Origin of the sequence: Acinetobacter sp. ANC 4779 (assembly GCF_004331055.1) — a bacterium.
Taxonomy (GTDB): domain Bacteria; phylum Pseudomonadota; class Gammaproteobacteria; order Pseudomonadales; family Moraxellaceae; genus Acinetobacter.
Genome location: NZ_SJNU01000009.1, coordinates 1 through 57671, shown reverse-complemented (window position 1 = coordinate 57671; position 57671 = coordinate 1). Strand labels below are relative to the sequence as shown.

At 39.8% G+C, this 57671-nt stretch carries 54 protein-coding genes, 1 other RNA gene and 4 pseudogenes (1 of these 59 running past the window's edge); 22 read left to right on the top strand and 37 right to left on the bottom strand.

The annotated features are described in order from the left end of the window. Positions 1–64 carry the end of a cold shock domain-containing protein gene (locus tag E0H80_RS11275; RefSeq protein WP_131365867.1) on the top strand. The gene continues 665 nt to the left of window position 1, outside the view, so the window shows 64 of its 729 coding nt (coding positions 666–729); its start codon lies off the left edge, out of view; it ends in the stop codon at positions 62–64. Between the two features lie 52 nt (positions 65–116). Here E0H80_RS11275 and gigC read toward each other — a convergent pair whose 3' ends face one another. Then, complete coding sequence (gene gigC / locus E0H80_RS11270) at positions 117–1001, bottom strand: LysR family transcriptional regulator GigC (RefSeq protein ID WP_067870267.1); 885 nt, start codon at positions 999–1001, stop codon at positions 117–119. 85 nt (positions 1002–1086) lie between these two features. Between gigC and E0H80_RS11265 the strand changes: the two genes are divergently transcribed. Further along, positions 1087–1848 carry a ferredoxin--NADP reductase gene (locus E0H80_RS11265; RefSeq protein ID WP_131365865.1) on the top strand — a complete coding sequence of 254 codons (762 nt, stop codon included), beginning with the start codon at positions 1087–1089 and terminating at the stop codon, positions 1846–1848. A gap of 232 nt (positions 1849–2080) precedes the next feature. Here E0H80_RS11265 and E0H80_RS11260 read toward each other — a convergent pair whose 3' ends face one another. After that, positions 2081–2503: a hypothetical protein gene (locus E0H80_RS11260; protein ID WP_131365863.1), complete on the bottom strand. Its 423-nt coding sequence runs from the start codon at positions 2501–2503 to the stop codon at positions 2081–2083. A gap of 823 nt (positions 2504–3326) precedes the next feature. Here E0H80_RS11260 and E0H80_RS11255 point away from each other — a divergent pair. The 4 genes from E0H80_RS11255 to E0H80_RS16715 all read left to right on the top strand — a co-directional run bounded on the left by E0H80_RS11255 (position 3327) and on the right by E0H80_RS16715 (position 6394). After that, positions 3327–3674, top strand: coding sequence for a hypothetical protein (locus E0H80_RS11255; protein WP_228259992.1), 348 nt, complete (start codon positions 3327–3329; stop codon positions 3672–3674). Positions 3675–3901: 227 nt separating this feature from the next. Then, complete coding sequence (locus tag E0H80_RS11250) at positions 3902–5851, top strand: mechanosensitive ion channel (RefSeq protein ID WP_131365861.1); 1950 nt, start codon at positions 3902–3904, stop codon at positions 5849–5851. A gap of 74 nt (positions 5852–5925) precedes the next feature. Next, the gene (locus E0H80_RS16645) at positions 5926–6102 is read left to right on the top strand and encodes a hypothetical protein (RefSeq protein ID WP_165494306.1); all 177 of its coding nucleotides are present in this window, start codon (positions 5926–5928) and stop codon (positions 6100–6102) included. 136 nt (positions 6103–6238) lie between these two features. After that, the gene (locus tag E0H80_RS16715) at positions 6239–6394 is read left to right on the top strand and encodes a hypothetical protein (protein ID WP_213073406.1); all 156 of its coding nucleotides are present in this window, start codon (positions 6239–6241) and stop codon (positions 6392–6394) included. 10 nt (positions 6395–6404) lie between these two features. Here the strand turns inward: E0H80_RS16715 and E0H80_RS11245 are convergent, their stop codons facing one another. Together E0H80_RS11245 and E0H80_RS11240 are read right to left on the bottom strand one after the other, a co-directional pair. Continuing rightward, positions 6405–7604, bottom strand: coding sequence for an NAD(P)/FAD-dependent oxidoreductase (locus E0H80_RS11245; protein WP_131365859.1), 1200 nt, complete (start codon positions 7602–7604; stop codon positions 6405–6407). A gap of 55 nt (positions 7605–7659) precedes the next feature. Next, a complete protein-coding gene (locus E0H80_RS11240) occupies positions 7660–8541 on the bottom strand; it encodes a 1-aminocyclopropane-1-carboxylate deaminase/D-cysteine desulfhydrase (RefSeq protein ID WP_131365857.1) in 882 nt (293 codons plus the stop codon). A gap of 308 nt (positions 8542–8849) precedes the next feature. Here E0H80_RS11240 and E0H80_RS11235 point away from each other — a divergent pair, with 308 nt between their 5' ends. The 4 genes from E0H80_RS11235 to E0H80_RS11220 all read left to right on the top strand — a co-directional run bounded on the left by E0H80_RS11235 (position 8850) and on the right by E0H80_RS11220 (position 11783). After that, positions 8850–9044, top strand: coding sequence for an NF038215 family lipoprotein (locus E0H80_RS11235; protein WP_416224590.1), 195 nt, complete (start codon positions 8850–8852; stop codon positions 9042–9044). A 305-nt stretch (positions 9045–9349) separates the two neighbouring features. Continuing rightward, positions 9350–9973, top strand: coding sequence for a LysE family translocator (locus E0H80_RS11230; protein WP_131365853.1), 624 nt, complete (start codon positions 9350–9352; stop codon positions 9971–9973). Positions 9974–10363: 390 nt separating this feature from the next. Beyond that, complete coding sequence (locus E0H80_RS11225; RefSeq protein ID WP_213073405.1) at positions 10364–10801, top strand: ABZJ_00895 family protein; 438 nt, start codon at positions 10364–10366, stop codon at positions 10799–10801. 73 nt (positions 10802–10874) lie between these two features. Next, positions 10875–11783, top strand: coding sequence for a TIGR01777 family oxidoreductase (locus E0H80_RS11220; RefSeq protein WP_131365849.1), 909 nt, complete (start codon positions 10875–10877; stop codon positions 11781–11783). Here the strand turns inward: E0H80_RS11220 and E0H80_RS11215 are convergent. After that, positions 11780–12889, bottom strand: coding sequence for an NAD(P)/FAD-dependent oxidoreductase (locus E0H80_RS11215; RefSeq protein WP_131365847.1), 1110 nt, complete (start codon positions 12887–12889; stop codon positions 11780–11782). The genes E0H80_RS11220 and E0H80_RS11215 overlap by 4 nt on opposite strands. An 18-nt stretch (positions 12890–12907) precedes the next feature. After that, on the bottom strand, positions 12908–13921 hold the full coding sequence (gene hemB / locus E0H80_RS11210) for a porphobilinogen synthase (protein WP_131365845.1): 1014 nt from the start codon (positions 13919–13921) through the stop codon (positions 12908–12910). A gap of 106 nt (positions 13922–14027) precedes the next feature. On the opposite strand from hemB, the gene E0H80_RS11205 reads away from it, so the two are divergent. From E0H80_RS11205 to E0H80_RS11195, 3 genes are all read left to right on the top strand, one after another. Beyond that, positions 14028–14525: a thioesterase family protein gene (locus E0H80_RS11205; RefSeq protein WP_131366033.1), complete on the top strand. Its 498-nt coding sequence runs from the start codon at positions 14028–14030 to the stop codon at positions 14523–14525. A 287-nt stretch (positions 14526–14812) separates the two neighbouring features. Then, positions 14813–15964, top strand: a complete 1152-nt coding sequence (locus E0H80_RS11200; RefSeq protein ID WP_131365843.1) for an HlyD family efflux transporter periplasmic adaptor subunit — start codon at positions 14813–14815, stop codon at positions 15962–15964. 6 nt (positions 15965–15970) lie between these two features. Continuing rightward, positions 15971–17506, top strand: a complete 1536-nt coding sequence (locus E0H80_RS11195; RefSeq protein ID WP_131365841.1) for a DHA2 family efflux MFS transporter permease subunit — start codon at positions 15971–15973, stop codon at positions 17504–17506. A gap of 74 nt (positions 17507–17580) precedes the next feature. On the opposite strand, the gene glpK is transcribed toward E0H80_RS11195, so the two are convergent. Next, on the bottom strand, positions 17581–19065 hold the full coding sequence (glpK, locus tag E0H80_RS11190; protein ID WP_131365839.1) for a glycerol kinase GlpK: 1485 nt from the start codon (positions 19063–19065) through the stop codon (positions 17581–17583). Between the two features lie 131 nt (positions 19066–19196). On the opposite strand from glpK, the gene ssrA reads away from it, so the two are divergent. After that, positions 19197–19555, top strand: a transfer-messenger RNA (tmRNA) gene (ssrA, locus tag E0H80_RS11185). A gap of 180 nt (positions 19556–19735) precedes the next feature. After that, positions 19736–19882, top strand: a pseudogene (locus tag E0H80_RS11180) (Arm DNA-binding domain-containing protein); the annotation flags it as partial. Positions 19883–19936: 54 nt separating this feature from the next. Here E0H80_RS11180 and E0H80_RS11175 read toward each other — a convergent pair. The 3 genes and pseudogenes from E0H80_RS11175 to E0H80_RS11165 form a co-directional block, all read right to left on the bottom strand. Next, positions 19937–20896: pseudogene (locus E0H80_RS11175) on the bottom strand (IS5 family transposase). Between the two features lie 102 nt (positions 20897–20998). Beyond that, positions 20999–22189, bottom strand: coding sequence for an MFS transporter (locus E0H80_RS11170; protein ID WP_131365833.1), 1191 nt, complete (start codon positions 22187–22189; stop codon positions 20999–21001). A 327-nt stretch (positions 22190–22516) separates the two neighbouring features. Then, a complete protein-coding gene (locus E0H80_RS11165) occupies positions 22517–23578 on the bottom strand; it encodes an AraC family transcriptional regulator (protein WP_228259991.1) in 1062 nt (353 codons plus the stop codon). 182 nt (positions 23579–23760) lie between these two features. Here E0H80_RS11165 and E0H80_RS11160 point away from each other — a divergent pair, with 182 nt between their 5' ends. From E0H80_RS11160 to E0H80_RS11150, 3 genes are read left to right on the top strand one after another with little or no spacing between them, the layout of a single operon-like run. Then, positions 23761–24081, top strand: coding sequence for a 2Fe-2S iron-sulfur cluster-binding protein (locus tag E0H80_RS11160; protein ID WP_131365831.1), 321 nt, complete (start codon positions 23761–23763; stop codon positions 24079–24081). 57 nt (positions 24082–24138) lie between these two features. Then, positions 24139–25545 carry a cytochrome P450 gene (locus E0H80_RS11155; protein WP_131365829.1) on the top strand — a complete coding sequence of 469 codons (1407 nt, stop codon included), beginning with the start codon at positions 24139–24141 and terminating at the stop codon, positions 25543–25545. Positions 25546–25577: 32 nt separating this feature from the next. Then, positions 25578–26798: an NAD(P)/FAD-dependent oxidoreductase gene (locus E0H80_RS11150; protein WP_131365827.1), complete on the top strand. Its 1221-nt coding sequence runs from the start codon at positions 25578–25580 to the stop codon at positions 26796–26798. 129 nt (positions 26799–26927) lie between these two features. On the opposite strand, the gene E0H80_RS11145 is transcribed toward E0H80_RS11150, so the two are convergent. The 8 genes from E0H80_RS11145 to E0H80_RS11110 all read right to left on the bottom strand — a co-directional run bounded on the left by E0H80_RS11145 (position 26928) and on the right by E0H80_RS11110 (position 34619). After that, positions 26928–27884: an SUMF1/EgtB/PvdO family nonheme iron enzyme gene (locus E0H80_RS11145; protein ID WP_131366029.1), complete on the bottom strand. Its 957-nt coding sequence runs from the start codon at positions 27882–27884 to the stop codon at positions 26928–26930. 63 nt (positions 27885–27947) lie between these two features. After that, positions 27948–29633: an arylsulfatase gene (locus tag E0H80_RS11140; protein ID WP_323052968.1), complete on the bottom strand. Its 1686-nt coding sequence runs from the start codon at positions 29631–29633 to the stop codon at positions 27948–27950. 271 nt (positions 29634–29904) lie between these two features. Then, positions 29905–30966 carry an NADH:ubiquinone reductase (Na(+)-transporting) subunit F gene (locus E0H80_RS11135; protein ID WP_131365822.1) on the bottom strand — a complete coding sequence of 354 codons (1062 nt, stop codon included), beginning with the start codon at positions 30964–30966 and terminating at the stop codon, positions 29905–29907. A gap of 12 nt (positions 30967–30978) precedes the next feature. After that, positions 30979–31344: a phenol hydroxylase subunit P4 gene (locus tag E0H80_RS11130; RefSeq protein WP_067870318.1), complete on the bottom strand. Its 366-nt coding sequence runs from the start codon at positions 31342–31344 to the stop codon at positions 30979–30981. A 76-nt stretch (positions 31345–31420) separates the two neighbouring features. Next, positions 31421–32959, bottom strand: coding sequence for an aromatic/alkene/methane monooxygenase hydroxylase/oxygenase subunit alpha (locus E0H80_RS11125; protein WP_131365819.1), 1539 nt, complete (start codon positions 32957–32959; stop codon positions 31421–31423). Positions 32960–33023: 64 nt separating this feature from the next. After that, on the bottom strand, positions 33024–33293 hold the full coding sequence (locus E0H80_RS11120; protein WP_131365817.1) for an MmoB/DmpM family protein: 270 nt from the start codon (positions 33291–33293) through the stop codon (positions 33024–33026). Positions 33294–33305: 12 nt separating this feature from the next. Next, a complete protein-coding gene (locus E0H80_RS11115; protein WP_131365815.1) occupies positions 33306–34310 on the bottom strand; it encodes an aromatic/alkene monooxygenase hydroxylase subunit beta in 1005 nt (334 codons plus the stop codon). An 18-nt stretch (positions 34311–34328) separates the two neighbouring features. After that, a complete protein-coding gene (locus E0H80_RS11110; protein WP_131365813.1) occupies positions 34329–34619 on the bottom strand; it encodes a phenol hydroxylase subunit in 291 nt (96 codons plus the stop codon). 410 nt (positions 34620–35029) lie between these two features. On the opposite strand from E0H80_RS11110, the gene mobR reads away from it, so the two are divergent. Continuing rightward, positions 35030–36715 (top strand): phenol degradation transcriptional regulator MobR, encoded by a 1686-nt coding sequence (gene mobR / locus E0H80_RS11105; protein ID WP_131365811.1) that lies wholly within the window; start codon positions 35030–35032, stop codon positions 36713–36715. A gap of 7 nt (positions 36716–36722) precedes the next feature. Here mobR and E0H80_RS16890 read toward each other — a convergent pair. The 16 genes and pseudogenes from E0H80_RS16890 to E0H80_RS11025 form a co-directional block, all read right to left on the bottom strand. Further along, positions 36723–37213: pseudogene (locus E0H80_RS16890) on the bottom strand (hypothetical protein). A 203-nt stretch (positions 37214–37416) separates the two neighbouring features. Next, the gene (locus tag E0H80_RS11095) at positions 37417–37713 is read right to left on the bottom strand and encodes a YciI family protein (RefSeq protein ID WP_131365809.1); all 297 of its coding nucleotides are present in this window, start codon (positions 37711–37713) and stop codon (positions 37417–37419) included. A 27-nt stretch (positions 37714–37740) separates the two neighbouring features. Then, on the bottom strand, positions 37741–39084 hold the full coding sequence (locus tag E0H80_RS11090; RefSeq protein WP_131365807.1) for an OprD family outer membrane porin: 1344 nt from the start codon (positions 39082–39084) through the stop codon (positions 37741–37743). Between the two features lie 56 nt (positions 39085–39140). Continuing rightward, a complete protein-coding gene (locus E0H80_RS11085; protein ID WP_067870333.1) occupies positions 39141–40043 on the bottom strand; it encodes an MBL fold metallo-hydrolase in 903 nt (300 codons plus the stop codon). 34 nt (positions 40044–40077) lie between these two features. Next, a complete protein-coding gene (locus E0H80_RS11080; protein ID WP_131365805.1) occupies positions 40078–41271 on the bottom strand; it encodes an acetyl-CoA C-acetyltransferase in 1194 nt (397 codons plus the stop codon). 11 nt (positions 41272–41282) lie between these two features. Beyond that, a complete protein-coding gene (locus E0H80_RS11075) occupies positions 41283–42545 on the bottom strand; it encodes an acetyl-CoA hydrolase/transferase family protein (protein WP_131365803.1) in 1263 nt (420 codons plus the stop codon). A gap of 32 nt (positions 42546–42577) precedes the next feature. Continuing rightward, positions 42578–42856 carry a muconolactone Delta-isomerase gene (gene catC / locus E0H80_RS11070; protein ID WP_131365801.1) on the bottom strand — a complete coding sequence of 93 codons (279 nt, stop codon included), beginning with the start codon at positions 42854–42856 and terminating at the stop codon, positions 42578–42580. 32 nt (positions 42857–42888) lie between these two features. Further along, positions 42889–43215 carry an EthD domain-containing protein gene (locus tag E0H80_RS11065; protein WP_228259990.1) on the bottom strand — a complete coding sequence of 109 codons (327 nt, stop codon included), beginning with the start codon at positions 43213–43215 and terminating at the stop codon, positions 42889–42891. Further along, positions 43215–44480, bottom strand: a complete 1266-nt coding sequence (locus E0H80_RS11060; RefSeq protein ID WP_131365797.1) for an MFS transporter — start codon at positions 44478–44480, stop codon at positions 43215–43217. The genes E0H80_RS11065 and E0H80_RS11060 overlap by 1 nt, the downstream gene beginning before the upstream one ends. Before the next feature lie 31 nt (positions 44481–44511). Further along, positions 44512–45156: a 3-oxoacid CoA-transferase subunit B gene (locus E0H80_RS11055; protein ID WP_131365795.1), complete on the bottom strand. Its 645-nt coding sequence runs from the start codon at positions 45154–45156 to the stop codon at positions 44512–44514. 5 nt (positions 45157–45161) lie between these two features. Then, entirely contained in the window at positions 45162–45836 is a 675-nt protein-coding gene (locus E0H80_RS11050) for a 3-oxoacid CoA-transferase subunit A (RefSeq protein ID WP_067870343.1), read from the bottom strand. 138 nt (positions 45837–45974) lie between these two features. Next, positions 45975–46868, bottom strand: coding sequence for a LysR family transcriptional regulator (locus tag E0H80_RS11045; RefSeq protein WP_131365793.1), 894 nt, complete (start codon positions 46866–46868; stop codon positions 45975–45977). A gap of 211 nt (positions 46869–47079) precedes the next feature. Next, positions 47080–48234, bottom strand: coding sequence for a CaiB/BaiF CoA transferase family protein (locus tag E0H80_RS11040; protein ID WP_131365791.1), 1155 nt, complete (start codon positions 48232–48234; stop codon positions 47080–47082). Between the two features lie 4 nt (positions 48235–48238). After that, on the bottom strand, positions 48239–49081 hold the full coding sequence (locus tag E0H80_RS11035; RefSeq protein WP_131365789.1) for an FAS1-like dehydratase domain-containing protein: 843 nt from the start codon (positions 49079–49081) through the stop codon (positions 48239–48241). Positions 49082–49101: 20 nt separating this feature from the next. Next, on the bottom strand, positions 49102–49902 hold the full coding sequence (locus tag E0H80_RS11030) for an HpcH/HpaI aldolase/citrate lyase family protein (RefSeq protein WP_131365787.1): 801 nt from the start codon (positions 49900–49902) through the stop codon (positions 49102–49104). An 18-nt stretch (positions 49903–49920) separates the two neighbouring features. Next, positions 49921–51081, bottom strand: coding sequence for an acyl-CoA dehydrogenase family protein (locus E0H80_RS11025; protein WP_131365785.1), 1161 nt, complete (start codon positions 51079–51081; stop codon positions 49921–49923). A 106-nt stretch (positions 51082–51187) separates the two neighbouring features. Between E0H80_RS11025 and E0H80_RS11020 the strand changes: the two genes are divergently transcribed. After that, positions 51188–52123 (top strand): LysR family transcriptional regulator, encoded by a 936-nt coding sequence (locus tag E0H80_RS11020; protein ID WP_131365783.1) that lies wholly within the window; start codon positions 51188–51190, stop codon positions 52121–52123. Between the two features lie 36 nt (positions 52124–52159). On the opposite strand, the pseudogene E0H80_RS16885 reads toward E0H80_RS11020, so the two are convergent. The 3 genes and pseudogenes from E0H80_RS16885 to E0H80_RS11005 form a co-directional block, all read right to left on the bottom strand. Beyond that, positions 52160–52851, bottom strand: a pseudogene (locus E0H80_RS16885) (Fic family protein). Positions 52852–53014: 163 nt separating this feature from the next. After that, positions 53015–53692: a cupin domain-containing protein gene (locus E0H80_RS11010; RefSeq protein WP_131365781.1), complete on the bottom strand. Its 678-nt coding sequence runs from the start codon at positions 53690–53692 to the stop codon at positions 53015–53017. 569 nt (positions 53693–54261) lie between these two features. Continuing rightward, the gene (locus tag E0H80_RS11005; RefSeq protein WP_131365779.1) at positions 54262–54462 is read right to left on the bottom strand and encodes a hypothetical protein; all 201 of its coding nucleotides are present in this window, start codon (positions 54460–54462) and stop codon (positions 54262–54264) included. A gap of 1647 nt (positions 54463–56109) precedes the next feature. Here E0H80_RS11005 and E0H80_RS11000 point away from each other — a divergent pair. Together E0H80_RS11000 and E0H80_RS10995 are read left to right on the top strand one after the other, a co-directional pair. Next, on the top strand, positions 56110–56361 hold the full coding sequence (locus E0H80_RS11000) for a hypothetical protein (protein WP_131365777.1): 252 nt from the start codon (positions 56110–56112) through the stop codon (positions 56359–56361). A gap of 284 nt (positions 56362–56645) precedes the next feature. Beyond that, positions 56646–56879: a hypothetical protein gene (locus tag E0H80_RS10995; protein WP_131365775.1), complete on the top strand. Its 234-nt coding sequence runs from the start codon at positions 56646–56648 to the stop codon at positions 56877–56879. The last annotated feature ends 792 nt before the right edge of the window (positions 56880–57671 follow it).

Below are 57671 nucleotides of genomic sequence, written 5' to 3'. Positions count from 1 at the left end.
CAATACCAAAATGGATGGAGATCATGATGGTATTCCTTGGGAGGATCAATTTGGTCATCACTAATAATTTTAAATAATTAAAAAAGCGCCTTTAGGCGCTTTTTTAATTGAATTTTTTATTCTTCGCAGAATTTTATAAAGGCTTTTAAACCCGGTCCTTGATACTTTTGGCGATGGACCAACATGAACAATGGACGGGTGAGTTGCCAGAACGGAGTTTCTAAAATGACCAATTGACCTTTTTCAAGTAAAGGTTCAATAGCAAGCTTAGAAATGCATGACATCCCAATACCGCCCGCCACAATTTTAAGGATCGCCTCATTATGACCAAGGGTCAGACGAATATTGGCATCGGGTAAATCTTTAAGAATTGCATTATCAAAGACTTCACGTGTACCTGAACCTTCTTCACGTAAAATCCATTCCACGCCTGCCGCCTCAAAGTCAGCAGGGGTTAATGCACGTTCAAGTTGCGCGAGTGCATGATTGGGTGAACAACATACTGCCAGTTCGTCATCCCGCCAAGGAATACATTGCAACTGGGGTAGGTGACATGAACCTTCAATTAAAGCCAAATCAAGCTGAAACTGATTCACAGCTTCAATCATTTGACGGGTATTGCCCACTTGAAGTTGTAAATGTGCCTGCGGTTGAATCTGTAAAAAATCTGCCATCAGGTCTGGAATCAGATAGTCACTGATGGTCAACGTTGCGCCTAAGCGCAAGTCAATACTTTGAAGTTCGCCTTTCGCAGCCTGTTCAAATGCATCACAACGACCTAAAATTTCTAATGCCTGGGGCAGCAGATAACGACCTAAATCATTTAATTGTAGACGTTTACCCAACCGGTCGAACAGCGGAGCACCTAAGCCATCTTCTAAGTCTGCTAAAGCCATACTTGCAGCACTTTGGGTGAGTTTTACGGCATCACTGGCTTTGGTTACTGTGCCTTCTTGGGCGACTGCTACAAAAACAGCCAACTGGCGTAAAGTCATGCGCATGAATAGAGCCTTAACATTTAAAAAATATTAATAAATTATGTGGTCATGCTACCATGAGCACAGTCTTTCATGCCACGTTGAAATCATGTCAATTGAAAAATTTAGCTTAGAAAAAGTCTTATCTGTACACCGTTGGACCAATGCCTTATTCAGTTTTACCCTGACACGGCCTGCGCATTTTAAATTTACCGCAGGGCAATTCGCGCGTATTGGTTTAAAAGTGGGAGATGAACTGGTTGTTCGCGCTTATTCTGTGGTGTCGTCACCTTTTGATGAAACCTTGGAATTCTTTTCAATTGTGGTTCCCGACGGTGCATTCACCTCTAACCTGCAACATTTAAAAGTTGGCGATGAACTGTACCTAGAAAAAACACCCTATGGTTTTTTAACGCTGGCACGTTATCAATTGCCTTTACCTCAAGATTTGTGGTTGTTGGCAACAGGAACCGGCTTGGCGCCTTTTTTATCCATGCTGCAAGACTTTGAAACATGGTCTAAATATAAAAATATTCACTTAGTCTATAGCGTAAGAACAGAATCTGAACTGGCATATGTTGAGCGTATTCAAGAAATTGCAGAAACTTTTGGTGAAGGGCATAGCGGATTTAAATTCATGCCGATTATCACCCGTGATCCCAATGCAGCCTTACATGATCGCTTGCCTGTATTGATCGAAAATGGTGAGTTAGAAAAAGCAGTTGATTTAGAATTTAATGTTGAAACCAGTCATGTGATGCTCTGTGGCAATCCGAAAATGGTAGAAGATACCAAAGAAGCGTTAAAGGCACGTGGTTTAAAGATGAACCGCCGCGGTGAAGGAAATATAGCAGTCGAGAATTATTGGTAATAGCTTTTCAGTGCTGTTCCCTTTAAAAAAAGTGAGGGTGGCAGGGATTTAGATATTTTATCCCTGTTTGATAAAAGTGAGATACTTACAAAAAGACCTTCTCTCTTGCGGAAAATATTTCTCATCTGCTAAAAGGAGAAGGAATAAAGCCATTTCTTTATAAAATATGAGCTAAACAAACTATAAAAAATCCCTCTTGAATGAGGGAGATTTAAATCAAATTTTCTTATTATTAATGTACAAACATATCAATGTATTCACGAATTTCTTGGATCGCGGTTTCAACGTCCGCTGTAAGCCAGGTTGGTTCGAAAATTCCAGCATAATGTTCAAGACGATCCTGTGGAACCACCAAACGAATTGGGCATTCTTCTTCCAATAAACGCCAAGGAATAATCGGCACTTCATTGTCTAAAAAGGGTGCGATATTACGAATATCAATCACCATTGCATTGATACATTCAGGGAAGGGCATCACTGAAAACTCTTCGGTACGACGACGGAAATATTCCAGATCACCCCATTTAATCACGTAACTGGGTTTATTGAATTCAATAATCCCAATGAGATGTTCATCACGAGTGTAATGCAAGCAACATTGATGAGTGACATCAGTGTCCAAATCAAGCGTTACAGATTTCTGACGATACGCCATAAAGTTAAGCAGCATGAAAAACAAGGTGGATAATTATAGCTCATTTTAGCTATTTCATCACCTAGACCCAGATTCATCTTTATTTAAGATTAAAGATAAAAATTATAATTATTTATTTTTACCCTCAATAACTTAAACCGCTTTATGACCAAATTTTAAAATGGATAGGAGGTAGACGTAAATCTTTTTATTTCAAAAAACAGAATAACAGGTAGCTATGTCAGACATTAAAACGGTAATAAAAAATGCCCCCGATAATGGGAAACCTAACAGAAAATTATTTTGTTCTAGATCAATTAAAAAATCGCAGTCGGTTGGCTGCTTTTGCCAAAAATGATGGCTGCGGTGAGCAAGATGATGTGCAATTAGGATTTAATTTTAGTCGCGAAAATAAGGAAGGGTGATCACTCAATTTTGTAACACCAGACATTTGAAAGAACGATTCCAATCCGATTACAACCTCAGATTTACACTATATTTCTGCCAGTATTCTCACTAATTCAAAATAGGATAATGGGGGATGCCAAACGCAATTGCATTTGCACTGTACCTCCTGCTGGTTTATCTGAATGGCTGGCGACTGAGCGTTGAATGGCATTGATGAGACAATCTCGCCAACCGCAGTTTTCAGGCCTGCAGCTTAAAAATGAGCATGAAATGATGGTTGAGACCACTATTTCCTCTCAGCTAAAACATATTTTTAATGTGACAACATTTAAGCTAAGTTTACATGTATTCACCATCTCACTATGCTTTTACACATAACTAAACTGTGGATATTGCTAGTATAAAAATATGAAAACAAGATAAAGCAGAGAAATATATGCCACATGATTTTAATAAACCGCCTCATGTAACCACCCCGGAAGAAAAGAATCAGAAAAAGCGTCTGCCTGTTTATATTTTAATTCTTGTGGGTGTGTTTTTTATTGCCTTACTGGCTTATATGTTTGCCGATACCAAGCCAGATGCGAACGATGCGCCTCCTGGACATCCTAATCCTTCAGCTGAACCCGCTACAGCGAACAATACAACCCCAACTAGTGGAACAGCGACCGCAACTGATAAGGCAGTACCCACGAATGTAGATACTGCAACGGAAGCCGGTGAAAGTGATGCAATTAAGAATGCTGCTGACAATGTGGGGGCTGGACGAAGTAACGGTAATTAATACAAAACTTTATTGTAATAATTTTAAAGCCTTAATCTGCAAAGATTAGGGCTTTTTTGCAATGTAATGTGCGCTTTTGTTGTATTTATGCTGATTTGTATTGAATAAAAAACACGCAAAATTTAAGGTTATTTTCAACCTCATAATATTAGGTATAAGACACTCAAATAACAGTGCAATTCCTACGCCTTCGACTTCAATAAGTAATAACAAGAGGAAATCACAATATGAATGAATATTTTTCTGGAGGCCCTAGAGGGAGAGGATTTGATGCCATGTATTATTGGAATCAATTTCATCCTATTCTAGCTGCTGTCGCTATTTTATTGATTGGTTGGATTCTTGCTCTTATTATTGCAGCAGGGATTAAAAAAGTTTTAGAAAAACTAGGAACAAATCAAAGACTTTCAAGTACCACCGGACATCGCGCAAATATTGAAAGTATTGTATCTCGCATCGTGTTCTGGATCGTGATGATCATTGCGATCATCGGTGCATTAAATGTGCTCAATCTCACCAGTGTGAGTGGACCATTTAGCAATATGATTCAGCAATTCCTGTTGTTTATTCCACAACTTCTAGCTGCCGTGGCGGTTGGCTTTATTGGCTGGATTCTAGCCACCTTGGTTAGAGCTGGCATGCAAAAAATGCTGGACCGTACTCAGCTCGATGAAAAACTGAGTGCCGATGTCGGCGTGAGCCCAATCAGTAAAAATATTAGTGATATTGTCTATTGGCTCATTTTATTGTTATTCCTTCCAATTGTATTGTCTATTTTAGGTCTGAACGGTCTGTTATTCCCAATACAAAATATGGTCAGTGAAGTTGTTTCTTACTTACCTAATATCTTTATTGCCGTTGTTATTGTGTTTGTCGGTTATATTCTGGCGAAAATTGTACGCGGTATTATTGAAGGTTTGGTCGGCAGTTTAAATTTACAGCATGAAACACAAAAAATTGGTTTCTTAAAGAATTCTAATTTGCCCAAAGTATTGGGTTCTTTTGTTTTCGCTGTCATTATTATTACTTCCCTAATTATTGCATTTGAAGCCTTGGGTATTACTGCAATTTCACAGCCCGCAACTGCAATGCTGTATGAAATTATGAATGCCATTCCGCATATTATTGCGGCCGGTCTAATTCTGATTTTGGCTTATGTAGTCTCGCGCTTCGTGGCTAATTTGGTAGTTGAAGTATTAGCCGGGACAGGGGTTGATGAATTACCTGCCAAAATGGATGCACAACGCTTTTTGGGAACGACCAAAGTATCGACAATTGTGGGATACATGATTGTCTTCTTTACCATGCTATTTGCAGTATCGGAAGCTGCAAACCGACTTGGATTTGAACAGGTCAGTGGACTGATTTCGATGTTTATCCAGTTCGGTGCCAATATTTTACTCGGTGCTGTCATCTTGATGATCGGCTTCTGGCTGGCAAATATTGTAGCGAAAGTGATTGGACGTGGTGAATATAATAGTTCACGCTGGTTGGCAAATCTGGTACGTATTCTGATTATGGGCTTAGTGATTGCCATGGGTCTACGTGCCATGGGTATTGCCGACTCTATTGTGAATCTTGCCTTTGGATTAACTTTGGGCGCAGTTGCAGTGGCATTTGCGCTGGCCTTCGGTTTAGGCGGTCGCCAGCCAGCCGAACGCGTGTTAACAGATTTAATTGATAAATGTAAGAAAGATGCCAAGGAACCTAATCCTTTACATCAGGACAATTCCGATCTCATGACCGCAACCAATGGTTCAGATTCAATCTCGGCCCATGCTGCGCAAGAATTTACTGCGCATGGTGGCGTAGATAAAGGGTTTGAACCTTCAGTTGATAAATCTTCTGAATGGGGAGTGAATGGAGGAAGCACACCTTTGGCAACCTCAGATCTGACAAAACCTGCGACAGAGAGTCGATTCCCATTATCCAATCAAGACGGGGATAGTTCTCAAGTACAAAACAATTTGTCTAATCCGACACCTGCGTCACTTACGACTGCACCTCAGGATGATATAACGAGTACAGATCAGGCAGTTCCAGATTCTATACGCATTGATCCTCAACAGCCGCCAAAAAATAATCCATTTGGGTCAACGGGTGAAGAAGAACCAAAAGTTGATATTCATACGGACAAAAACCCAAATAATCTCAATCCTAAGGATGACCATAAGTAATCGATTCAGTTGAGATGAAATCGACCACAATGATGTGGTCGATTTTTTAATTTAAGAATTAAAAGGAAATCATGATGTCAAAAAAAGAACCAAATAAATTTATCGCACCGATTGTGATTGCAGGAATTACCGCAGGCTTTTTTATCAGTGCTTATAGGTTTGTATTTGCTAAAGTCAAGCAAGCAGATGAACAGGGAAAAGGTGATTATTCGGTAGATAAATCACAAGAAAGAGAAAATGATAATAGCTAAAAATAATCGTTTTTCTTGGTTTTTTATGCTATTTATAAAATAGCTATTTCATAGAATATAAGCATTTAGGTGAATGTAAATGAAATAGGGAGAGTCATACGAGGATGTATGAATAGTAATAATAAAGGAAATAATGATGTTATTGAGTAAAATTTTTAAGTCACTTTCTACTATGTTGAATGTTAATGAAACCTCATCTGATGTACAAGCAATTGCGAAAATGGATGTCACAATTGCTCGTTTGCAGCAGGCTAAACCTGTGGGTTTATTACAGAGCGATTATTTAGAATAAGCTGTATTTTTTAAACATATTGCGATGCGGCATGTGCAGACGCCCATGCCCATTGAAAATTAAAACCGCCTAAATGACCCGATACATCGAGGACTTCGCCGACAAAATAAATGCCTTTTTGCTTTTTACTTTCCATCGTCTTGGATGAAACTTCTGTGGTATCTATACCGCCTAAAGTCACTTCTGCAGTACGATAACCTTCCGTTCCTGAAGGTTTAACTTCAAAAGCATGTAAGCGCTGAGCAATTTGTTCTATTTTATCATCACTCAAATTACCAATCGCCATATCTGCCGATTCAGCCCAGATGAGTGTTTGTAATTCCAGTACCACACTTTTCGGAAGATACTCACTTAACAAAGTCCGAAGTAAGACTTTTGGTTGACTGGTTTTTTTTGATTTAAAGAAATCAATGAGGTCGATATAAGGCAGGAAGTTAATATTAAAGCGTTGACCGACATCCCAATAATTAGATAGTTGCAGCGAACTTGGCCCACTTAAACCACGATGGGTAAACAGCAGAGCTTCAGTAAAACTATTTAAATCATTGGAGAGTGTCGCATCCACTGCATTTCCGCTTAAACGAGTGGTGACTTCCTTGAATTGATCGGAAAAAGTAAAAGGCACTAAACCTGCACGGGTAGGGTAAACATGGTGCCCAAACTGTTTAGCAATTTCATACCCAATTCCTGAACCACCCAAGGTCGGCACAGATAAACCACCCGTTGCCACAACAACTGATTCAGCTTGAAAATAACCGGTTGAAGTAGCAACTTGAAAACCTTGTTCATCCACAGCCCTAACCGCTTTCACTTCACAGCTGGTTTTAATCTCCACCAACCCTGTTTTATCGCATTCCGCCAATAACATGGCTAAAATTTCTTTGGCGCCGTTTAATGTAAATAACTGACCGTGTTTGCGCTCTTCATATTCAATCCCGTGTTCGCACACCAAGCCAATAAAGTCCCAGTTGGTATAGCGGGTCAAAGCTGAAATCACGAAGTGCGGATTATGTGAAATGAAATTTTCAGGTTCGACATACAGATTGGTGAAGTTACATTTACCACCACCTGACATCAGAATTTTTTTACCCACTTTGTTGGCTTTTTCCAGTACCAAAACTTTACGACCACGTTGCGCCGCCATATATGCCAACATCAGACCTGATGCACCTGCACCTAAAACAATGACATCGTACTGATTTGTAGACATGGGACAACTCACGGGAGATAAAAACAGGGCATTATAGACAATTTTGCACTCAATTTCAGGATTGATCTTGGCGAGGCAAACGACCTTGCAAGCCGCCAGTGTGAATAACCAAAATCCGTGTGTCTTTAGGGAAGTAATTTTGTTCAATTAAATCAAACACGCCGATCATCATTTTAGCGGTATAGACCTGCTCTAGAGGAATATTGTACTCGGCCTCAAACGACTGCATGAAGTGTAAAAGTTCAGGCGTGGTTTTGGCATAACCTCCACAGCAATAAGCATCGGTCATTTGCCAGTTTTTCTTTGATGTCCATTGTTGTATATCGCGCCGCAGAAAATCACCTTTGAGGGCTGAAAATCCAAGAATGCTTTGATGGGCAGTACTGGCTTCAATAATTCCGGCAATGGTGCCACCGGTACCAACGCCACAACAGATCACATCATAATTTTTCCGGTCTTCGGCAGTTAAAATTTCCTTGCAGCCTTGAATCGCAAGCGGATTGGTGCCGCCTTCAGGAATAAGGAAATAGTCAGGAAATTGCTTTTTTAATTCAGTAATGTATTCAGGTCGATCTTTTTGTCGATACTGTTCACGCGAAACAAAATGCAGTTGCATACCAAATTGTTGCGCCGTGGCTAAAGTGGAATTTAAGGGGCTAATTGCCAGTTCCTCACCACGAATGATACCTATGCTTTTGAAGCCAAACAGATGCGCTGCATATGCTGTTGCCGCAATATGATTGGAATAAGCTCCGCCAAAGGTCAGGACTTTATTTAAACCTTGTTGTTGAGCTTTAAGAAAATTGTATTTTAGTTTAAAAAATTTATTGCCAGAAATTTGCGGATGAATTTGGTCTAATCGTTTCACAGTCACCGTGACTGGACTATCAAGATTAAGTTTCTGGTAGGCCACTGACTGTGCAATCTGATCAAACATTTCATCACGATTCCTGAATATTTAACTGTATTGTACGCAAAATATTTTTATCTAGAGTCATATTATTTGCTTGAGAGGGTGGATCTACGCAGATTGCTACAGCGCTGGATGGGGGAAAGCCAGTTAATTTTACAACTACGTTGATTGAAATAAACTTTGAAGCAATATTTATAGAAATGGTCGATTTTCCGTCTATGCTTATTAGTAAAAATATCTGAACCAATTGAATTTTAAAAACAAAAAACATGATTAAAAAATATACATTGATGCTAAGCTAGAAAACATAATAACTATGAAAAAGAGGATACATGATGAAAAATCTATCCATAGGTATATCAGTTTGCTTGCTCTTGTTGCTAGCAGCATGTGAGGCAAAAGATGAATATAACAAGCCGAAAACCCAAGTTCGAACTATGATTATTGGCGGTATGCCAGTTTATGACCAAGACTACCGTCTCTCACAACTTAACGCTCGCGAAAATAAGCCAGTGGCTCAACAGTAAAGGATTAGAAAATAAGTAGGCATCTAGGTTATATTTATCAAAATTTGAATTAGATGCCTTTATTTTATGAACACAGTTTACTGTTTAAATGCTTAAAAAATAAAAAATAAAAAATATTATATATTTATCTAATGCTTCTAAGCTGTAGCCTAGATAAAAATTGAATCAAATTAGAGTTTGTATTTTGGATCTGTCTAAAATTTGATTATAGAATCAATCGCAAATATAAAATTGTTAGGGTAATAAGAATCTAAACCACGTAGAATTGGCCAACAAATTTCTCGCATGATTTAAGGTAAAAAGCATTGGAATCGTTATTGATATTAGGCTCAATTACTTTGGCTTTAATGTTGGGCGCAATTAGCCCAGGGCCAACATTTATTTATGTGGCTAAAAATTCAATTGCGATTTCACGTAAGCATGGTCTATTTACTGCTTTGGGTACAGGGACCGGTGCAGCGATATTTGGCTTACTTGCTGTGATGGGTTTACAAGCTGTTTTACTCGCTGTGCCATCTGCCTATTTAATTTTAAAAATCTGTGGCGGGATATATCTGTTGTGGTTGGCTTTTAAAATTATTAAGCATGCCAAAGAACCTATGGATTCAGCAGATACCTCAGTTCAACCGATGAGTTATAAACAGGCCTATCGTTTGGGTTTAATCACGCAAATGAGCAATCCCAAAATTGCGATTATTTTGGCCAGTATTTTTACGGCACTTTTACCCCAAGATATTCCTGCTTATTTTTATGTGGTTTTGCCGGGGCTGTGTTTTTTTATTGATGCAGGCTGGTATTCATTGGTGGCAGTCGCTTTGTCAGCTGAAGGTCCACGAAAAGTTTATTTAAAATTTAAGGCTGTATTTGACCGTATTGCAGGTGGGGTGATGACTTTACTTGGTTTGAAACTCATATTTGGAATGAAGTAATTTGCTCATTATGAATGAAATCATTTTATTATTGTTGTAGGGTTGTGAAGCATCAGGTTTTTAGCTTAGCTAAGCGATATCTAAGATAAAAATATACAGTAGAAAATAAAAGACCGACGATTCGAGTGATGATGAAATCGTCGGTCAAAAAAATCTGTCGCAAGTTTTAGCTTGGGCTGCTGTTCCGTACTAAAACTTGAAACTAAGTTTATTGCTTTAGGAAAAGTTCACCGAAAATATTGTGGATGCCGGTACAAATTAACGGGTTTATGAACTTCTTACCCTATATAACGCCGAGGTTTACAGATTGGTTGACAATAAAATGAAAAAAAACTCATTTTTTTTTATAATAAGAGTTCTTATTGTAAATTCGGTCGTCAAAATAATCTAATGAGTAAATATTTCTTAAGGTTTTTTATATATTTAGTTCTATTTACTATGCTTGCAGGGATTGTTGCGGGTTTTTTACCGAATATAGTAGGACAAGTCTTAACAGCATTTCCTTATCTGATTGCGATTGTTTTGGTGTTGTTTAAATTTATTCGTAATGAACAGCGCGCGCCGACAAAAATGGAACGCAACAGATTCAGCTTAATTTTTGTTTTTATTTTCTTTTTATATAACTATGTGTTTGCTATTTTTGGGCCGTTGATCTTTAATTTTAGACAACCCGGTATCTTTGAATTATGGCTGAACTTTGTCTCGCAAAGTGAGTTTCAATTGATGCTTATCTCACGCTTACTCATTTTCATGATTCCATTTTATCTCATCAGCTTTTGGTTTTATGGCAAACAGGCTGAGCGTATGGCGAAAAAAATGTTTGGCTAAGATAAATTGCGATACGCTTGAATTAAAAATAAGCCTATCTTACTAGATAGGAATAATAAAATGAGGTGGTCGAATGCTAAAAGAAAACGTACTGGTGACAGGTGCAAGCGGTTTTATTGGTTCGCATCTACTGCCTTATTTATTGGCGCGTGATTATGCGGTGTTTGGGCTGACACGTCAGAAAAACAAAATTTCCCATCATCCCGATCTCACTTGGGTTCAGAGTCTTGATCAGCTTAAAACCGATCGCATTGATTATGTGATTAACCTAGCTGGTGAAAATATTGGCCAGGCGCGTTGGACAGCCACACGAAAGCAGCAACTCATTGCCAGTCGGGTTGAAATGACCCATCAGCTGTACCGATATTTAGAAAAAAGACAGATTTTCCCGAAACGTATTATCTCCGGTTCTGCAGTGGGCTATTACGGTATTGATCCGACCGAACAATGGTCAGAAATTTGTACTGAACAGTCTGCACCACAATCTATTTTTATGTCGGAACTGTGTCAGTTATGGGAACAGGCGGCACTCAGTTTTCAGCAACAAAACACTAAAATCGTGCGCTTCGGAATTGTGTTGGCCAAGAAGGGGGGCATTCTTCCACGCATGCTGTTGCCGATTAAACTAAATATGGTGGGGCGTATCGGACATGGGCGGCAACCCGTGGTGTGGGTGCATGTTCAAGATGTATTGCGCGCGATTGAATTTCTCATGTCAAAAGAAACCGGCTCACAAATTTTTAATGTGGTCTGTCCAGAAAAAATGACCCAAGGTCAGTTTGCCCAAACCGCTGCACTGCAACTGCATCGTAAACCTTTATTCTGTTTACCGGCTTTTGTGTTGAAGAGGATGCTGGGTGAACAATCGCAATTGGTTTTAAACGGTCAATATGTACAACCGAAAGCACTCTTAGATGCCGGTTTTGAGTTTAAATATCCCACGTTAAAACTGGCTTTGGCCGATATTTTAGCGAATGGTTAAATTTCAGATTTTAATCTCTGCGTACTAAACGCAGTTGGGTCTACAAATGTAGGTTGCTCAAGCATGAGCTGTCTTAATAAACGTGCCGAGGCAGGCCCCATACAGAGGCCATTACGGAAATGTCCAAAATTGGCCCACAGGTTATCAAAACCCGGCATTTTCCCGATATAAGGCACACCCGTAGGTGAGCTTGGTCGGAGTCCTGCCCACTGTTTCACAATCGGAAACTGTTCAAGTTCCGGCACCATCTCCAGACAGGCTTTATAAATATGCTGTTGGGTTTGCATATTGGGCCGATGTTCAAACCCCAGCTCATCCATACTGGAACCACAGACCACATGTCCGTCCTGACGCGGAATCAGGTACATTACTTTATTCATACAGATGGTCGGTAACCACTGTTCAGGGGTTTTAAACAGCAACATTTGGCCCTGAACCGGGTTAACCGGAATAGTCATATTCAATTGTTGCGACCAGTGCGCGGACCATGCACCGGTAGCAATGATAATCTGGTCGGCCTGAATCTGTTGACCGGATTGGGTCTGAACAGAGGAGACACGCTGTTGCTGAATATGAAAATGATCCACCCAGGTATTTTCATAGAACTGTACGCGCGGATGTTGTTTTAAATAGCCGATAATAGACTTGAGCAGCCGTGGATTACGGATATTAGACAGCTGTGAAAAATACAGCGCTTGACTAAATTGCGCTGAAATATGCGGATTGATCTGCTGCAGTTGCGGCTGTTGGAGAAGCTGGCATTGCTGCATCGGTTCATCAAACTGCTGGGCATAACGCTGTCCGATGTCAAAATCACTTTCATCTAAAATAAGCATGCCAGTATGATGGATTTCAAAATCAATCCCCGTGACCGGTTCTAATTTCTTATTCCATTCTAAATACAGTGATTTTCCATATTGCGCCAATTGATTCACGGCGCGTGGATAGCGCCAGGGATACATGGGCGAGAGAATACCGCCACCGGCCCAGGAAGCCGCTTTTCCCGCTTCCTGCTGATCGAAAATAATGACGGAACATCCTTGTTCCACAAGCTCTAAAGCGGACAGTAGACCGCTAATACCTGCTCCAATAATGGCAATTTTCATCGCTGGCGTCACTAATCCTTAGTTCATGTTTTTCAGTTTAAGCGCAGCTTCTTCAGCGAAGTAAGTCCAGATGCCATCGGCACCGGCACGGCGGCAACTCATCAGCGATTCAATAATTACATCATCTGATAACCAGCCATTTTGAATGGCACCGGCCAGCATTGCGTATTCACCGCTGACTTGATAAACGAAAGTGGGTACACCAAAAGTATCTTTCACTTCACGCACGATATCGAGATAAGGCATACCCGGTTTCACAATCACCATGTCTGCGCCTTCCTGAATATCCAGTGCAATTTCATGCAAGGCTTCAGCGCGGTTGCCGATATCCATCTGGTAATTGTATTTGTTGCCACCTTTAAGATTGCTTGATGAACCCACCGCATCACGGAAAGGGCCGTAGAAGCTAGATGCATATTTGGCCGAGTACGCCATGATACTGGTGTAGATATGACCATTTGTTTCAAGTGCATTACGAATCGCACCAATACGGCCATCCATCATGTCACTGGGTGCAACCACATCCGCACCGGCTTCGGCATGGCTTAAAGCCTGTTTAATCAGACATTCAACCGTTTCATCATTTAAAACATAACCGGTGTCATCAATAATGCCGTCTTGACCGTGCGTGGTATAAGGGTCAAGCGCACCGTCAGTAATCAGCACCATTTCCGGCAATTCTTTTTTCAGCAGGCGAATGGTGTTTTGAACCAAGCCATCTTCATGCCAGGCGGCTTCAGCAGTTAAGCTTTTGTCTTCTTGTGGTGTTACCGGGAATAAAGCGAGTTTAGAAACTCCCAATTCAAGCAGGCGTTCTGATTTTTTTAACAGCAGGTCAGCAGAAAGTCGCTGAACCTTCGGCATACTTGGAATATCTTGGGTCTGGTTTTGCCCCGGAAGTACGAATACTGGGTAAATGAGATGATCCGTCGTCAACTGGGTTTCACTTACCATAGACCGTAATTTGTCATTTTTTCGAATTCGGCGCATACGAGTGGCAGGAAATGCAGGGCGATTGAACGTATAAGTCATAACAATCTCAATGATCAGTATTAAACTATGGCTATTGTAGCCCTAGAATCAAATTTTGGGGCAAAAGTTGATAGCTATTTCTCAAATTAAGGTATTCGGGCAGACTATGACGCAAGTAGAGAAAAATTGGACCGGCAACATACATTTAGGCACGAAAGTGGATATTGATGTGGTCCTGAAGCAGTTGTGTCATGCATTCAATAGTTCTCCTTACTTCAAACATAACGAGATGGTTATGCGTGTCGTAGATAAACAAATTGAAGCCTATATTGAAATGCAGCCTTTCATGATTGGCAATGTCGCCTTTCAAATTTTACACGGCGGTGTGGCAGCAACGATTCTGGATAGTATTGGTGGCATTGTGGCAATGGGCGAGTTATATAAAAAAGCAGAAGCGAATGACTTGCCGGATACCATTAAAAAGGTGACGCGTTTGGCAACTGTTGATATGCGGGTCGATTACTTGGCCCCAGGCCGTGGAAAGTATTTTATTGCCCGAGCTGAAACCTTACGTTTAGGACGCAAGGGCTGCACCATGCGCATGACTTTGATTAATGATGAAGACAAGCCGATTGCCACTGCAATTGCTTCTTATACTTATTAAGTTCGGTTTAAGCTTGGTAATTTAAACTGCAAAGAAGTGAATTAAATATTCGGCATTGAATGAAAATTCAGTGCCGAAATCATTTTTAAAAACTGATGAGTTATATTTTATTATCGCATCATGATTTTTTGTCATTAAAATATATTATCAATATTAAACAAGAAATGACTTTCTCATCGACACCATCTCATGACATTTATTTGTCTTGTATAGCTGCTCGTTTCAGATCAATCAGAACGACATATATGATGTGTAATGACCAAGTCTGCTGGATTTAGGAATAATCGATGACAGATGCGCAAAATACCCTGCCAGAAACACAGCCAGACAAAGAAGTTTCGGACCCTGCTGCAAAAGCAAAACGCAAGAAAGCCTTAAGCATTGTCGCGGTGATCTTTATCATTGCAGTGATTTTATATGCAATCTGGGCATTATTTTTAAATCATTCAGTCACTACCGATAATGCCTATGTGGGTGCAGAAACCGCTTCGATTACCTCAATGGTAAATGGTCAGGTTGGGCAAGTTCTGGTCAGCGACACGCAGCAGGTTAAACAGGGCGATATCTTGGTTCGGGTGGACAATCGTGATGCAGAAATTGCGGTTGCACAGGCGCAAGCTGAATTGGTGAAAGCAAAACGTCAATACAAGCAGACCCAAGCCAATAGCAGTGCATTAAATTCACAAGTATTTGTCAGTGATGATGGTATTCATAGTGCAGAAGCACAGGTGGCTAAAGCACAGGCTGAATTTAATAAGGCGCAGGATGATTTGGCGCGTCGTAGTAAATTAAGTGCATCAGGTGCAATTTCCAAAGAAGAACTCAGCACTGCACAAAGTGCCGTGAACAATGCTCAAGCCGGTTTGGATTTGGCTAAAGCCGGCTTGGCTCAGGCGCAATCCAGTCAAAAAGCGGCACAAAGCACTTTGGCTGCAAATGAAGCGCTGATTCGTGGCAGTAATGAAACGTCGACTCCGGATGTGCTCATTGCTCAGGCAAAACTGAAACAGGCATTGCTGGATTTAGAACGTACTGAAATTAAAGCGCCGTTTGACGGCGTAATCACCCGCCGTAATATTCAGGTGGGGCAGCGTATAGCTGCAGGCACCGTGTTAATGATGCTGGTACCGATTCATAAACTGTATGTCGATGCCAACTTTAAAGAAAGTCAGTTGGCAAAAGTGCAACCCGGGCAGAAAGCCACGCTAACTTCTGATTTATATGGTGATGATGTTGAGTTTCATGGCACAGTGGTTGGCTTTTCCGGTGGTACAGGTTCAGCATTTGCCTTAATTCCTGCGCAAAATGCGACAGGTAACTGGATTAAAGTGGTTCAGCGTTTACCGGTGCGTATTGCCCTTGATCCTAAAGAACTGGCTGAACATCCATTACGTGTAGGCTTGTCGATGGAAGCGAAAATCAACCTCGCTTCCAAGTAGTCGCTTATGAATAATAGTAATTACGTACCATTTGGCGACCTTAAAGGCGGACGCCTGATCCTTGCTGCCTTTGTGTTGGCTTTGGCCAATTTTATGGTGGTTCTGGACATGACCATTGCCAATGTCTCCGTGCCGCATATCACCGGCAGTCTGGCAGTTTCCAGTTCTCAGGGGACTTGGGTCATTACCTCCTATGCGGTTGCAGAAGCGATTTGTGTTCCGCTGACCGGATGGCTGGCAGGGCGCTTTGGTGCGGTGCGGCTGTTTGTGATCAGTCTGATTGGCTTTACGGTTTTTTCTGTTCTGTGTGGATTATCCACCAGTCTGGAAATGCTGGTCTTTTGCCGAATCGGACAAGGCCTGTTTGGTGGGCCGATCATGCCGCTCAGTCAAACCTTGTTGATGCGTATCTTTCCTCCGGAAAAGCAATCACAAGCCATGGGAATGTGGGCAATGACCACTGTGGTTGGGCCTATTCTTGGTCCGATTTTGGGTGGGATGATTAGTGATAATCTGTCCTGGCACTGGATTTTCTTTATTAACATTCCAGTTGGAATTTTCTGTGCGATTGCTGCGTTGCGCTTGTTAAAACCTGCGGAAACATTAATTTCAAAAATCAGAATTGATACCATTGGACTGTTTTTACTGATTTTATGGATTGGCGCATTACAGTTGATGCTCGATCTTGGACATGAAAATGACTGGTTTAACAGTACCTTTATTTGTGTCTTGGCCGTGATTACCGTATTTGGATTAATTCTGTTTATTATCTGGGAAATGACTGATCAGCATCCCGTCGTCAATATCCAGATTTTTAGATATCGCGGCTTTACCTTCTCGGTGTTGTCTTTAGCCTTTGCCTTTGGGGCATTCTTCTCCAGTATTGTACTGATTCCGCAATGGGTGCAAATCAATTTGGGTTATACCGCCACTTGGGCCGGTTATCTTACTGCGACCATGGGCTTTGGTAGTTTGCTCATGTCACCGATTGTGGCAAAAATGGCGACCAAATATGACCAACGGATTTTAGCCAGTTTTGGTTTGAGCCTTCTGGCGGTAGTGACCTTGATGCGTGCTTTCTGGACGACGGATGCCGATTTTATGGCATTGGCCTGGCCACAAATTCTGCAAGGCTTTGCTGTGCCATTTTTCTTTATTCCTTTGTCCAATATGGCACTGGCTTCGGTACAGCCACATGAAATGGCATCTGCTGCCGGCTTAATGAATTTCTTGCGTACCATGGCGGGGGCAATCGGTGCTTCCATCGCCGTTACGCTTTGGGATGACCATGCCAAAGTTGCACGTAGTGAAATGGTTTCCAACTTACATGTGGATGAAGTACAAAATACCCTAATGCAAACGGGAGTAAGTTCACAAGGGGCACTGGGCTATATATCAAGTCTGGTCGATAAGGAAGCTTTAACTTTATCAGCCAACCATGTATTTTTGATTTTATCGATGGTTTTTGTTTTTGCGGCTTTAATTGTCTGGCTCGTACCAAGACCCAAATTAGGTATGGGGGGCGGTGGTCACGCACATTAATGCTCCTCACCTAAGCCATAAAAAAACCGCTGAATTTAGTGGTTTTTTTATGGCAAAGAATATTGCAGCTCACCTTATATATCTGATTGTGTTCGTCTTAAAGCGGTTTGCCACTGAGCTAAACGGCTTTGGCGTTGATCTGTATTCATATTCGGTTCGAAGGCACGATCCAGTTGCCATGATTGTGAAATTTCTGACAGATTGGAAAATACACCGGCTTTTAAACCTGCCATCGCCGCTGCACCCCATGCAGTCGATTCCAGCATTTTAGGACGCAGGACCGGAACATTTAAAATATCCGCCTGGAATTGCATCAGCATATCATTGCGACTGGCACCCCCATCTACGCGTAATTCTTTTAAAGGATGGCTAATGTCTGCCTGCATAGCCATCAGCACATCGGACACCTGAAAAGCAATCGATTCCAATGCTGCACGTGCGATATGACCTTTATTGGTTCCGCGAGACATGCCGCAAAGCAGGGCACGCGCATCACTGTCCCAATGTGGCGCGCCAAGTCCGGTAAAGGCAGGCACCAGAACAACGCCGTCAGTATCTTTCACTTGGCAAGCCAGTGCTTCAACTTCGCTGCTGTTTTGAATAATGCCCAAACCATCACGTAGCCATTGCACAATGGCGCCTGCCATAAACACGCTGCCTTCCAGTGCATAGCTGGTTTGACTTTGGCATTGCCAGGCAAGTGTGCTGAGTAATTTATTTTGGCTAAATTGAACTTGATGACCAGTATTAAAGAGCATGAAGCAACCGGTTCCGTAGGTATTTTTTGCCATACCTACATCAAAACAGGATTGACCAAAAAGCGCAGACTGCTGATCGCCTAAAATTCCTGTAATCGGGATGTTGGCACCCAGTAAACCGGTGGCAGTATCAGCAATATAGCTATCGGATGAAATAATTTTGGGTAAAACTGAATGGGGAATATTAAATAGCTCAAGCAGTTCTTCATCCCACGATTGAGTTTGCAGGTTCATCAACATGGTACGTGAAGCATTACTGGCTTCAATCACATGTTCGGCACCTTGGGTCAAGTTCCACATGAGCCAGCTATCGACTGTACCAAAAGCCACATGGCCTTGTTGGGCAAGTTCACGTAAGCCAACTACATTTTCCAGTAACCATACCAGTTTCCCTGCACTGAAATAGGGATCTATACGTAAACCGGTTTTATGCTGAATTTTATCGAGTAAATTTTGTTGTGTGAGCTGGTTACACCATTCGGTTGCGCGGCGATCTTGCCAAATAACGGCAGGTGCGAGTGGCTTGCTATTTCTTTTATCCCAAACAACCGTGGTTTCACGTTGGTTGGTCAGCCCAATCGCTTTAATGTCTTTTGCAAGAATATGAGCAGAGGCCAGCGCTTGTTGCACCACAGCAATTTGCGTGGTCCAGATTTCTTGCGCATCTTGTTCAACCCAACCCGAATGTGGCGTCTTGATATGGATCTCGCGTTGAGCGATTGCCTGCACTTGCCCATGTTCGTTAAAAATAATCGCACGACTAGATGTCGTCCCCTGATCGAGTGCAAGTAAATAGCTCATAATTTTTTCTTTTAATCGGCTTGAAAAGTAAAATATTAGCGCAATAATGTAATTAAGCGCATCAAGTTATGTAAATGTTTAGAAAAGAGGTCGTAATTTTTGACATTTATGCTATGATCTCTTTGTACTTTGGGGGTGTTTCTGGCTTCGACGCTGGTGATGAAACTCATAGATGCATGCCGAGAGCGCATTTTCTCTCGTTAATCAAATTTGCATTTTTTAGTCGCAAACGACGAATCATACGCTCTAGCTGCCTAAGGGCAGCTTGTCCAACTCTCCGAATACTTGTGGTTAGAGAGTTCGACTGAAGCGCACGCACACAAGGCCGTATAAAGTCAAGCCTCGGGGCTTTGTACTAAACTAAGAGGATCGCGATTTGTACCCTGTTCGTCGGGTCACAAAGAGTTAAAACAATAGACGATATCTAAGCATGTAGTATTCTCGAGCGTAATGCTGGCGGACGCGGGTTCAACTCCCGCCACCTCCACCAAATACCCTCCTAAACATGGCAAAGTATGCCAAGTTTAGGAACTGAAAGGCTTAATCCTAAAGGGGTTAAGCCTTTTTTTATGCCTAATTATTACCAAACATAAAAGCATATAGTATTGCTTTCTATGTATCCCCATATGTATTCTTTGATAAGTATTGAATTCAAGGGATACACGGTTAAATGAAAAGATCAGAAATAAAACGCCGTCCGTTGTCTGATACTGTAATTGCCAATCTTGAAGCAGAACTAAAAGAATATCGTGAGCTTGATGGCAATGGTCTGTATATTAAAGTAAAACTAGATGGTAATAAGTCATGGCTATTCAGATAGGCTTTGTTGCATAACGATTTTAAAGATAAATCTACCCCACGTTACTCAAATTTAAGATACAACTTGGGTATGAGGTCTACCTAATTCTGTAAATTTGTTGAGTACGGCTATACGAGCATGCACCTCCTTCACCGGACTTTTAAAATTTCTTGCATTTATTTTGCCGCCTAATAATTTAATGCAGTGCATCTTGGTTTCAACCAAACTCCGTCGATGGTACCCCGACCATTTTTCCAAATCGTTCTCCCTAAATATTTCACGATTTTAAGCAATTCATTTCTTTCAATTGAGCCTATTTTTGAGCCTTTCCAAGGCTTAGCATTCTTTCTAGGTGGAATAACTGCATACGCTTGACGATCTGAAATGGCTTGACGGCATTGCTTGGTATCATAAGCTCCATCTGTATATCAAGAATCAATTCGCTCATCTTCTGAAATCTGAGCAAGTAAATCATTCAATACCTGAGAATCACTCACATTATTTGTAGTGACCTGAACAGTACGTATTTGTAGGGTTTCAGCACATATACCAATATGTAGTTTACGCCATTGGCGACGGTACTCAGGCTGATGTTTTTTATGTTTCCATTCACCTTTACCTAAGAATTTCAAACCAGTAGAGTCTACGATGAGCAGTGTACTGAGCAAGGAAGACCATCACTGTTTTTTTGATAGCAAATCGAAATATCAATATGCCTTTGTCTTCTACAGATGGTGGAGTACGAATAGCACTGATAGTCGGGGCTGTCCAATCCAAGCCACAAAGTTTAATGAGGCTTTGCACAAAACCTGTGACCATACGCAAAGAAAGTCGAAATAGAGATTTAATCATTAGGCAGCATTGGATGGCTGTATCTGAGTAGGTTGGATTTCGTCCTTGTTTGCCTTTTGGCTGAGCATACTATTGGGTCGTATGATCAAACCAAATCGTGATATTTCCTCGATTGATTAAGGCTTGGTTGTAAGAAGACCAATTAAGGGTACGAAAAATTTTAGATACTGCCTTATTCATCTGAGAATTATATTGCTGAATAAGCCCTTAACGGTAGATTTATGCAACAAAGGCTTTCAGAGTTAAGACACAAGTATTAAATAATATATGCAAGATTGAACTCTAGATCCCTGCTTGTTTGCTGCGATTTAAAAACACCACAATAACGGCTATACAGGTCAATACACTTGCAAAAACCAGATTCAGCCAAAGTCCAATACCGTCATAAATTAGCCCACCTGCAAAAGCGCCTAATCCGATTGAAAGGTTAAATACAGCAACATTAAAGGCAGCAGCTAATTCAAGCTGTGTAGGCGCTGAACGAATCATCCATGTCATTAATGAAACCGAAACGCCCCCATACGCAAATCCCCAAATTAAGAACAAGACAATATTTAAAAATAGAAAATCACCAAAAAATACGAATAACAGCAAAGTTGCACTTAATAAAAAAGCGATGCTAAATATCGTTTGCCATAAAAATTTTTGAATCGTAAAACCTAAAACAAAATTACCTAAAATTCCAAAAACACCATAAATTAACAATAAAGCACCAATGGATGCATCAGAGAATTGTGCGATTTCTTGTAATACAGGTCGAACAAAAGTATAGGCAGAAAAATGACCTGTCACGATCAACAAGGTCAAACATAATCCAATAATAATATTCGGTTTTTTAAGGACTGATAAACTGCTTCGCCACGTACTTACTTTTTTAATGGGTAAAGAAGGCAATGACCAAAAGAGCATGACAAATACAATAGCAACCAAGATGGCGACACAGATAAAGGCTATCCGCCAGCCAAATAAATCACCGAGATATACACCTGCGGGTATGCCCAATACAGATGCAGCAGCAATACCGCTAAAAATAATGGAAGTGGCGATTCCGACTTGCGCTGGAGGCATTAAACGAACAGCGAGAGTGCCTGCTAAAGCCCAAATACCCCCCATAGAAATCCCGAATAATACCCTCGCCAGTAATAACCAATGGAATGCGTCAGTCATGGCTGAAACAAGTGTTGAAATAAACAATAACAGCATAAAAAAAAGGAGTAATTGACGACGATTAATACGGTTAAAAACTAAGACAACACACGGGGCAATAATGGCAGCGACTAAAGAGGGTGTGGAAATAATGAGGCTGGTATGACCTAATGGCTGCTGCATACTTTCTGCGATAGGCGTCAACAATCCAATAGGAAGCATTTCCGCACTCACTACAGAAAAAACAGCTAAAGCGACAGCGATCACTGCCAGCCATGCTTTTAAGTTGCTTTGATATGTTTTTTCAATGGATGTTTTAAAACTCATTTGGCACTTCAAATATTTTACTGTGCCGTAATATACTTAAATAGAGAGGGTTGATAAACGCTATTTGCATTATAGGAGCATAAAACTAGTCAAAGCCTTCATTACAGTAGTGAATGATCAGATCATGAGATTTTAAAAGAATGAGTTTTTAAAGACTTAAGATTTTATTAAATTAGCTTATGTTTACTTAAAGCTTACTTCATCATTGTAATGATGAATAAGGAGTAATAAATTTAATAAGTTATCTTTTATTAAATTGAAATTTCGTTTTAATCAGTGCATCAACCTACATAATTATTCTAATTTCAGAAAGTTAACTTCGGATCATTACGATGATGGTTTTTTATTTTTATAGCGATACTCACTGGGTGAGGTTTGAAACCAACGCTTAAAGGCGCGCCTAAAGTTGGAACTATCGTGATAATTGAGTAGCGTTGCAATAGCATCGACCGACAAATTGCTTTCAAGTAAATAACTGCTGGCTTGTTGAGAAAGAATTGAATCCCGAATTTCTCGAAAACTCGTACCATCCACCGCAAGTTTACGTGCCAAGGTACGTTTACTCATAAATAAGGATGCCGCGATGTGTTCTTCGTTCAGTTCACCTAAGGAACTGGACAGCATCATTTTCTGAATATGATAAACATAGCTGTGTTTGCCGGGTTGCAATTGTTGCAGCATGCTTTCACATTGGCGCATTGCCAACAGATAACTATCTTGATGGGCAGATGCATTGAGAATGTTGCATAAACTTAAAGGAAACTCGACTTTTATTTCAGGTGCGGAGAAAAAATAGCGCCCCGATAAATAGTTCGCATATGTTTGGCCGTAGTCGGGTTCTGGATGGGCAAAACAGATTTTTGCTTCATCTAGTGGGCGTCCTACAATAAATTCAGCACATTCATATAAAATCACCGCACAGGTTTCAGAAAGTATCCGATGTACCTGTGCAGAGAGCGGAATATCAAAATGTAGCGACATATTCACAGAAGACTCTGAATATTCAAGGCTTAAACGCGCAAAACTGATGCGCGTAGGAATAAATTCCTTAAAGGCTTTTAAAGCCATCAATAGGTTTGGACTACTGTTGACCAGAAAACCCATTGCACCATGGGTGGTTGGCGTAAGGCGTTTTCCAAGCCGTAAGCCAAAATCAGCATGTTCAGATAAAGCTACGCTATTTTGTAAAATCTGTACCAATTGTCTGGCGGTCAGTAAAGTTTCATCCCGCATCAACTGTTCAATATTAAGCTGGGTAAATTGCAGTAATTGCGGCAGTTCACGAATATTCAGTGCTAATTCTCGTCCAATCATTCGCGCATAATTGGAGGGAATATTGGCAATATCTACATTTTCATCCATCAATGCATTGTTTTTTATATCGTACACGTTGACATCCCGTCATTGCGAATTAACCAACTAAACTTTTTAGTCGATATTTTATGTGTCTTTTAATGACCTTATCTTGTCAAAAAATGACCTCCATGTACTGCCTTTATAGCATTAGATTGTATTGATCCAAATAAAAACCGATGAATAGCAAGCCAATAACCCTGTGCAGGAGAACATAAATGGGAACAATTACCTTTGTTGAGCATGATGGAACAGAGCATTCAGCCGATTTAGAAGCGGGCAAGTCATTGATGCAGATTGCGCTTGATCATGGCATTCCAAGTATTGATGCCGATTGTGGCGGTGAGTGCGCCTGTGGCACCTGTCATGTGATTTTAGATGCGCAATGGATTGTGCAAGTGGGCACGGCTTCAGCCAGTGAGCTGCGAATGCTCGATCTGACTCCAGAAAAAACCCCCACATCCCGTTTGGCCTGTCAGGTACATGTCTCTGAAGATATGAATGGCATGCGTGTAAACCTCCCTGAATATCAGCTGTAACAGCTGATAGCTCTATTAGTCCACCTCAAGATCAAAATAAAAACAGGCAATAACAACATGATTCAGTTTGAAACAGTGCTCAATAAAGTTAAAAATGAAGCATCCAATCGACTATCGCCATTGATTCCGATGGATATGCAAGTCAAAGGCGTACATCTGTTTAAACGGACCAAACGTTTTATTACACAAAAGGAATACTTCCCCGAGTTTGTTGAAAAACCGATCCCCGATGTTTCAACAGTAGATATCCAGGATATTGATTTAAGTAATCCGTTTTTATTTAGACAGCATCAGTGGAATGCCTATTCGAAAAGGCTGCGTGATGAATGCCCTGTGCATTATCAAGCCAACAGCCCATTTGGTCCATTTTGGTCCGTTACCCGTTATAAAGACATAGTATTTGTGGATAAAAACCACGAGCTGTTTTCAGCAGAACCGCTGATTTTAATTGGCACGGCACCAATCGATGTAGAGACCTTTATTGCGATGGATCCACCAAAACATGATGAACGCCGTAAAGCAGTTCAGGATGTTGTAGCGCCAAAAAACTTAAAAGAGATGGAATCTTTGATCCGTGAGCGAACCTCAGAAGTTCTCGATAGTTTACCGCTTGGACAGCCATTTGATTGGGTAGAAAACGTTTCAATTGAATTGACTGCGCGGATGCTTGCGACCTTACTGGATTTCCCATACGAAGACCGTTTAAAACTCGTGTATTGGTCAGACCTGTTTTCATCTTCGCCACAAAGTACCGGCGGTGCTATGGATTTAGATGAGTCCTTTGTGGGCGTGGCAGACATGGCTAAACATTTTGTTGCCTTGTGGCATGACAAAGCGGCACGTTTAGCCGCGGGAGAAACCCCAGGTTTTGACCTGATTACTTTAATGCAAAGCAGTGATGCCACACGTGATCTGATCAAGCGTCCGATGGAGTATCTGGGTAATTTAGCCTTGTTGATTGTAGGGGGGAACGATACGACGCGGAACTCCATGACAGGTGGTGTGCTTGCGCTGCATCAATTCCCGGAGCAGTTTGCCAAATTAAAAGCCAACCCAGGCCTGATTCCCAATATGGTCTCAGAAATCATTCGTTGGCAAACGCCATTGGCGTATATGCGTCGTGTAGCCACACAGGATGTGATGTTAAATGGCCAATTTATTCGTAAAGGCGATAAAGTGGTGATGTGGTATGCCTCGGGTAACCTCGATGAACGTGCGCTTGACCGTCCTGAGCAATTTATAATTGATCGTAAAGATGCCCGTAATCATTTGTCGTTCGGCTTTGGCGTACATCGCTGTATGGGTAACCGTTTAGCTGAAATGCAGCTGCGCATTTTGTGGGAAGAAATTTTAAATCGTTTTGACCGTTGGGAAGTCGTAGATGTACCTGAAATTGTGCAGTCCAACTTTGTCCGTGGCTATTCAAAATTGATGGTCAAACTCACTGCAAAAACTGAACAATAAACCTGATCCATGATTGAAAAAGAGGGCAAGTGATGCAGAAACTGAAAGCGGTCATCATTGGTGCAAGTCATGCTGCGGCACAGTTAAGTGTCAGTCTGCGTCAAGAAGGTTGGCAAGGGGATATCCTCATGATCGGGGATGAACCATATTTACCCTATCATCGACCACCCTTATCCAAGACTTTTTTATCTGGTGATAAAAACATTCAGGATCTGCTGATCCGCTCAGCTACATTTTATCAAAAACAGCACATTGATTTTTTACACGGTCATGTGGTTTCAATTGACCGGGAGCAGAAAATGTTAAAGCTGGCTGATGGTTCACAGATGTCCTATGACAAATTAGCGATCTGTACAGGTGCGCGGGTCAGAAAACTTGACATTGAGGGTAGTGAACTCAAAGGGGTTTACTATGTGCGAAACGCAGCCGATATTGCAGCCATACAGCAGCATATTCAAAGCGCCAAACATGCGGTGATGATCGGCGGCGGTTATATTGGTTTAGAAACCGCAGCATCCTTAAGAAAAAAGGGGATTCAGGTTTCGCTTTTAGAGACTGCTCCAAGAATTTTACAGCGTGTGACGGCCCCTGAACTTTCTGAATTTTATACCCGGCTACATCAAGCGCAAGGTGTGAAAATTTATAATCATATTACGCTAGAATGTATTGTTGGCAGGGCACAGGTGGAAGGTGTTTTATGTGCTGATGACAAAATGATTGCGGCCGATCTGGTGGTTGTTGGTATTGGCGTGCAACCCAATATCGAAGTGGCAGAAGCAGCAGGGATTGAAGTTGATAATGGCATTATCATTGATGCCTATGGCCGAACCAACGATCCTGATATTGTGGCAGCAGGGGATTGTACTAGTCATTTTAATTCCCGGTATCAGTGCCAGCTTCGTTTGGAATCTGTGCCCAATGCCAATGAACAAGCCAAAGTGGCGGCAGCTACTTTATGTGGAAAGTCCAAACCGTATAACGTTTTACCTTGGTTTTGGTCAGATCAATATGACATCAAACTGCAGATTGCTGGCTTAAATCATGGCTACGATCAGTTGGTGATCCGTGGGGATCTTCAGAACAGCAATAGTTTCGCAGTCTTCTATTTTAAAAATAAACAATTGATCGCTGCAGATTGCATTAATCGGCCCTTAGAATTTATGATCAGTAAAAAAATTATCCATGACAATATCCAGATTGATCCTGATCATTTTGCCGATGAATCGATTGATCTCAAGCAGCTGACACAATAAAATCATAGGAAGGGATATAGAGACAGACCAACTTTATTATCTCGTTTGCAGACAAGACTACTGATCGGGGGCCATAGCGCATAGCAATGGCCCAAAATAAAAATGTAGTTTCATGATTAATGCATTAAATTATTTTATATTTTTAACTGTCCTAAACCCAACATGACTGATCGCCAGAGTATATTCTTGCGGTTGTCTTGAGGTTGCTCGATATCGGGCACAATAGTTTGAAGCACATAAATAAGAGCCACCTTTAATGGTATAGGCTGAATATTGTGATTCAGAACGAGAAGCAAGTTGAGCTTGCGTACCGAGATGGTCATCATCATGTGAGCCAATAAAAGGGGTCCGGGTTAACTCCCAAACATTCCCAATCATGTCAAATAGACCAAACCCATTGGCTTTAAAACAACCGACAGGTGCGACATCTGAAAACCCGTCTTTATTTTCATTTTGATAGGGAAACTCACCTTGCCAAACATTGGCATCAATATGCTGAGTATGAGCAGATACATCACGTTCATGACTAAAGGCCTTAGCCGCATATTCCCATTGTTCTTCGGTCGGTAATTCAGTTCCCCGCCATTCCGCATATTTTAATGCGTCCTTCAGCGTCACGTATCGAACTGGTTCATTGGGAAGGACTTGACGGGATGATTGAATTCCCCAAGGATGTTTCCAATTAACATTCTTTTCTAACTTCCACCATTTCAGCTCAGCTACTTTCTGTGCAGGTTGAATAAATACCGCTGCTTCATTTTGCATTTCAGCTTCGGTTTCATAGCCTGTAGCATCGACAAAGGATTGAAACTGAGCATTGGTTACTTCTGTTGCATCGATATAAAAATCAGTCACTTGTCTTGTACTATGAATGAGCGATTTTTCTTCTGGATAAGCATCATTGTTGCCAATGCTATAGCTTCCACCTTGAATAGAAACCATGCCTGCCAGCGGGTCTTGCGACCAATTTACTGGCAATCCAGGATAACTTTTACAGCTTTGCAGCGTGCCAAGGTCAGGTAAATCTTGCTGATTTTTAGTTTGTGGTTGATTGCTTGTAGAACATCCTTGTAACACAATAGCCATCAATACAGCTAAAATTGTAGACTGATAAATCACGTTAACATCCTTGTTATATGTGAGTTTAAATTACGGATTCGATAGGTTTTTAATTTCTTCCGGTCCTATACAGGTGCCATAGAAGCAATTCATTTGCCCATAACGATATCTTACCGGTGCTGAAATTATACCAACACGTTGCGCATACGCATCCCAATCCTTAACTAGCTCATTTAATTTTTCAGGATGTTGTGCTGCGATGTTGTTTTTCAAGGTTGGATCACTTTGGCGATTATACAGTTCCCATTGGCCAATGCCATAAGGTTGGTCTTCGAAACGAACAGTCCAATCGCCTTTGTATAACGATTTTTTGTTATTAAACTCCCAGCCAACCGCTCGTTCAGGAATAGTTTTTCCCTTAAATACAGAAGTAAAGGATTGTCCTTGCATTGGAATAAGTTTCTGGTCTTTATAGGTCGTCGGACGAGTCGATTGGGTGAGTTCAAGAACCGTCGGAACAAAGTCAGATACATGAAGCAGATTCTTTTGAATAGAATTGGCTTTAACCAGTTTTGGGTAGCGAATAATGGCAGGAACATGAATACCTCCATCGGCTAGAAAACTTTTAAAATAAGGTAAGGGTGTCGATGCAACTTGAGCCCACTGTGGACCTAAAGTGACATAAGAACCTTTTTTCCCCATATGCGCTAAACTATTATCAAAATTTTGGTTGACCCAGTCGGCAATGCCACTTTTATCTTCAGTCGTGCCGAGCGATTCAGGGCTTGCAGATTCAGCGCCATTATCAGACATAAACAAAACCATAGTATTATCTAAGTCTTTGGTCGACTGTAAGTAATTTAAAACACGACCAATATTGTGATCTAAGTTATCAATCATTGCAGCATAGACTTGCATAGTTTTGACTTGTTCGGCTTTTTGCTTGGCATCTAATTGATTCCAATTCTTAAATACACCTTGCAGTGGATCATTAATTTTGGCATTAGCAGGAATCACACCCAGTTTAATTAGCTTTTTAAAGCGGGCTTCTCGAGTTTTGTCATAACCGTCTTGATAAGCCTTTGAGTATTTTTTTAAGTATTGGTCAGGTGCTTGTAAAGGCCAGTGTGGCGCGGTATAGGCAAGATAAGCAAAAAAAGGTTGATTTTTTTCTCGGTTATTTTTCAGATAAGACAGCATTTTATCGGTGTAATAATCAGATGAATAAAAATTTTCGGGTAAGGATGCTTCCTGCCCATTGTTTAAATAGCGTGCTTTATAGTTACCAGGAAACATAGGGCTGGTATCGAAATGAGCAGCACCACCAGGCAACAAAACAAAGGAATTGGCAAACCCACGTGCACTTGGAATACTTTCTGGCGTTCCGCCTAAGTGCCATTTTCCTGTCATGAAAGTTGCATAGCCGTTTTGTTTTAAAACTTCCGCAATGGTGATGACTTTGTCATTTAAGCGGCCTTCATAACCCGGTTTTCCTTTTTGCTCCGGTTGTAAAAACTCGCTCATTGAGCCAATACCTGCTTGGTGATTATCATTGCCGGTGAGCAACATCGAGCGTGTTACAGAACAGGTGGGGCCTGCATAAAAGTTGGAAAGTACGGCCCCTTGCTTGGCCAGCTTTTTAATATTGGGCGTATGTATTTCGCCACCAAAGGGTTCTGTATCTGAAAAGCCTAAATCATCAGCAACTATCAATAAGATATTCGGTTGTTTTACCGGGTCGGCAAAAGTAGCTTGATTGAGCAGTAAAGCTGGCATAACACATACCAATGCTATTTTTTTAAAATTCATAAGAGTTCCTTTATTATGAATAGGTGAGTTAAATTAATTTAAGCATGAACACAACGACGTTGTACTTCTAAAGTCGAAGCATTGCTTTGATCCCGTGCCAGCACGATATTAAACGGGATATGTTTAAAAGCGTGCTGTTAGCCACGACGAAGAATTTAGCTTTATCAGTTACATCTTTAGCAATTGCGACTAGACCTTGACGTGGTGATCGTTCAAATTTTGTGTTTAAAAGAGGATGCTAAATATGCCGAAACAAAGCAGAGCGAGATTCGTTAGAAACACCATCCGCTGCACTTAAGAAACATTCGGTATGAATATCTTTTTCAAAAAGTCGGCTTTGCATTAACGTTGAAATCGCTGCATCAATCATTACTGGTGGACCACATAAATAAGCTTTATGATCACTGCATTTATTTTCAAAATAATCTGCTACAGCTTCATGTACAAAGCCGGTGAATCCTGTCCATTGATCTTCTGCTTTTGGTGCATTCAATGCAGGAATATAGCGGAAGTTGGGATAGTCTTTCACTAAGCCTTCAAACACTTCACGGTTATAGAGTTCCGCAACATCACGTGCGCCTTGGAAAAGATAGATCGTACGTGTGTCACCTTGTTCCAAAAGATCCAGAATCATTGATTGCGGGCTCGATAGACCAGAACCGCCTGCAATAAAGATGGTATCTTTTGCATCTGATTTACGTACAAAGAACTGCCCATAAGGTCCCGAAACTTCAAGTTCATCGCCCGCTTGAAGGGTTTCGTGCACATAAGTGGTGGCTGCCCCACCTTCTACCTGACGAATATGCAATTCAATAATGCCTTCTTCACTCGGTGCATTGGCAATTGAAAATGCACGTGTCCCTTCAATGTCTGGAAATTTAATATTGATATACTGCCCAGCCTGAAACTCCATCGGACGATCGATTTGTAAACGCACCCCTTTAATGGTCGGTGACAGCGCTTTGATATCTACAACTGTGGCTTGGTAGTCTTGGACCAAATAGCCATGAAAATCTTCGTCTTCATCCACATCCGCTTCAATCACCATGTCGGATTCAGGTTTACAGCAGCAGGCCAGCACTTTATTTTCTTCGCGTTCAATATCCATCAGCGCAAAGGACGATGCTTCACCGACGTCATAAAAACCGTCAGTCACTTGAACTTTACAGGTTCCACATGTGCCATGACCACAGGCGAAGGGTAGCCAAACACCTTGACGTAAAGCAGCGTCTAAAATAGTTTGATCTTCTTCCACTTCAATGGTCATGCCCACAGGTTCAATCGTTACTTGATAACTCATGATTCTTCTTCCTTATACATGTGTGCCGTTGTAGCCATTTAAGCCGGGCGTAACAAAGCGCAGTAGAGATTTATGATCAAAATCTAAATCGGCTAATGTCTTGGAAAAATCCACATCTGTTAGTAATTGACGATTTAAGGTGAATTGTACTTCTGACCAATCAATATGCTCAAAGTCAGGGTGCTGATTAAAACCAGTCTGAATTTGCTGATCAATCAAGTCTTGTAAACTTTGCTGTGGTGAGACCACAAAAGCATGGGCTGCACAAAATAAAGTGTGCTGATCCCAGCCGACATAGAGCAGCATGTTGTCGCCGTAATTTTTTTGTGCGTCACGCGCATCAAATTCATAATCTGGTTGTATGGCTTGTACTGGCATGAGAAAACTCCTGAATTCCTTGAGTGTGAAGCCATCTCAATTTTTATCCATGAAATGGCTTCTGATCCTTTTTTGCTTAGGCGACGTGACCTTTCCATTTTCTCCAACGTTCTTGGTCTGGAGAGCCTTCAATATCAAGATTGTCTGCACCGACGTTAAAGTTGTAATAGTCACGTAAAATACTTTCTAAATCGGGACCGCCACAGTTGCCTTGTAAAATTTGATTGACCGGCAACCAAGCTTGAATATATTTTTCAGGTTCACGTTCAAAAATGTCGTAACAGCCATCTGAACAAGTGTGATAACGCTCACCTTTATAAATACTGTCACGGTAGCTGAACATGGTTGGGTCGCCATCCATTTCGGTAAAGGTCATTGGAATCTGGCAGATTTGGCACAGTTGCGGCAAGCCATTGCTATAGAAGCGTTTACCTTCAGCTTCCAATTTACGCGCCAACTCCCATTTAGGGCGGTAATATTTGTCAAAGGTGTCTGGATATTTCTCAGATAACCAATCCATTTCTTCATCGGTTGGAATCCAGGTATGGAAACCTGCAGCATGACCAAAATTATAGAAAATCCACCATGCCTGATGGGAAATATGCTCTTTTTCCTTAACAATCACGTCTGAATACTTCGGCATGCGAATACCGTAACGACTCAAGTCTTTAAATAAAGCACCGCCAGCTTCTTCGAAGTAGGTTTCCCATGCTTCTTTCCATGACATCACTTTATTTGGCAGCATGTAGTCCATCATCATGCCGACAATCGAGAGCAAGCGAGTACCGCGCCAGAACCATTTATCAATCCATTCCTGAACAATCGGAACGTTATCTTCATGCTGTTCCAGTAAGAATTTTACGATTTCCAAACCTAAAGTCATGTGGCGTGCTTCATCCGACTGAGCACTAAAACCAAAGGTCACGGTTGCCATATCTCCGTTATATGCCGCACCAGACATGAATGGGACGAACAGTAAGTTGGTAAGTACATACTCAAAGGAGAAACTAATCGCCAGTAAGAATTCAAATGGCCCTGCTGAACGTGCATCTTCAAAGAATGATTTTGGGACAGACAAGTACCAAACACGGTCATGCATGTGTGCCCAATCCTGGAAGCCATCAAAGAATTTGTTGTAATGGCTCATAGCATGAATTTGCGTTTGTACATGACGCAGCTCATCAATCGATTGCATTTGCGAGGCAATACGTGCACCGATGCCGCTAAATTGGCGGCCTACATGCGCATAACCTTGGTATGCCTGATATTCCAGTGGCGTAACGGCTGTTAAAAACAGTTTTATTGCATTTAAGTAGCGTTCATTACTGACATTCATCTGACCATTATTTTGAGAGAAAGCATCAAAAATGGCATACAGCTTTTTCTCTTTTTCTGCCTGATATTTCCAGTAAGTATCCATGGTTAAGCGGAAAGGGTCTTCCCATTTTGACCAGTCTGTAATTTTAATGCCTTCAAACTCTTCATACGGAAATGCTTCTTTACGGTCTGCATAGGAAAAATCCCAATCCAGATCACGTGTCAGCATGCGGTAACGGTCTTTTGAATTAAGTTTTTTGGTTGCAGTTTTAGTCGCACTTTTTGCTTGGCTATTCATCTTGATGATCCTTTTCAATCTGTTGAAGCAGTCGGCTTCTTGTCTTTATTTCTTCCGTGCGGAATTAATTCCACTGCAAAGTGAAGCTATCGTCATCTTCTTCAACGTTGCCACCTAAGGTGATCATGTTGAGCTGCAGTTCTTGAATGTCCCAATCCTGGCCCAGTTTTTCGGACACGGTTTCAGCGCGAACCACTAATTTCCCCAGGCTTTCCACACGAATCATGGCAGGAAGATATTGAATCGTGGCTTCGGGGTTATCTTGCTCAATCGCTTCAATGATGTAGCGTGAGGTATCATTATCTTGTAATGCCAAATAAACTTTAGAGCTCATCTCTGCGCTTCCTTATGCAACTGAATCTAGTTCAAGGGTTAAACCGGCTTTTTTACTGCGTTCTGCAATTAAGGCTAGGCCATTGTCGATAGATGCATGCCCAAGTGCGGTATGGGCCCATGCCCTAAAGGCTGCTGTCACTTGAGGTAAAAGCGTATTTATCCAGCCTTGAATTAAGGCTTTATTTTCTTCAGATTCAGTGGCGGCAATTTTTAAAACAGGGTCTGACCATTTGCGTAAATCGGTTAAACAGTCCTTCATGAATTCGGTCAGCATTGCTACATCACGTGCACCGTGTTCAACCAGCCATTGGTCCAGTTCGCCATAAACCAGTTCCTGCATTAAGCTGTCTATGAGCAAGTTTTGCAGGACATAAAGTTTGAACCAATCTTGTTCAGTCAAGCTCTGTTCACACAGCTTGCGCAGTGGTTGCCAGGAGTCATCATTCATCCATGACTCTTTGGCTTGCTGTAAGGATTCACCGGTATTGCCATCAATGAGTAGGCCAATACGGGAGAGGTATTGCGCCATACCCAGACGATCCATTGCTGCAAAAATACAGGCTTGGGTAATGACCGTGCCATAGCCATAAGCACTGCCTGACATCATGTGCAGGTTGGCGGTTTGCTCCACATAACGGAAAGGCAATAAGCAAGTGATTATTTTTTGCTTAACTTCAGCGCTTAGATTTTCAACCAAATGGCGTTTTTCAAAAAATGAATAATTGCTTTCGGCAGTATCTTGCAGACGTGCACGATGTTGTACATAAGTGCCATAGTAAAATTGACGTGGATCTTTAAATGCATACCAGTCTTGCATTTGCAACGCTGTATGCGTGTGATCATTTAAAGTTTTGTCAGCTTTCCACAATGGACGGTAATGAAAGTTAGCTGCACCTTGTATATCAAAACTGACTTCCTGATAGCGAGTCGCAGGCTTATTGCCAAAACGGCGTTCAATATAGGCATAAGTTTGACGAATAGGTTCGAGGTTGGATGTTTTAATTTCTAAAGTCATCACGATTTCCTTATGGGCTTAAGATTGATCTTCTTGATCTAAATTTTTACGTACTTGGCTTAGAACTGTAGGTTCAATGCCATAACGCCATTTATCTTCTTGTGCATCATTCCAAGCCTGCTGTGCTTCGGTCATTTCAATGACCTGATTAATTTCACAGAAATGCTGAAAGGCTTGCTGAGGTAGAATCAGTTCGACAAAAAGTGTTGGATCATGGATGGCAAAGTCAAATTCAACAAACTTGGCCTGGCGGTCACCCGTAACACGAATGTATTTGGTGAGTTGTTCTTGCTGTATGGCTTGAGTCATGAGGATTATCCTTGTCTTTTTGCACTGAAATCATTTCAGTGATGCAACCTTGCATATATTGATAGAGATATATCAAAACTCATGCCAACTTTTATTAATCATTTTTAATCAGTTGCTTATGTTTTTTTATTCATTTTATAGTTTTTTTGAGCAATAAAAATTCATGAAATGCTGAATATATAAATGGCTAATTTCATCAAATCGTGAATGGTGAGGTCGGAAACTCAAAAATACTTTGTGCTGTTTAAATTAGTCCAATGAATTAAAATGATTTATATCTATATGATTTTATAGTTTTAATTTAAAAATACTTTAAGGGTATAAAGTTATGATAATAAGGTAGTGAGGCTTTTCAGTCGGAATTGAGTAAGATAGGGAATCGACCTGTAGCCAAGGATGGATATTCAGTCATGCCTCAAGCCAAAGATGCCAAGTTTTATACTCAAATTTTGGAAAAGAATAAAGATATTCAAGATTTATTGGATAAAATTCAGTTTGACAGTCAGCATGGAAAAATTTGGTTTGAAGAAAGCCGGATGTTGCTCATTCATACCAGTATCATGGGTTTTTTAAGAAAAGATTTGTACAACATGCTGGGCTGGGAACGGACCAAACGTTTTTTTATTCGTCAGGGGTATCAGGCTGGAGTACGGGATGCAGAAGTTACCTCTAAATTACGCCCGAATTTAAATGAGGCTGAAGCTTTTATGGCTGGGCCACAAATGCATGGTATACGCGGCATGGTGCAAGTTGAAGTGAATGAGCTTCAATTAAGTCATGATGAGCATCAATTTTATGCAGATTTTAATTGGCGTAATTCTTTTGAAGCGGAAGTTCATTTAAGTGAGTTCGGGGCTTCGGAAGAATCAGTTTGCTGGATGCTATTGGGCTATGCTTGCGGTTATACCAGCTTTATTATGGGACAAACCATTATTTATCAGGAAACCCATTGTGTAGCAAAAGGTGATGATTGCTGTCGTATTATCGGCAAGCCTTTAAAAGAATGGGAAAATGCCGAGGAACTTATTCAATTTATGTCACCTGATCCTGTTTCAGATGAATTAATTGCCTTGCAAGCAGAGCTGAATGAGTTAAAGAAAAATATCTATACAGATGTAGAAGCCGATTACACCATGTTTAATTCTATCGGTGAATCCGTGGCTTATCGTAAAGTTTGTGACCTGTTGAAAAAGGCAGCGGGCAGTAAGGTTGCTGTATTACTGCAAGGTGAAACAGGGGTGGGCAAGGAAGCTTTTGCCAGAGGGATTCATGAAGGTAGTTCTCGTAAAGGGCAACCCTTTGTTGCTGTAAACTGCGCCTGTATTCCGCCAGACCTAATTGAAGCCGAACTTTTTGGTGTCGAAAAAGGGGCATTTACAGGGGCAACGCAAACTCGAAGTGGAAAGTTTGAACGTGCCGATCAAGGAACTATTTTCTTAGATGAAGTGATTGAGCTTTCGCCACGTGCGCAAGCTACCTTGCTGCGCATGCTACAAGAAGGAGAATATGAAAGAGTGGGGGATCATCAAACCAGAAAAGCGGATGTCCGTTTGGTTGCAGCCACCAATGAGGATTTGGAACAGGCCGTGAAAGAGGGAAGATTCCGCGCTGATTTATATTATCGCCTGAATATTTTCCCTGTAATTATTCCGCCGCTACGTGAGCGCCGTGATGATATTCCCTTATTGATTACCCACTTCTTATCGCGTTTTGAAAATATGTATGGAAAGACGTTAAAAGGTTTAAGTGACAAAGCTACAAATTTTGTCATGACTTATGAATGGCCGGGTAATATTCGAGAGCTTGAAAACTTATTAGAGCGGGCGACCTTACTGACGGATCATCAGCAGGAAATTAAACTCAATCATTTGTTTCCGCAAATTAAGCAAGATATCGAGCCAAGGTCTGAAAAAGTAGATTTAGATGCAGTGATACAAGAGGGCTTTTGTCTGGAAGATCATGAGAAAAAACTAATTTTTATTGCGATGCAAAAAACAAATAATAATGTTTCTGAAGCAGCCCGTGTATTAGGGATCAGCCGAGCGGCTTTGGATTATCGTTTAAAAAAGCAAGCTATTAATATAAGTAAAAAGTAGATTTCAATCAGGCACAGATTGACTGTGATGAGTGGTTTTTTAAAGGCTCATTCTCCAAGATGACGGGATATGGCTTAAACTCTTCTAATATGAATTCAACGATCAGTTGAATGAAAGGCTGGGGTTTATCATAAGCCAGTGATTAATTAAATGCTTCGTAGTAAGCCAAGCGATTTTCAATCGTAATCACACTAAGGGGATAGTTAGCTTTTAATAATTCAATATTTATTAATAAGCGTAATGTATGTCTGTGCCCCTCAATGACTGGCTCACGACCAATAAAATTAGCAGGTACTTTGACTATACGTTCAATAGGATGGGTTGTTTACTTGACTGTTATAACAATTCACCAAGAATAATACCTTCGAGAACCACTGTAGTTTCTAATAGCGTAAGTGCATGACCTTAAATGGCATTGGAATAATAGGGCCATCGTACAATAAGGGCTTTTTATAAGTCTTTTGCAATTGAAAGAGATAGCGGGCGATGCTGAGCCAACTTATTCTTGAGTTGTCAATAATTCCAAACACATCCTTATGGCTTAAGTAAATCTCACTTAAAAATTTATTTGTACGGTTGTTTTTATGGCAATTTTTTTAAATTTAATGATATAAATTACAGTAATTATAATTTTAAAAGTCAGTATTCATGCAGAGCGAATGAGGGCAGGCTTAGGGCCTGCCCTCATTATATGTCTCTATTCACAGACAAAATTTACCGTCTAAATAAGCCTTTCTCCAACGGTCCATTTTAACTTTTTGAAATAAACCTCCAATGTAAAAAGGATCTTGTTCAATAAATTTTTGAGCAGCCTCTCTAGAGGCTACATCAATGATATAAATTCCACCACCTAAGTCTTGGCCCTTGTCATCTAACTTTGCACCACAGGCTAAAAGTAATTCAAGATTCTGATTTAAATAATCTAAATGTTCTTGTCTTAATTTTTTTCTAAGGGATTGATGATCTATTTTGTCCCAAGTTTCTAAAACATAAGGCATTTTAATTTCCTCGTATATGAAGTTTTATTAGAATGAAAATGGATATTCAAGAATTAAGCGGAATTCATCAATATTTCCATATCTATAGCCTTTGGTTGTTCTATGAGTGGCTTGACGAAGACGAACATCAAGATCTTTTGCAAAGCCCTGCTTAACTTTGTAGCGTAACTCGATATCTCTTTCCCAATGCTTATTCTCAATATCTTGGTCGTAAATATGACGTTTGGTATACAGCTTGTTGTCACTACCGGTATTGTCCATATCCCAGCCATATAAATACCGCGTCATAAAAGACAGACCTTCGATTCCATAAGGTGAGAAGTCAATTTCATATTTCACTTGAGCTGATTTTTCTTTGGCTTCCGTAAATGTTGCAAACTGCACACTATTGGGAATAGTGGCAATCCCGCCATTATTTCTAAACCCGATCCAGTCAAAAGGTTCATCACCTATAACTTGTTGGTACGCTAAACTGAAATTATGATTGGATAATTTATAGCTTCCTGTTAAGGAAACCAGGCCAGTACTGATATTTCCGCCTGTGGCATCACCGCTATCTCGGTTAATGTAGTTATTGGTTTGTAGATTGAAACCTGATTGGGCATCAATTTGATGTTTATATTTTGCCCCTAAATAATATTGCATCCAGACATTTTCTAATTCAGACACATAGATTGATGTTTCAATATTATTGAGTTTATAGGTTCCGCCTAAATAGCTGACAGAATCCGCCTGAATTCCATTGTTATAATCAGTATTAAAATAGTTGAGACGGTCAGTTGAATCAACAGGACTCATTTGGGTGAAATAACCAAAATCTAAATTAAGATGCTCAAAACTATTATCCTTTATCGATAAACCCGTCGACATAGAGGGAAGGAGTCGGGAATAGTTAGTCCCAATAATCGGATTATTCGGAAATTGATTCCCGATCAATGCTTCAGTTTTCTTATATTTTGCCCGTAGAGCACCGCCGAATTCAGCCGTTGCTGATTTCGGTTTGCCTTTCGAGTCGACTTCTAAATTATTTGTACCGGTTCGATATCCATCACTATCGAGTTTTAAGGCAATCAGAGCATAACCGTTTAACCCGAACTGCACAGGCGTATCTGTCCAGCCTGTTTCCATATTGGCAATAAAGCCTTGAGCCCATTCTTCGCGGTAACCTTTGCGCTCAGATATAGGTAATTGGGCATTCTGTCCCGCAGAGTTGTATTCGCCTTTGCGAAAGTCACGATTGAAATAATAGTTTTTTGCGAGCACATTAAATTTTGTGTCATCAATAAAATCAGCATGGGCTGTGTGGAGAGTGGTTATGGATAGGCAAAGCGTCCCCATAACCAGTAAATTTTTATTTACTGGTTTTTTCATTTTTTAAAAATCCTTTTAGGTATTACAAATGATGATCCAATAGAGGAAATGGGAGCCTAAACGCGATCCCAAGTATCTGAAGGTTCAAAGATAAATCCATTATCTTGTTTGCGAATATAACCGCAATACGGGTCACCAAAGTGAACAGGCAAGAGTAAAGCTTCTCGGCTCACGGCGCGCTCTAAACATTCCAGTCGAGTTTTTCGGGCAATATCAGGCCAAATGCAATAGCCTGAATTGATTTCCGGGCGAACAATTTGTAGCGGACTATGGAATACGTCACCACAAAAAATCGCTTCTTCTCCTTGAGAGCTGACCCGGAAAGTGACTTGTCCTGGGCTGTGACCAGGTGCAGGTTCAACCACTAAACAATCGGCAATTTCAGTATGAGGCTGAATAAATTCAACCAAACCTTCGTTAAATACTGGCATCACGCTGTCAAAGAAGGAGTCACCAAAAACATCAATTACGCCAGGTTCTTTATTTTTACCCTGATGACAGAAATCAAAATCTTCTTTAGGTAAATAATACTTGGCATTCGGGAAAGTTGGGGTCCAACGGTTATCTTTCCAAATCGTATTCCAGCCAACATGATCAGAATGTAAATGGGTAATCACCACATGGGTTACTTTTTCTGGAGCAGCACCCGCAGCAGTCATCCATTCGGTAATCAAATTATTCAGCATATGCATACGGGGAATTTCTGGACGTTGTTTGAAATTACCAACACCGGTATCAATCACAATAATATTATTGCCGGCATGAACCACCCAAAATTGAATACTGACAATGAGACGATTCATTTGGGGAATCCAATGATGCGGTGCCAGCATATCTTTATGCTCTTCTAATAGGCTTTGATCCGCAGTTGGAAATAAAAATTTTGGATCATGGCTCGGACCAGCATATTCATGGATACGGGTTACTTTTACTTCGCCAATCATTCTTGATTCAATCATGAGTCACTCCTTAACAAATATTATTAAATCTTTCTTAAACACGTTCAAATAAGGCAGCTAAACCTTGTCCACCACCAATACACATTGTTTCTAAACCGTAACGTGCATTACGACGTTTCATCTCATGTACTAAAGACGTCATGATGCGTAGTCCTGTTGCACCAATGGGATGACCCAAAGAAATTCCTGAGCCGTTCACATTGATATGAGAAGTATCGGTAATATTTAAACCTTTGATCACTGCTAAAGCTTGTGCTGCAAAAGCTTCATTAATTTCAATCAGATCAATGTCTTCAATGGACATATCTAGTTTTTTAAGTAGCTTATTTACCGCAGGCACAGGGCCAAAACCCATTCGACTTGGATCACAACCTGCAGCGCTCCAGCCGGTGATTTTGGCTATTGGTTGCAAATGATGTTTTTCTAAATACTCACGACTTACAATCAGGCAGCCCGCAGCAGCATCATTTTGCTGACTTGAGTTTCCTGCGGTGGTAACACCATTTGGCAATAAGCTTTTCAGTTTGGCTAGACTTTCAAGAGTACTATTTGCACGGATACCTTCATCAAAATCGATGGTTTTGCTTTCTTTTTTAGATTTCACTTCAAGCGGAATTACTTCATCTTTAAATTTACCCGTATCCCAGGCTTGCTGTGCTTTTTGATGACTTTGTAGCGCAAAAGCATCACATTCTTCACGACCAATATTATAGTCTCGGGCCAGATTATCTGCGGTTTCAGGCATACCTGAAATTACCCCAAAACGTTCAACTGGCTGAGATCTTTCACGACCGCGTTCCAGTCGGTCAAAGAAAGTCACATTCCCTGCACGACTTCCCCAGCGCATATTGGTGGAGTAATATTCAATATTACTCATGCTTTCCACACCCACCACCATAATCGCTTCAGCATTTCCACATTGAATGGTCATGGCTGCATTGATTAATGCTTGCAAGCCTGAACCACAACGACGATCTAAGGTATAGCCGGGAACTTCAACTGGAAGTCCTGCCGCTAAAGCCGCATAGCGCCCAATACAGGGTGCCTCACTGGATGAATAAGACTGGGCAATAATGACTTCATCTAAGGTGTGGGTATCTAAGCCAGTTTTCTCTACGATGGATTGAATCACTTTGACAGCGAGGTCGACTGCAGTTAAAGAGGCAAGTGCGCCACCGAACTTACCAATCGGGGTACGTAGCGGACTGACGATATAAGCATCTTTCATTTCAATTCCTTTTAAACTAATTTTAGATCGATGGCTTGCTGCTCAAGTTCTGCTTGAAAATGAGGGGCTGCAATGGATATCATTTTTTCAACACGCTGCGGCAGGCTTAAACCACGTAAATCGGCAATGCCATATTCGGTCACAATCAGCCCGGCATCACTGCGAGGAGTAGAGACAGGACCCTGCAAATGAGAAACAATGCGACTAAAACTTTTTCCCGAAGCCGGCAGGGCAATAATTGAAACCCCGCCATGAGACTGATTGGCGGCACGAATAAAGTCCAAAGCTCCACCTACAGCGCCCACATAGGTTTTATTGGCAATCTCAGCATTTACCTGACCTGTTAAATCAACTTCAATTGCCGAGTTGATCGCAATGAACTGTTGAATGGCAGCAAGCGTCGCAGCATGATGGGTATATTCAGTTGAACGCAGTTCAATGTCTGAATTTTGATGAACAAATTGATGGAGTTTAGACGAGCCGACAATTAAACCTGTGATGGTTTTTCCGGGATCAATATTTTTTTTCTGATTGGTAATCACTCCTTTTTGCATCAATTCGGCAACACCATCTCCAATGATGCCGGAATGGATACCTAAATGCCGATGCTGATCTAAAGCCTGCATAATAGCTTCGGGAATAGAGCCGATGCCAAGTTGTAAAGTTGAATGATCTGGGATGCATGAGGCAACATTTTGAGCTATTTTCTGAGTGGTTGCTGAATACGCAGCACTATTTTGTGCTTCTATTTTTCGGTCGGTATACAGCATTACATCAAAATCAGCTTCAGTTAAATAGTGATCCGAATAGACCCACGGTGCTTGCTGATTGACTTCCGCAATCACAATTCGAGCATGTCGAAGGGCAGATTTTAAATAATCTTGCGCCAGACTATAGCTGTATTGTCCTTGAGCATTGGCTGCTGAAACCTGAATCAACACCACATCTAATTTAAGCTGTTGGTTTTCGATTAAACGGGGAAGTTGTGAATAATGCACAGGCAAAATATCTAAAACCTGATATTGCGCAAGTGCCCGATTATATCCTGCACCACAATAGCTGAGATATTCAATATGTTCAGCGTGTTCAGGCAGACAAGTAGCAAACTGGCTAATGCCTAAAAAGATTTGAAATTTCCCAATTTTTTTACGATTTTGAATTAAATTTTGAGTAAGCGGTAGGGGTTCAGCTTGAGCCTGTCCCCATACCACGCGATCACCATGTCGAACATAGCTGGATAAATCGAGCTGAGAAATATCGTATATCTTTTCCATGGTGATCGTCCTTGATCTTAAATGATGTACTTTTAATGAATTGACGAAGGATGTTGGGAAAGTGCGGTTACCTTGATATCCATATAGGGAAATAAAGGCAGGCTCATCAACAAATCATGTAATTCATTATTGCTTTCCACATCAAAAATACTGATGTTGGAATATTTGCCTGTAACACGCCATAAATGTGGCCATTTACCTGCATTCTGCAGTTCAATAGCACGCTCTTTTTCAGCACGTTTAATGGCATCCATTTTTGCAGGATCGCTATCTAGGGGAATCTTGACGGTCATTTCTACACAAAAAAGCATTTTGATTGTCCTTAATATTTGAATTAAAAATTTTATATAACGTCTTTGGTGATAAATGGCTTCAACTTGCCAATGAAAGTCTTGCCGTGTTCAAACCAGTTTTTACGAATCTCAGAATCCATATAGGTTTGCATGTGTTGTTCATTTTCAAACCAGCATTCTCCAATAGCATCGACACCCGGCACATCAAAGAATGGAACATGAAGATCTGTCGGTTCTGAAGCAATTAAACGCACTTCATATTTATGTAAACCGGGAATACCTTGTGACATTTCAAAGTGGCGTACACATTCGGCATCAAACTGCTCTTTGCTCATGTTTTCTGGTTTGCTGAGTAAGTAAAGGATACGAATCATCATCAAGCTTCCTGTTTTTTATAAAGAGAAGGGGCAGGCGTAAGCTCTTCTTTATGAACTTTAATTAACAAGATTGAAATGGTAGCTAAGGCATAGGCGGTTAAGCAAAACAAACCGATCGAGGTAGCAAGACCTAATGATTCAGCTAGTGAACCTACCCCCACCACGGAGAGAGCACCAAATGATTTTCCGACATTGTAGGAAAAGCCCATACCTGTGGTACGAATATGGGTAGGGAATAAGTCTGTTAAAAATGGTCCGAGTGCTGCAAACATCCCGATTGCAGAGAAACCAACAAAGAAACCCAGTGCTAAGGTGATGTATTGATTCATGGCAATCAACATATACACTACGGTCACAATCCAGCTCAAAATAGACATACCAATCAGAGTTTGTTTGCGACCCCATTTATCAGCCAGATAAGCTGTGAACATAAAGCCTGCAAATGCTCCTGCAGCCATAATTAAAATCGTGACAATTTTAGAACTTGGACTCAGTCCACGCTCATTCATCAGGGTCGGAATCCAAATTAAAATGGCATAGCAGGCTGCTTGTAAACCTATAACGAGGAAACTTGCAAAAATGGTTGAACGTAAATATTCTTTTTTGAAAATAGAACTAAAAGATGCTTTCTCAATATTTTCTTTATTTTTAGCCACATCATTTACAAATTCGGCCGATTCTTTCACATTACGACGAATGTAAATTACAATTAAAGCAGGAATGACACCGGTCCAAAAAACCACACGCCAAGACCATTCGGGTGGCAGCATGGTAATCAGTATTGTGGCTACAATCACTGAACCTGCCCAACCTAAAGCCATTCCTGACTGGACAAAGCCGACAGCTTTATTTTTATGTTTTGCAGAAACAGCTTCGGCCATGAGTGCCGCGCCGACAGCCCATTCCCCACCAAAACCGAGGCCTTGTAGCGTTCTTGCTACCAAAAGTTGTTCATAATTCTGTGCAAAGCCTGCCAATATGCCAAAAAATGTAAACCATAAAATGGTAAACATCAGGATTTTTACACGACCATAACGGTCAGCCAAAATACCTGCGATCCATCCACCAATGGCGGTAACAATAAGGGCAACCGTACCAATCAGGCCAACCTGAGTTTGACTAAGTGCCCAAGTCGCCATAATGACGGGTAATAAAAAACTAAAAATTTGCATGTCATACGAGTCAAGTGCCCAACCTGCATAACAAGCCCAAAATGTCTTTTTCTGATTGGAATCCGATTCCTTGTACCAATTCAACATTCCCATTTACATCTCCTTTGTAAAATAGATTTATGATTTATTTCATTCTTGAAAAATCGAGTGCTATATCGGTAATACGTTGAACATACTCAGCGGTATGAGGTGCCACAATATCTATGACAAAGACTTGTCCATTCACAAAGTCAAAGGTAGCAATCTCTGTATACACACGATTTACACAAGCCAGTCCCGTTAATGGATAACTGCACTTCTCTAAAATTTTGCTATGACCTTGTTTGGTTAAATGTTCCATCATGACGTAAACATTTTGTGCACCTGAGGCAAGATCCATTGCACCGCCTACAGCAGGAATGGCATCTGGATGTCCTGTATGCCAGTTGGCTAGATCACCATTGGCTGAAATTTGGAATGCACCCAGAATGCAGTAATCCAAATGTCCACCGCGCATCATTCCAAAAGAATCTGCATGATGAAAAAAGGCGCCCCCTTTTTTTAAATCAATGGCTTCTTTTCCTGCATTGATCAAATCCCAGTTTTCTTCACCGACTTCTGCTTGAGTCCATTGACCCAATACCCCATTTTCACTTTGTAGAATTACTTCTTTATCAGCGAAATAGTCCGCAACCAGTGTCGGTAAACCGATGCCTAAATTGACATATGAACCTTCAGGAATATCGTGAGCCACACGCTGAGCAAGATTATTTTTTTGTTGGATATCCATAGCAATTACACTCCCAGACCATTTTTTAGTGTTACGCGATCGACAAAAATTCCAGGAGTAATAATAATTTCCGGATCTAAATCACCCAGTTCACAGATTTGATCTACGGCGACTAAAGTGGTTTTTGCAGCCATCGCCATGACAGGAGCAAAATTACGTGCAGTTTTGTTGTAAATGAGATTGCCCCAACGATCACCGGTTTTGGCATAAATCAGGCAGTAATCTACGGCTAAAGCTTTCTCAAAGACGTAGCCTTTACCATCTATTTCTTTGGTTTCTTTATTTTCTGAAAGTAAGGTGCCATAAGCTGTACGTGTATAAAAACCACCAATCCCACAACCAGCAGCTCTTAAACGTTCTGCAAGCGTACCTTGAGGTACAACTTCAAGTTCAATTTCATTATTGCGATACAATTCTTCAAAAACATAGGCATCTTTTTGACGGGGGAATGAGCAAATTAGTTTTTTGACACGTTTGGCTTTGAGTAATGCTGCAAGACCTTGATCACCATTTCCAGCATTATTGCTCACAATAGTTAAATCTTTGGCCCCTTGTTCAATGAGTGCATCGATAAGTTCATTGGGCATGCCTGAACCACCAAAACCACCAACTGCAATGATCGAGCCATCTTGAATGTCTTTGACAATATCCTTTGCCGAATTGAAAATTTTATTGATCATTTTACTATCCTGTAACATTCGTTCTTTTCATGTTCTCTGGTAGTAAAGTTACATAGCTTGATGTTTTGCACAATTTTGAAATTTGAAAGTGGCGTTAACCTGGTGCTAACGCTATAGCGAGTGCAAATGACTTGATTATTAATGAATATGAGACTTTAAACATTCAATAAAATCTTCAGTGAATTGACTGATTTCATTAAAGTTAATAGCGCATATTTTAAAGCCTCGATGCGCCCATTCTTCTTTGATTTCTCTATATTCAATATTCGGGTGAATATGTTGTAAGCGGCGAAAAGCAACTACAGGAATAATGGCGATCCCTGTACCTGCTGCAACCATTTGACAAATAGAGTCATAGCTAGAAACTTGTACTCGAATATTTATTTTTTTATCTAATTGCCGAGATAACTTATGTAAAAAAATTTGAATTGCACTGCCTTCATGCAAAGTGACCACTGAATATTGAATTACATCTAATAATGTTACCGTTCTATGGTCTAAAATTGGATGATTTTTAGGGGCAATTAAAATCAGTTGAGAGGAAATTAAAGGTATTGTCTGCAAATTCTTCGTATCAATATTCCCAGAAATAATTCCAAGATCGGCACGTTTATCTGCGACAAGATTGACGATATCTTCACTAAGCATTTCTTTAAGGTTTACATCCACATGAGGATGAGTCGTTAGATACTCTGAGAGAGCTGTTGGGATGTATTCAGTGATGGCCGTTGTGTTGGCAGCAATAGATAATTTCCCTGGGATCAGATCGTTAAACTGAGCCAGTTCGCCTTTAAGACATTCAATTTCATGATAAATCGATTTGGCATATTTTAAATAGATCATCCCAATTTCAGTCAGTTCAACGCCTTGAGAAGAGCGGTCTAAAATTTTTAATCCTAAGACATGTTCTAAGTTTTTAATTCGATTACTAGCAGCGGGAGTAGATAAGAAAGATTTTTCTGCAGCCCGTGTCAAATTTTTGGTTTCTGCTATATTTAAAATTAACCGAAAATCATTTAGATCAAAGTTCACAGGCTCGCTCTATTGAATTTAAAAAACATCGTCATTTATTTTGGCTCTCATGGGTTGATTAGCAAACCGCTTGGTAAATTATTTATACCTCCTGACAATGTATAAATAATTTAAACTTTACTGGCCATCATCTATTTTTTTAAACTTGAGAGACTATTAGACAATAGTTATGTGAAAAGAAAGATTTTGGAATTGTAATTAATTTTTACTTTTAGCTTCGAAAACCTAACTCTTGGAGAATTTTTTCAGTATGTTCACCCAGTGCAGGGACTTTCGTAAGCTGAAAATCATCAGAATGACTTGTTCCAACAGGTTTTAGTGTTGGAATTTTGCCCATTGGTGTGTCAACCTCAGCCCAACGTTGTCTTGCTTTTAATTGTGGATGATTCCAGACATCGGCTAATGTATTGACATTCGCATTGGCAATTTTTGCCTGTTCAAGCCTTAAAATGATTTCGTTTTGAGTATAGTGAGAGAATACTTGAAGTATAGTGGCCGTTAATAAATCTCGGTTTTTTATTCGGTCGGAGTTGGTTTTAAACTCTCCGGATTGTGATAAATCAGGCATTACTAAGACTAATTCACAAAACGATGTCCATTCACGATCATTTTGTACAGCAAATAATACTTGTTTATTATCACCTGTCGCAAAGGGGCCATATGGAAAAATAGTGGCATGAGAAGCACCTGATTTTGGGGGTTCAGGTTGATCCTCTGAAGCGTAATAAAGAGGGAAGCCCATCCACTCAGTCATACATTCCAGCATAGAGATATCAATACGTTTGCCCAATCCCGTTTTTTGTCTTTCCAGCAGAGCTGCCAAGATATTGCTATAGGCATACATGCCTGCTGATATATCAGCAATAGAACATCCTGCTTTGACATTTTCCTGCTCTGTTCCAGTAATCGATAAAAAGCCAGACTCACTTTGAATCAGTAAGTCATAGGCCTTTTTATCACGATATGGACCCGGATGTTCTGGGTCATCACCATAGCCTGAAATATCACAGACAATTAGTTGTGGAAAAGATGAATGAAGTTGCTCGAAAGAAAGGCCTAAACGAGATGCCGCACCCGGTGCTAAATTTTGGATAAGAATGTCAGCTTTACTTAACAGGCTTTTTAATACGGGTTGGGCCTCGGGAGATTTCAAATCCAGTGCTAAGCTTTCTTTAGAGCGATTTGTCCAAACAAAATGAGAAGACATTCCTTTGACCCGTTCATCATAATAACGTGCAAAATCCCCACCTTCAGGTCGTTCAATCTTGATGACACGTGCACCTAGATCAGCTAACTGACGTGTACAAAATGGTGCCGAAATTGCATGTTCCAAAGCAATGACAGTAATACCTTCAAGTAGTTTCATCTCATTACTCCTGAAATGTTACTTTTGCTTTCATCGCTATCTGCCCATCAATATGTTCAATCCATAATTCTGCATTTTGCTCTTGTACATCGCCGCAGATATAAAACTCATTAAAATCGAATACAGGTTTTAGGGCGCGAAATTCAAATTTTTTAATAACTTTTTCTGGATATCTATCTTGTAGTGTTTGCAGCAAAAGGGTAGCCAAAAGTGGTCCATGTACCACTAGACCAGGATATCCTTCGACTTGGATTGCGTATGGACGATCATAGTGAATTTTGTGGCCATTAAATGTGAGGGCCGAATAACGAAATAATGCAGTCGTATCTACGGTGTATTGTTGTTTAAAACTATAATCCAGTGGAGGGTTTACGACTGAAGTTTTTGATACCTTCGTCTTCTGATTCGTATCGGTATCCGGTTTGTAAACAATATCCTGTTGTTCTTTAATGACCAATTCATCATTGGCATAAATGGCATGATTGACTGTCACGAAATAAAGATCTGTAGTCTTTCCCTGTTTAAATTGAATATCTGAAATTTCAGAGACTCGACGTAATGCCTGTCCCGCCATAATTGGTTTTATAAACTCTAGGCGGCTACCAGCCCACATTCGTCTTGGAAAAGGGATAGGGGGGAGAAAATTACCTTTTTTAGGATGGCCATCTGTAGCAATTTCAGACTGGTCGACGACATGGGGGAAATTCATCCAATGAAAAAGATGAGGTATTTCTTTTACTGGTAAATCTTTTTTATTGAATAATGCCTGGAGCATCTGTACTGATCGTTGTTCACAACGATCTTCTGAACTTTGTTTATTTCCAATCCATTCTGCAAAGTTTTGCATAGTCTTGTCCTTATCTTTACTTACCCAACTTGTTTTAGAATTTTCTCAGCTTTTGAAATAATGGGTTTATCAATCATTTTTCCATTCAAGCTAATCGTTTGGCCAGCAGCAGCTTGCACCGCATCAAGAACCTGTTGTGCCCATTGAATTTCTTCAGGACTAGAATTAAATATTTGATTGACGATTTTGACCTGGTTGGGGTGAATGCATAATTTGCCTTGGAAGCCTAATTTTTTAGCTTGGAGGGTTTCAGTCATGACTAATTCAGTGTTGCCAAAATCCGCAGTCACCCCATCAATAGGATTCGCAATACCTGCAAGTTTGGAGGCTAAGGCAATTTTATTACGGAAGTACATCAACTCTAAAAAGTCGCCAGACATATCCATTTCAAGTTGAAAATCTATAGAGCCAAACATCAAGGCACGCACAGCTGGAAATTGTGCAATTTCCTCTACATGGGCCATGCCATAAGGCGTTTCAATAATAGGATAAATATCAATGATACGAATATGTTGAATGGATTCAAATTCCTGTTGTCTTTCTGCTTTAGGTAAAACAATCGCAATAACATTTGAAAATTGAGCAAGTTGAATATCGTCTGCAAACCATTCAGTCTGAAAAGCATTCACTCGAATCATGACTTTTTCAGTGGGATGGTCTAATAACCACTGCTTGAGTAATGCACGTGATTCGAGTTTGTATTCAGTTGGAATCGCGTCTTCGAGATCAATAATAACGGCGTCACTACCACTATTGAGCGCTTTTAGATAGCGCTCAGGACGGTTAGCAGGAACAAATAAAAATGAACGAGGAGTCTGCATTTTATTTTTCCTCAAAGCTTAAAAAGAACGGGGTAAATCAAGTAAATGTTCGGCAACATAACTGAGAATTAAGTTGGTTGAGATTGGTGCAACTTGATACAGGCGAGTTTCACGGAATTTACGTTCAATGTCATATTCATTGGCAAAACCAAAACCACCATGGAATTGCAGGCAATGGTTCGCTGCTTCCCAGCTTGCTTTTGCAGCCAAAAGTTTCGCCATGTTGGCTTCAGCACCACAGGCTTGACCATTATCGAAAAGTTCACAAGCACGGAAACGCATCAAATTGGCAGCTTCAATCTCAATGAAGGCTTCAGCAAGAGGAAACTGGACTCCCTGGTTTTGACCAATTGGGCGACCAAATACTTCACGCTCTTTGACATACTTTGTGGCGCGATCCATAAACCAATAACCATCACCAATACATTCTGCAGCAATCAGAGTACGTTCGGCATTAAGACCATCGAGAATGTATTTAAAGCCTTTACCTTCTTCGCCAATTAAGTTTTCTTCAGGAATTTCTAAATTTTCAAAAAATAGTTCGTTGGTTTCATGATTCACCATATTAGGAATAGGTTGAACGGCCATGCCAGATTTCATCGCCTCTTTAATATCGACCATGAAAATAGACATCCCTTCAGATTTCTTTTTCACTTCAGCTAAAGGCGTTGTACGAGCAAGAAGGATCATCCAGTCACTATGCTGTACACGTGAAATCCAAACTTTTTGACCATTAATCACATAACGATCGCCTTTTTTGACTGCAGTCGTACGAATTTTTGTGGTGTCTGTCCCGGTTGTCGGTTCAGTAACGGCCATAGATTGTAGACGCCATTCACCAGAAGCAATTTTAGGTAAATAAAATTCTTTTTGTGCTTGAGAACCATTACGTAACAGCGTGCTCATGTTATACATTTGACCATGACAGGCACCTGAATTGCCCCCGCTACGATTAATTTCTTCCATAACGACAGATGCTTCTGCTAACCCTAAACCTGATCCACCAAACTCTTCTGGAATCATGGCCGCGAGCCAGCCGGCCTGGGTTAACGCATTAACAAATTCTTCAGGATAAGCTTTGTTTTCGTCAATTTTACGATGATATTCATCTGGGAATTGGGCACATAATGCACGTACAGCTTCACGAATTTCTGGGTAGTTATTAAAAGTACTTTTCACTTGAATATCCTTATATTGCTCTGTTCTTATTATTGATCATATATTGTTATGGATTTAAAACTGAAATAGTATATTTTGATGGAAGACATGCTAGAAAATTATCAAAATGGATATTAAGCAATTACGTACATTTATTACTATTTTAGAGATTCAGAACCTAACTAAAGCAGCTGCAATGCTAAATATTGTACAGCCAGCAGTAACTCGACAAATTCAAATGCTTGAAGACGAATTAGGGGTAAAACTATTTAACCGTTCTCGTCATGGTATGGCGCTGACGGATGAGGGGAAAGTTCTTGAGCCTTATGCAAGAAGGATTTTGGAGGACATTGAAAGTGCCAAATTGGAGTTGACTGCAAATAAAGGGATGATTCGGGGGAAAGTTCATATTGGTGTGTTGTCGAGTATTAGTGAATTACTTTCCACTTTGATTATGAATTTAATCAAGGAAAAGTATCCTGAAGTACAAGTAAAAATATCAGTGGGATATTCTGGGCATTTAAAAGAATGGTTAGAGGCTGGAGATATTGATTTAGCTTTAATGTATGACGCTACACCATCGAAGTTAATTGATTTGACGCCATTAGTAAGAGAGCCACTATTTTTAATAGGATCAGCTCAATCCACACTTCAGCAAAATGAAGTTCTTGAACTTAAAAAAATAGAGCAATTTCCATTAATTTTACCTTTTCATCCTCACCGATTACGTTCTCTGATTGAGCAGGCTTATAAGCAAAATGAAGCTAACTTAAATATCTACGCTGAAACTAACGATTTGAATATACAAAAACAGCTAGTGATTCAGAACTTTGGTTATACAATTTTACCTTTAGTTTCTGTCATAAATGAGCTTAAGGTAGGATTAATTAAAGTTACTCCAATTGTTGATCCCGCATTTTCTCGTGTGATTACTTTAGCAACCCACTCTACTAGAAATATTCCCAAGCACATTCGGATCATTTCAGGTGAAATCATTGGTTGTGTTGAGCAATCTATTAATGAGAAAAAATGGCCGAATGCTCAGTGGATATATGAAAGTTAGTATCTAATTTTTATTGATATAATTAAAAATTAAAGACTAAATCCCTAAGACAAGCTGATAAGGCTTAAACACTTCAAATACAGCATTAGCAACCAAGGGGTTTAATGACGCAGCCTTTGCAAAATCCATCTCTATAGCTAAAAAGCTTCCTAGTCGGCAAGACGGTTCACAAAAGGAATTTCAAAGGGGGATGACAATTCATTCACTCTAAATTCATGAGCAGGCTAGAGGTGCGGCTATTACTCTCAATAAAAGGATATATGCCTAGTTTGCATTTACTTTTACAGTTTTTTCAAGGGAGCGTATCAGATCTGCTGTCTATACTAGTCTAAGAATTGGGCGGTCATTAAAGTGTAATCTGCATGTTAGTTGCACTGGAAATGAGGACATTTTTTGACGATAGCGGAGAGCATTATCATCATCAATATTTTTGAAAATAAGCCGATGGAGAGTGCGAATTTGCCATTCAGAAAAATGGTTCTTCTTTTCTAATAATATCCTCAACATAATAAATGGCATTTCAATGGTTAATTGCCTCGAAGTGATCTTTTAATGCCTTCCCACCCACAGTTATACCTTCTAACACGACTAAGTGTATTCCCTTCAATAGCATTGGAATGATAAGTCCACCGTACAATAAGATCTTCTTGTAAATTTTTTATTATTGAAGGGGATAGAGCGCGATATTGATCTAATGTATTTTTTAAATCATCAATAATTTCAAACATTCCCTTATCGCTGAATTTATCTTGGTCGATAAGACATGAAAAAATAAACGTCAGAAATGTAATAACACACCATTATATTTTGCATTGATTGTATAAAGTGGTAAGTGGACTGCCCCCAGTATTCTAGACACGAGGCAGCCTCATTTTGAAGACACATTATTGTTCATTTCACCCATACATCTATGGCATGTTGCAGATGACCAGTTTTGACATAAAGCGTTGCACCTGATGAACTTGCCTTAAATTTAGCAGTACTATTGATAGGAAGACGAACCCACGAACCTGCTGGATATATTTCAGTGCCACAAAATAATTGACCTTTGATAATGAAAAACTCAACCCCTAGTTCTGATTTCTCTACGAAAAGTTGATCAGATTTTAGCTTTTCTAAATAGGTCTGCTCATGTTCCGATTGAAATAATGGGCATATCATCCGATGTTCAGTAAGCTTCCAATTCGCTGGATCATTGGTATTAATTCGGGTGGACTCTATCTCATGTTCGGTCATTTGCCTCAGTTTCACAAAGATTAAACAACCTGCTTTACTGGAAACCCGATGAGTTGAATGATGGGGGTTACGTAAATACCAACCTGCCGGATAATCATCTGCAACATTCTCGGTAAAAATGCCTGACAATATGAGGACTTCTTCACCTAAAGGATGTTGATGTTCAGGGAAGGCAGATTCTGGTGCATATTGTACAAGACTCGTTGCACGTGCTTTCTCATCACCAATACGATCAAGCATCATTCTATCAACTTCGCCTCCTGGAGATTTCACCCAATGGTAATCCTCTGGCTTGATGATGACGGGCTGTGAAAAGTCGGCATGAATAAACATAATGCTGTCCTGTGGTGAAGAAACTTACTTATTTTAACGAGAATGCATAAGTTTATCTTAAAAGAATTAGTGATTAGTTAGCTCACTGGTTCAGAAAAGATAAGCATGTTGATAGCAGATATTACTCACTAAGCTATGAAATATTAAGATTTTAGAATTTAATAACCTGTGATTTATTTTTACATTAATGAGGCTGGATTATTCAGATATAAAAAACTAATAGTAAATGATCATGTTTCGAGCTTGATGGCTATCTTGAGATTTCAGATGAAGTTTCACCTAAGAAAGCTAACGAGTTATTGGATAATGATTTATCGAAAGATGACAACCTAATCATCTCACAAGCAAGAACATAGCTGATTAATCGCTCTTTCTTTTAAGCAATCAAGACACACTTTGATTCAGTCCTCATAAACTATTTAATCAATTTCAGTCGCATAATGGAAATCGTATAGAAAAAGGATAAAGCAGTATTTGATTCTCCTTTTTGATTATTTTTTAGAAGCAGACTATTGTGCTTCTATTTTTGATAGGCAATAAAAAGCCCAATATTGAATTGGGCCTATTTTTTACTCTTCTGCTTCAAGAGGATTTCCGTCCTCTGGACGAATATGACGCGTTCCATCATCTGCAGGATCGACACTTGAACCATCTTTAGTAATAGTGTTGTACATCTCGTCCTCTTTCTTGTCATCGATAAATTCTTCGTCTTCAAGATCTAGAGGCTCCTCATCATCTTCGAAATTTAAAGGCTTTTCTTCATCTTTCATGGCAGTCCTTCAGTTATCAAACCCAGAGGATATTATGCTCAAACATTCCATAACGTTATTCAATAGACAACAATCATCATTTATGTAACTAGTAATTTAAAATAAAGTGCAATTTCACCATGGGAGTGGATAGGAAACACAGGTTTTTGCCTTTCCTATTGCTCATTAAAAAAACTTCCTGAAGGAAGTTTTACTATTAAATAATATCAATTAAAGGTTTGACCGAGGGCATAAATAACCAGCATAAGCACTAGAGCTGAGGATGATGTTACAATTATTTCTATTGCATTCATTACTATCGCTCCCTGCTTTATTGTTCTTTGTTTATATAATGTACACAGAGTTAGTATCAACAACAAATTAATGAAATAAGTAAAAAATTATGACAATTTTCAAGTGTTAAAAAACCACCCAAAGGTGGCCATCGCTTCTATAGATTTGTATGTCAGATTAAATGTGAATAGTGATAAAGTTTCTTTGCAGGTGGGAAAAAATCATCATCCCAAAAATTAAAAAAGTTAACGTAATAGTTGTAGAATTATATATTCGCATTTATTCACTTATCATATTCATAGTGTTACACATTACCTAATCTCTGTTACAAAAGCAAACAAATTATTATTCTTTGTTAACTTTATCATATTTAAATCAGTTAACTGGGTTTGAAATATATTGCGGTTTGTAGAGTTCAGTCTGGCTCAAGAAACTTTAATATATGAAACCACCGATGAAGTAATTTTTTAATGGCTATAGTTTCTTTTGATGTGATTACTCAAGATAGGTGGTTTTTCTAATGTTTTAAAATTTAATAATAAAATTGTGAACTTTCTGCCATTGCCATTTTCTATGGAATGAAGGTAAAACTGGAACTTATAAGAACTATTGGGAACTGGTTAAGGCATGGAGAGGAAAAGAGTTATTGTATTAAGTGGAATATTTTTAATCTCTCTCTCTTTACTATGTGTGCATGTATATGCAGATTTTAAGAGAAAAAAATCAGAGCGAATCAAGTTATTGATAAGGGAAGCAGAATCGTCTTTATCTACTCTTGGAGTAAGTGAATGAAATAATGAGTAAGATTGCTTTATTTAATTGGTTTTTTTTGCTCATAAAATAAGCCCAGCTTGAAAAGAAAAAACAACTCAATGTAAACGGATAGAAACAGTTCCTCTATATTTTTTATACTTTGTTATCAATGACTAAATGGTATATTTTAGTTACACCAAAAAAAGCCAAAAAGTAAAAAATGCTCAACCCAATATTAGCCCGCTTAATTCCCCCGATTAAGCGGGCTTTTTATTATGAATTGTTTTTATATTGTTGAAATAAAAAGGTAAATATCCACCTTGATCAATGAACTATTATCGTGCCAGTAGTATCTTGATTGTGGCTGTATTGTGAAGCATGTTTATACTACTCCAACAGTTAGCCTTCCTATTATATGTGAAATATTTTTTTGTCTAGAGAAAATATTCCCGCTTTCCTGGAAGCAATTCATTAGATCAGAAGCACTTAGTTTTACATGCCTTAAAAACATAAAATAAATTGCGAACTCTAAAGAAATCATTACATATCTATTGATAAAATTTACATTTTTTACCACATACATTTTTATAATATTTAAGAAATTATCAAAGGGATATAAAAATGCCTAAACTTCATAAATTAAAAGAGATCAGTGCTAAAAGTAGTTGTGGCACAGAAATTATTGTAGAGCGGATTTATGAAAGAGTTCTAAGTGATGCAAGTAACGACGAAACATGGATACCTTTGCCTAAAATTGCGCTTACAGACAAAGTAATTGATTTAAGCCATGACGAGACATTTACTCATCCTCGAACAGGGGTAGTCTTTAAAGTATTAATGGATCAATATTCGCAATCTATAATGATCAACTAAAGTTCTTTCTGACATTCCTTCTTGGATAACAGTGTAGGTATTTAAAATTGCTAATAAATTTCTATTCCTAATGCTACCACTGGCTAAACGGATATCCATATGTGAGTTTTGATGAAGTATAAGTCAGTTTTATAACTTAACTTGAACGAACAAATCAGCTGTTGAGTTTGAAAAATATGCCGGTATTCTGAGTATATAATAATGAGGCAGATAAGGTTGCTCTGAAAAATTATCCACCTGATCCTTTTCTCCTTCTTATTCTAGGATCTTTGTGGAGGTGAAAAATGAAACTATCAGAACAAGTGAAACAAGCATTTTTCGATTACATAGATCAGAATTATAAAGTACCCAATTATCTATTAATAAGTCCCGATGCCTATAAAACATTACTTCAGGAATCTAGTAATTTTATTACAACGACTCCAATGGATACAGGTATTGTGGATATGAAATTTCTAGGGTGTGAAATTGGGGTCGCCCAAGATGCTGAGTTTTCCTTTGAGTGGACAAAGAAATAATTTATTTTCTGGTCAGTTAGATATTTGATTATTCTTATTTATATAAAAAAAGAACAATTAAAGCAGGGGGAGGCTGTGAGGACAGTAGAAATGTTTATCACTTCATTTTTTAACAATGCTTGTACTTGTTATATATGGCCTTGGGCAAATAGCCCATTAAACTAAAGATTTAATAAAGCTACCATAAGAGTGGTTTTTTGATATGTAAATTTATTGGGGTTAATAAATTTTCAGCTTTTAAAAAGTTGATGAATTTTTTGTTTTCTCATTTTTGAGTAAAGTAGCTTCAAGATAAATTATTTCGCTTCGCAAGGTTGAAGTAGGGATTATCTATGGGAGTGATTGGGGTAAATACAATAGGATTAGAGGTTAAAACTATAATAAAAATAAATTTGAAAATTCAAGTTAAGTATAATTTTTATAAATACGATTAATAAGTAGGCGAAAATACGCTGTTTTTAACAAATTAGCTGAAAAAATAAACACTCATGACGAATACGTGGAATAAGGGGTTGCGCGGATGCTGAAACTGTATAGAATACGCCGCATACCAACGAGATATGTTGAGACGAACGAAGCGCGAAGCGCTGAGTTGTTGAGATTATCTTGTTGTTTCTTGTCTCTGACGAAGAGCAAGATAAATCATTAAGAACTTATGAAGAACAACTTGTGTGGATTTTTACTGGTTGATCGATCGAAATTATTTTCATTGATTGATGGTAGAAATGACTCGAAGTTTATTTGAGAAATATTTGTCAGAAAATTGATGAGCCAAGATTGGTGCCCTTTAAG

Bases quoted from the DNA above. Each gene is read 5' to 3' on its own strand.
- E0H80_RS11160 (WP_131365831.1), top strand. From the start codon at position 23,761: ATGGGAACAATTACCTTTGTTGAGCATGATGGAACAGAGCATTCAGCC.
- E0H80_RS11050 (WP_067870343.1), bottom strand. From the start codon at position 45,836: ATGATCAATAAAATTTTCAATTCGGCAAAGGATATTGTCAAAGACATT.
- E0H80_RS11065 (WP_228259990.1), bottom strand. From the start codon at position 43,215: ATGATGATTCGTATCCTTTACTTACTCAGCAAACCAGAAAACATGAGC.
- E0H80_RS11090 (WP_131365807.1), bottom strand. From the start codon at position 39,084: ATGAAAAAACCAGTAAATAAAAATTTACTGGTTATGGGGACGCTTTGC.
- E0H80_RS11130 (WP_067870318.1), bottom strand. From the start codon at position 31,344: ATGCCAGTACAAGCCATACAACCAGATTATGAATTTGATGCGCGTGAC.
- E0H80_RS11240 (WP_131365857.1), bottom strand. From the start codon at position 8,541: ATGTTTGATCAGATTGCACAGTCAGTGGCCTACCAGAAACTTAATCTT.
- E0H80_RS11200 (WP_131365843.1), top strand. From the start codon at position 14,813: ATGACAGATGCGCAAAATACCCTGCCAGAAACACAGCCAGACAAAGAA.
- E0H80_RS11125 (WP_131365819.1), bottom strand. From the start codon at position 32,959: ATGAATAGCCAAGCAAAAAGTGCGACTAAAACTGCAACCAAAAAACTT.
- E0H80_RS11085 (WP_067870333.1), bottom strand. From the start codon at position 40,043: ATGATTGAATCAAGAATGATTGGCGAAGTAAAAGTAACCCGTATCCAT.
- hemB (WP_131365845.1), bottom strand. From the start codon at position 13,921: ATGACTTATACGTTCAATCGCCCTGCATTTCCTGCCACTCGTATGCGC.
- E0H80_RS11265 (WP_131365865.1), top strand. From the start codon at position 1,087: ATGTCAATTGAAAAATTTAGCTTAGAAAAAGTCTTATCTGTACACCGT.
- mobR (WP_131365811.1), top strand. From the start codon at position 35,030: ATGCCTCAAGCCAAAGATGCCAAGTTTTATACTCAAATTTTGGAAAAG.
- E0H80_RS11080 (WP_131365805.1), bottom strand. From the start codon at position 41,271: ATGAAAGATGCTTATATCGTCAGTCCGCTACGTACCCCGATTGGTAAG.
- E0H80_RS11040 (WP_131365791.1), bottom strand. From the start codon at position 48,234: ATGAAACTACTTGAAGGTATTACTGTCATTGCTTTGGAACATGCAATT.
- E0H80_RS11030 (WP_131365787.1), bottom strand. From the start codon at position 49,902: ATGCAGACTCCTCGTTCATTTTTATTTGTTCCTGCTAACCGTCCTGAG.
- E0H80_RS11010 (WP_131365781.1), bottom strand. From the start codon at position 53,692: ATGTTTATTCATGCCGACTTTTCACAGCCCGTCATCATCAAGCCAGAG.
- E0H80_RS11035 (WP_131365789.1), bottom strand. From the start codon at position 49,081: ATGCAAAACTTTGCAGAATGGATTGGAAATAAACAAAGTTCAGAAGAT.
- E0H80_RS11255 (WP_228259992.1), top strand. From the start codon at position 3,327: ATGCCACATGATTTTAATAAACCGCCTCATGTAACCACCCCGGAAGAA.
- E0H80_RS11220 (WP_131365849.1), top strand. From the start codon at position 10,875: ATGCTAAAAGAAAACGTACTGGTGACAGGTGCAAGCGGTTTTATTGGT.
- catC (WP_131365801.1), bottom strand. From the start codon at position 42,856: ATGCTTTTTTGTGTAGAAATGACCGTCAAGATTCCCCTAGATAGCGAT.
- E0H80_RS11000 (WP_131365777.1), top strand. From the start codon at position 56,110: ATGCCTAAACTTCATAAATTAAAAGAGATCAGTGCTAAAAGTAGTTGT.
- E0H80_RS11135 (WP_131365822.1), bottom strand. From the start codon at position 30,966: ATGAGTTATCAAGTAACGATTGAACCTGTGGGCATGACCATTGAAGTG.
- E0H80_RS16715 (WP_213073406.1), top strand. From the start codon at position 6,239: ATGTTATTGAGTAAAATTTTTAAGTCACTTTCTACTATGTTGAATGTT.
- E0H80_RS11235 (WP_416224590.1), top strand. From the start codon at position 8,850: ATGATGAAAAATCTATCCATAGGTATATCAGTTTGCTTGCTCTTGTTG.
- E0H80_RS11055 (WP_131365795.1), bottom strand. From the start codon at position 45,156: ATGGATATCCAACAAAAAAATAATCTTGCTCAGCGTGTGGCTCACGAT.
- E0H80_RS11245 (WP_131365859.1), bottom strand. From the start codon at position 7,604: ATGTCTACAAATCAGTACGATGTCATTGTTTTAGGTGCAGGTGCATCA.
- E0H80_RS11225 (WP_213073405.1), top strand. From the start codon at position 10,364: ATGAGTAAATATTTCTTAAGGTTTTTTATATATTTAGTTCTATTTACT.
- glpK (WP_131365839.1), bottom strand. From the start codon at position 19,065: ATGAGCTATTTACTTGCACTCGATCAGGGGACGACATCTAGTCGTGCG.
- E0H80_RS10995 (WP_131365775.1), top strand. From the start codon at position 56,646: ATGAAACTATCAGAACAAGTGAAACAAGCATTTTTCGATTACATAGAT.
- E0H80_RS11060 (WP_131365797.1), bottom strand. From the start codon at position 44,480: ATGGGAATGTTGAATTGGTACAAGGAATCGGATTCCAATCAGAAAAAG.
- E0H80_RS11020 (WP_131365783.1), top strand. From the start codon at position 51,188: ATGGATATTAAGCAATTACGTACATTTATTACTATTTTAGAGATTCAG.
- E0H80_RS11150 (WP_131365827.1), top strand. From the start codon at position 25,578: ATGCAGAAACTGAAAGCGGTCATCATTGGTGCAAGTCATGCTGCGGCA.
- E0H80_RS11205 (WP_131366033.1), top strand. From the start codon at position 14,028: ATGACGCAAGTAGAGAAAAATTGGACCGGCAACATACATTTAGGCACG.
- gigC (WP_067870267.1), bottom strand. From the start codon at position 1,001: ATGCGCATGACTTTACGCCAGTTGGCTGTTTTTGTAGCAGTCGCCCAA.
- E0H80_RS11110 (WP_131365813.1), bottom strand. From the start codon at position 34,619: ATGACTCAAGCCATACAGCAAGAACAACTCACCAAATACATTCGTGTT.
- E0H80_RS11215 (WP_131365847.1), bottom strand. From the start codon at position 12,889: ATGAAAATTGCCATTATTGGAGCAGGTATTAGCGGTCTACTGTCCGCT.
- E0H80_RS11250 (WP_131365861.1), top strand. From the start codon at position 3,902: ATGAATGAATATTTTTCTGGAGGCCCTAGAGGGAGAGGATTTGATGCC.
- E0H80_RS11155 (WP_131365829.1), top strand. From the start codon at position 24,139: ATGATTCAGTTTGAAACAGTGCTCAATAAAGTTAAAAATGAAGCATCC.
- E0H80_RS11140 (WP_323052968.1), bottom strand. From the start codon at position 29,633: ATGCCAGCTTTACTGCTCAATCAAGCTACTTTTGCCGACCCGGTAAAA.
- E0H80_RS11075 (WP_131365803.1), bottom strand. From the start codon at position 42,545: ATGGAAAAGATATACGATATTTCTCAGCTCGATTTATCCAGCTATGTT.
- E0H80_RS11145 (WP_131366029.1), bottom strand. From the start codon at position 27,884: ATGGCTATTGTGTTACAAGGATGTTCTACAAGCAATCAACCACAAACT.
- E0H80_RS11195 (WP_131365841.1), top strand. From the start codon at position 15,971: ATGAATAATAGTAATTACGTACCATTTGGCGACCTTAAAGGCGGACGC.
- E0H80_RS16645 (WP_165494306.1), top strand. From the start codon at position 5,926: ATGTCAAAAAAAGAACCAAATAAATTTATCGCACCGATTGTGATTGCA.
- E0H80_RS11170 (WP_131365833.1), bottom strand. From the start codon at position 22,189: ATGAGTTTTAAAACATCCATTGAAAAAACATATCAAAGCAACTTAAAA.
- E0H80_RS11260 (WP_131365863.1), bottom strand. From the start codon at position 2,503: ATGGCGTATCGTCAGAAATCTGTAACGCTTGATTTGGACACTGATGTC.
- E0H80_RS11005 (WP_131365779.1), bottom strand. From the start codon at position 54,462: ATGAAAGATGAAGAAAAGCCTTTAAATTTCGAAGATGATGAGGAGCCT.
- E0H80_RS11120 (WP_131365817.1), bottom strand. From the start codon at position 33,293: ATGAGCTCTAAAGTTTATTTGGCATTACAAGATAATGATACCTCACGC.
- E0H80_RS11115 (WP_131365815.1), bottom strand. From the start codon at position 34,310: ATGACTTTAGAAATTAAAACATCCAACCTCGAACCTATTCGTCAAACT.
- E0H80_RS11095 (WP_131365809.1), bottom strand. From the start codon at position 37,713: ATGCCTTATGTTTTAGAAACTTGGGACAAAATAGATCATCAATCCCTT.